This window comes from Salinisphaera dokdonensis CL-ES53, from assembly GCF_040361215.1.
Classification (GTDB): Bacteria; Pseudomonadota; Gammaproteobacteria; order Nevskiales; family Salinisphaeraceae; genus Salinisphaera; species Salinisphaera dokdonensis.
The window spans coordinates 348,292-405,675 of the sequence record NZ_APND01000002.1; the positions used below are offsets into that span (position 1 = coordinate 348,292).

General features: G+C 64.1%; 54 protein-coding genes (2 of these 54 cut by a window edge). 23 read left to right on the forward strand and 31 right to left on the reverse strand.

Going from position 1 to position 57,384, the window contains the following annotated elements; genetic code table 11:
* From SADO_RS07520 to SADO_RS07535, 4 genes are all read right to left on the reverse strand, one after another.
* A protein-coding gene (locus SADO_RS07520; RefSeq protein ID WP_353110562.1) for a pyruvate carboxylase crosses the window boundary here: on the reverse strand, positions 1-1,798 show its 5' portion. It extends 1,652 nt beyond the left edge of the window; the window shows 1,798 of its 3,450 coding nt (coding positions 1-1,798); the start codon lies at positions 1,796-1,798; its stop codon lies off the left edge, out of view.
* A gap of 138 nt (positions 1,799-1,936) precedes the next feature.
* On the reverse strand, positions 1,937-2,758 hold the full coding sequence (locus SADO_RS07525) for a ZIP family metal transporter (protein ID WP_353110563.1): 822 nt from the start codon (positions 2,756-2,758) through the stop codon (positions 1,937-1,939).
* Positions 2,759-2,761: 3 nt separating this feature from the next.
* The gene (locus tag SADO_RS07530; RefSeq protein ID WP_353110564.1) at positions 2,762-4,933 is read right to left on the reverse strand and encodes a TonB-dependent receptor; all 2,172 of its coding nucleotides are present in this window, start codon (positions 4,931-4,933) and stop codon (positions 2,762-2,764) included.
* 126 nt (positions 4,934-5,059) lie between these two features.
* Positions 5,060-5,233 carry a hypothetical protein gene (locus SADO_RS07535; RefSeq protein ID WP_434547889.1) on the reverse strand — a complete coding sequence of 58 codons (174 nt, stop codon included), beginning with the start codon at positions 5,231-5,233 and terminating at the stop codon, positions 5,060-5,062.
* A gap of 168 nt (positions 5,234-5,401) precedes the next feature.
* On the opposite strand from SADO_RS07535, the gene SADO_RS07540 reads away from it, so the two are divergent.
* From SADO_RS07540 to sat, 5 genes are all read left to right on the forward strand, one after another.
* The gene (locus SADO_RS07540; protein ID WP_353110565.1) at positions 5,402-5,656 is read left to right on the forward strand and encodes a Trm112 family protein; all 255 of its coding nucleotides are present in this window, start codon (positions 5,402-5,404) and stop codon (positions 5,654-5,656) included.
* Positions 5,653-6,528, forward strand: a complete 876-nt coding sequence (locus SADO_RS07545; RefSeq protein WP_353110566.1) for a 6-pyruvoyl trahydropterin synthase family protein — start codon at positions 5,653-5,655, stop codon at positions 6,526-6,528. Before SADO_RS07540 ends, SADO_RS07545 begins: the two co-directional genes overlap by 4 nt.
* Before the next feature lie 108 nt (positions 6,529-6,636).
* The gene (locus SADO_RS07550; RefSeq protein ID WP_353110968.1) at positions 6,637-7,983 is read left to right on the forward strand and encodes a dihydroorotase; all 1,347 of its coding nucleotides are present in this window, start codon (positions 6,637-6,639) and stop codon (positions 7,981-7,983) included.
* Between the two features lie 85 nt (positions 7,984-8,068).
* Positions 8,069-8,500 carry a ferric iron uptake transcriptional regulator gene (gene fur / locus SADO_RS07555; RefSeq protein ID WP_353110567.1) on the forward strand — a complete coding sequence of 144 codons (432 nt, stop codon included), beginning with the start codon at positions 8,069-8,071 and terminating at the stop codon, positions 8,498-8,500.
* A 190-nt stretch (positions 8,501-8,690) separates the two neighbouring features.
* Positions 8,691-9,875, forward strand: a complete 1,185-nt coding sequence (gene sat, locus SADO_RS07560) for a sulfate adenylyltransferase (protein WP_353110568.1) — start codon at positions 8,691-8,693, stop codon at positions 9,873-9,875.
* A 116-nt stretch (positions 9,876-9,991) separates the two neighbouring features.
* On the opposite strand, the gene SADO_RS07565 is transcribed toward sat, so the two are convergent.
* The 5 genes from SADO_RS07565 to gltX form a co-directional block, all read right to left on the reverse strand.
* On the reverse strand, positions 9,992-10,183 hold the full coding sequence (locus SADO_RS07565; RefSeq protein ID WP_353110569.1) for an acetyltransferase: 192 nt from the start codon (positions 10,181-10,183) through the stop codon (positions 9,992-9,994).
* Complete coding sequence (locus SADO_RS07570) at positions 10,180-10,533, reverse strand: DUF488 domain-containing protein (RefSeq protein WP_353110570.1); 354 nt, start codon at positions 10,531-10,533, stop codon at positions 10,180-10,182. The genes SADO_RS07565 and SADO_RS07570 overlap by 4 nt, the downstream gene beginning before the upstream one ends.
* A 66-nt stretch (positions 10,534-10,599) precedes the next feature.
* Positions 10,600-11,556 carry a cation diffusion facilitator family transporter gene (locus SADO_RS07575; protein WP_353110571.1) on the reverse strand — a complete coding sequence of 319 codons (957 nt, stop codon included), beginning with the start codon at positions 11,554-11,556 and terminating at the stop codon, positions 10,600-10,602.
* A 5-nt stretch (positions 11,557-11,561) separates the two neighbouring features.
* A complete protein-coding gene (locus tag SADO_RS07580) occupies positions 11,562-11,876 on the reverse strand; it encodes an ArsR/SmtB family transcription factor (protein ID WP_353110572.1) in 315 nt (104 codons plus the stop codon).
* A gap of 152 nt (positions 11,877-12,028) precedes the next feature.
* The gene (gene gltX, locus SADO_RS07585; protein ID WP_353110573.1) at positions 12,029-13,450 is read right to left on the reverse strand and encodes a glutamate--tRNA ligase; all 1,422 of its coding nucleotides are present in this window, start codon (positions 13,448-13,450) and stop codon (positions 12,029-12,031) included.
* 199 nt (positions 13,451-13,649) lie between these two features.
* On the opposite strand from gltX, the gene SADO_RS07590 reads away from it, so the two are divergent.
* Together SADO_RS07590 and SADO_RS07595 are read left to right on the forward strand one after the other, a co-directional pair.
* Positions 13,650-14,084: a MarR family winged helix-turn-helix transcriptional regulator gene (locus tag SADO_RS07590; RefSeq protein ID WP_353110574.1), complete on the forward strand. Its 435-nt coding sequence runs from the start codon at positions 13,650-13,652 to the stop codon at positions 14,082-14,084.
* 3 nt (positions 14,085-14,087) lie between these two features.
* Complete coding sequence (locus SADO_RS07595; protein WP_353110575.1) at positions 14,088-14,831, forward strand: siderophore-interacting protein; 744 nt, start codon at positions 14,088-14,090, stop codon at positions 14,829-14,831.
* On the opposite strand, the gene SADO_RS07600 is transcribed toward SADO_RS07595, so the two are convergent.
* Entirely contained in the window at positions 14,828-15,736 is a 909-nt protein-coding gene (locus SADO_RS07600) for a LysR family transcriptional regulator (RefSeq protein ID WP_353110576.1), read from the reverse strand. The genes SADO_RS07595 and SADO_RS07600 overlap by 4 nt on opposite strands.
* A 90-nt stretch (positions 15,737-15,826) precedes the next feature.
* Here SADO_RS07600 and SADO_RS07605 point away from each other — a divergent pair, with 90 nt between their 5' ends.
* Complete coding sequence (locus SADO_RS07605; RefSeq protein WP_353110577.1) at positions 15,827-16,576, forward strand: NAD(P)H-dependent oxidoreductase; 750 nt, start codon at positions 15,827-15,829, stop codon at positions 16,574-16,576.
* A gap of 97 nt (positions 16,577-16,673) precedes the next feature.
* On the opposite strand, the gene metE is transcribed toward SADO_RS07605, so the two are convergent.
* Positions 16,674-18,947 carry a 5-methyltetrahydropteroyltriglutamate--homocysteine S-methyltransferase gene (metE, locus tag SADO_RS07610; RefSeq protein WP_353110578.1) on the reverse strand — a complete coding sequence of 758 codons (2,274 nt, stop codon included), beginning with the start codon at positions 18,945-18,947 and terminating at the stop codon, positions 16,674-16,676.
* A 147-nt stretch (positions 18,948-19,094) separates the two neighbouring features.
* Here metE and SADO_RS07615 point away from each other — a divergent pair, with 147 nt between their 5' ends.
* Complete coding sequence (locus SADO_RS07615) at positions 19,095-20,021, forward strand: LysR family transcriptional regulator (RefSeq protein WP_353110579.1); 927 nt, start codon at positions 19,095-19,097, stop codon at positions 20,019-20,021.
* Positions 20,022-20,195: 174 nt separating this feature from the next.
* Here the strand turns inward: SADO_RS07615 and SADO_RS07620 are convergent, their stop codons facing one another.
* The 3 genes from SADO_RS07620 to yidD form a co-directional block, all read right to left on the reverse strand.
* Positions 20,196-20,456: a type B 50S ribosomal protein L31 gene (locus SADO_RS07620; RefSeq protein ID WP_353110580.1), complete on the reverse strand. Its 261-nt coding sequence runs from the start codon at positions 20,454-20,456 to the stop codon at positions 20,196-20,198.
* Between the two features lie 86 nt (positions 20,457-20,542).
* Positions 20,543-23,743 carry an isoleucine--tRNA ligase gene (ileS, locus tag SADO_RS07625; protein ID WP_353110581.1) on the reverse strand — a complete coding sequence of 1,067 codons (3,201 nt, stop codon included), beginning with the start codon at positions 23,741-23,743 and terminating at the stop codon, positions 20,543-20,545.
* A 104-nt stretch (positions 23,744-23,847) separates the two neighbouring features.
* The gene (gene yidD / locus SADO_RS07630; RefSeq protein ID WP_353110582.1) at positions 23,848-24,129 is read right to left on the reverse strand and encodes a membrane protein insertion efficiency factor YidD; all 282 of its coding nucleotides are present in this window, start codon (positions 24,127-24,129) and stop codon (positions 23,848-23,850) included.
* A gap of 970 nt (positions 24,130-25,099) precedes the next feature.
* On the opposite strand from yidD, the gene SADO_RS07635 reads away from it, so the two are divergent.
* Complete coding sequence (locus SADO_RS07635; protein ID WP_353110583.1) at positions 25,100-25,516, forward strand: SufE family protein; 417 nt, start codon at positions 25,100-25,102, stop codon at positions 25,514-25,516.
* A gap of 173 nt (positions 25,517-25,689) precedes the next feature.
* Complete coding sequence (locus SADO_RS07640) at positions 25,690-26,460, forward strand: SDR family NAD(P)-dependent oxidoreductase (RefSeq protein ID WP_353110584.1); 771 nt, start codon at positions 25,690-25,692, stop codon at positions 26,458-26,460.
* A gap of 61 nt (positions 26,461-26,521) precedes the next feature.
* Here the strand turns inward: SADO_RS07640 and SADO_RS07645 are convergent, their stop codons facing one another.
* From SADO_RS07645 to SADO_RS07660, 4 genes are all read right to left on the reverse strand, one after another.
* Positions 26,522-27,697 (reverse strand): alpha-hydroxy-acid oxidizing protein, encoded by a 1,176-nt coding sequence (locus SADO_RS07645; RefSeq protein ID WP_353110585.1) that lies wholly within the window; start codon positions 27,695-27,697, stop codon positions 26,522-26,524.
* Between the two features lie 125 nt (positions 27,698-27,822).
* On the reverse strand, positions 27,823-28,365 hold the full coding sequence (locus SADO_RS07650) for a ZapG family protein (RefSeq protein ID WP_353110586.1): 543 nt from the start codon (positions 28,363-28,365) through the stop codon (positions 27,823-27,825).
* Between the two features lie 198 nt (positions 28,366-28,563).
* Entirely contained in the window at positions 28,564-28,977 is a 414-nt protein-coding gene (locus SADO_RS07655; RefSeq protein WP_353110587.1) for a CoA-binding protein, read from the reverse strand.
* A 10-nt stretch (positions 28,978-28,987) separates the two neighbouring features.
* Complete coding sequence (locus tag SADO_RS07660; RefSeq protein ID WP_353110588.1) at positions 28,988-29,830, reverse strand: hypothetical protein; 843 nt, start codon at positions 29,828-29,830, stop codon at positions 28,988-28,990.
* Positions 29,831-29,883: 53 nt separating this feature from the next.
* On the opposite strand from SADO_RS07660, the gene SADO_RS07665 reads away from it, so the two are divergent.
* The gene (locus SADO_RS07665) at positions 29,884-30,387 is read left to right on the forward strand and encodes a hypothetical protein (protein ID WP_353110589.1); all 504 of its coding nucleotides are present in this window, start codon (positions 29,884-29,886) and stop codon (positions 30,385-30,387) included.
* A 42-nt stretch (positions 30,388-30,429) separates the two neighbouring features.
* On the opposite strand, the gene gpmA is transcribed toward SADO_RS07665, so the two are convergent.
* From gpmA to gorA, 4 genes are read right to left on the reverse strand one after another with little or no spacing between them, the layout of a single operon-like run.
* Entirely contained in the window at positions 30,430-31,179 is a 750-nt protein-coding gene (gene gpmA / locus SADO_RS07670; protein ID WP_353110590.1) for a 2,3-diphosphoglycerate-dependent phosphoglycerate mutase, read from the reverse strand.
* Positions 31,180-31,235: 56 nt separating this feature from the next.
* Positions 31,236-31,646, reverse strand: a complete 411-nt coding sequence (locus tag SADO_RS07675; RefSeq protein WP_434547896.1) for a 3D domain-containing protein — start codon at positions 31,644-31,646, stop codon at positions 31,236-31,238.
* A 47-nt stretch (positions 31,647-31,693) separates the two neighbouring features.
* Positions 31,694-32,536, reverse strand: coding sequence for an alpha/beta hydrolase (locus tag SADO_RS07680; protein WP_353110592.1), 843 nt, complete (start codon positions 32,534-32,536; stop codon positions 31,694-31,696).
* Positions 32,537-32,568: 32 nt separating this feature from the next.
* Positions 32,569-33,915, reverse strand: a complete 1,347-nt coding sequence (gene gorA, locus SADO_RS07685; protein WP_353110593.1) for a glutathione-disulfide reductase — start codon at positions 33,913-33,915, stop codon at positions 32,569-32,571.
* A 162-nt stretch (positions 33,916-34,077) separates the two neighbouring features.
* Between gorA and SADO_RS07690 the strand changes: the two genes are divergently transcribed.
* Complete coding sequence (locus SADO_RS07690; protein WP_353110594.1) at positions 34,078-36,150, forward strand: M3 family metallopeptidase; 2,073 nt, start codon at positions 34,078-34,080, stop codon at positions 36,148-36,150.
* A gap of 34 nt (positions 36,151-36,184) precedes the next feature.
* Here the strand turns inward: SADO_RS07690 and SADO_RS07695 are convergent, their stop codons facing one another.
* Positions 36,185-36,655: a DUF1499 domain-containing protein gene (locus SADO_RS07695; RefSeq protein WP_353110595.1), complete on the reverse strand. Its 471-nt coding sequence runs from the start codon at positions 36,653-36,655 to the stop codon at positions 36,185-36,187.
* Between the two features lie 90 nt (positions 36,656-36,745).
* Between SADO_RS07695 and xth the strand changes: the two genes are divergently transcribed.
* From xth to SADO_RS07710, 3 genes are all read left to right on the forward strand, one after another.
* Positions 36,746-37,519: an exodeoxyribonuclease III gene (gene xth, locus SADO_RS07700; RefSeq protein WP_353110596.1), complete on the forward strand. Its 774-nt coding sequence runs from the start codon at positions 36,746-36,748 to the stop codon at positions 37,517-37,519.
* Between the two features lie 111 nt (positions 37,520-37,630).
* Entirely contained in the window at positions 37,631-38,416 is a 786-nt protein-coding gene (locus tag SADO_RS07705; protein WP_353110597.1) for a PD-(D/E)XK nuclease family protein, read from the forward strand.
* A gap of 1 nt (position 38,417) precedes the next feature.
* On the forward strand, positions 38,418-39,026 hold the full coding sequence (locus SADO_RS07710) for a hypothetical protein (RefSeq protein WP_209062745.1): 609 nt from the start codon (positions 38,418-38,420) through the stop codon (positions 39,024-39,026).
* A gap of 95 nt (positions 39,027-39,121) precedes the next feature.
* Here SADO_RS07710 and SADO_RS07715 read toward each other — a convergent pair whose 3' ends face one another.
* From SADO_RS07715 to SADO_RS07725, 3 genes are all read right to left on the reverse strand, one after another.
* A complete protein-coding gene (locus SADO_RS07715) occupies positions 39,122-40,186 on the reverse strand; it encodes a hypothetical protein (RefSeq protein ID WP_353110598.1) in 1,065 nt (354 codons plus the stop codon).
* A 165-nt stretch (positions 40,187-40,351) separates the two neighbouring features.
* Positions 40,352-41,221: a bile acid:sodium symporter family protein gene (locus tag SADO_RS07720; RefSeq protein ID WP_353110599.1), complete on the reverse strand. Its 870-nt coding sequence runs from the start codon at positions 41,219-41,221 to the stop codon at positions 40,352-40,354.
* A 165-nt stretch (positions 41,222-41,386) separates the two neighbouring features.
* Entirely contained in the window at positions 41,387-42,337 is a 951-nt protein-coding gene (locus SADO_RS07725; RefSeq protein ID WP_353110600.1) for a Gfo/Idh/MocA family protein, read from the reverse strand.
* A 47-nt stretch (positions 42,338-42,384) separates the two neighbouring features.
* Between SADO_RS07725 and SADO_RS07730 the strand changes: the two genes are divergently transcribed.
* From SADO_RS07730 to SADO_RS07760, 7 genes are all read left to right on the forward strand, one after another.
* A complete protein-coding gene (locus SADO_RS07730) occupies positions 42,385-43,098 on the forward strand; it encodes a DUF411 domain-containing protein (protein WP_353110601.1) in 714 nt (237 codons plus the stop codon).
* Between the two features lie 628 nt (positions 43,099-43,726).
* The gene (locus SADO_RS07735) at positions 43,727-44,365 is read left to right on the forward strand and encodes a c-type cytochrome (RefSeq protein WP_353110602.1); all 639 of its coding nucleotides are present in this window, start codon (positions 43,727-43,729) and stop codon (positions 44,363-44,365) included.
* A gap of 50 nt (positions 44,366-44,415) precedes the next feature.
* Positions 44,416-46,413, forward strand: coding sequence for a copper resistance system multicopper oxidase (locus tag SADO_RS07740; protein ID WP_353110603.1), 1,998 nt, complete (start codon positions 44,416-44,418; stop codon positions 46,411-46,413).
* Positions 46,406-47,215 (forward strand): copper resistance protein B, encoded by an 810-nt coding sequence (locus tag SADO_RS07745; RefSeq protein ID WP_353110604.1) that lies wholly within the window; start codon positions 46,406-46,408, stop codon positions 47,213-47,215. The genes SADO_RS07740 and SADO_RS07745 overlap by 8 nt, the downstream gene beginning before the upstream one ends.
* A gap of 187 nt (positions 47,216-47,402) precedes the next feature.
* Positions 47,403-47,798, forward strand: a complete 396-nt coding sequence (locus SADO_RS07750; protein WP_353110605.1) for a MerR family transcriptional regulator — start codon at positions 47,403-47,405, stop codon at positions 47,796-47,798.
* Entirely contained in the window at positions 47,791-50,220 is a 2,430-nt protein-coding gene (locus SADO_RS07755; RefSeq protein ID WP_353110969.1) for a heavy metal translocating P-type ATPase, read from the forward strand. The genes SADO_RS07750 and SADO_RS07755 overlap by 8 nt, the downstream gene beginning before the upstream one ends.
* 184 nt (positions 50,221-50,404) lie before the next feature.
* The gene (locus SADO_RS07760) at positions 50,405-50,791 is read left to right on the forward strand and encodes a DUF2267 domain-containing protein (protein WP_353110606.1); all 387 of its coding nucleotides are present in this window, start codon (positions 50,405-50,407) and stop codon (positions 50,789-50,791) included.
* Between the two features lie 72 nt (positions 50,792-50,863).
* On the opposite strand, the gene SADO_RS07765 is transcribed toward SADO_RS07760, so the two are convergent.
* The 5 genes from SADO_RS07765 to SADO_RS07785 all read right to left on the reverse strand — a co-directional run.
* Positions 50,864-52,993 carry a site-2 protease family protein gene (locus SADO_RS07765; RefSeq protein ID WP_353110607.1) on the reverse strand — a complete coding sequence of 710 codons (2,130 nt, stop codon included), beginning with the start codon at positions 52,991-52,993 and terminating at the stop codon, positions 50,864-50,866.
* Positions 52,994-53,003: 10 nt separating this feature from the next.
* Positions 53,004-54,344 (reverse strand): efflux RND transporter periplasmic adaptor subunit, encoded by a 1,341-nt coding sequence (locus tag SADO_RS07770; protein ID WP_353110608.1) that lies wholly within the window; start codon positions 54,342-54,344, stop codon positions 53,004-53,006.
* 27 nt (positions 54,345-54,371) lie between these two features.
* On the reverse strand, positions 54,372-55,142 hold the full coding sequence (locus SADO_RS07775) for an efflux RND transporter periplasmic adaptor subunit (RefSeq protein ID WP_353110609.1): 771 nt from the start codon (positions 55,140-55,142) through the stop codon (positions 54,372-54,374).
* Between the two features lie 7 nt (positions 55,143-55,149).
* Positions 55,150-55,872 carry a SapC family protein gene (locus tag SADO_RS07780; protein ID WP_353110610.1) on the reverse strand — a complete coding sequence of 241 codons (723 nt, stop codon included), beginning with the start codon at positions 55,870-55,872 and terminating at the stop codon, positions 55,150-55,152.
* Between the two features lie 148 nt (positions 55,873-56,020).
* Positions 56,021-57,384, reverse strand: partial view of a TolC family protein gene (locus SADO_RS07785; protein ID WP_353110611.1) — the 3' portion only. The gene runs 448 nt beyond the window's last position; only the last 1,364 of its 1,812 coding nucleotides appear in the window; its start codon lies beyond the right edge, outside the window; it ends in the stop codon at positions 56,021-56,023.

The following is a 57,384-nucleotide window of genomic DNA, read 5'->3' on the forward strand; positions in this document are numbered from 1 at the left end:
GGCGCTCCCACGGGTCTTCCTTGAGAAAACGCAGGGCCACGTCGAAGGTCGCCCCGCCCCAGCATTCCAACGACAACAGGCCGGGCAACATGCGCGCGTAATACGGCGCGATGGCGGCGATGTCCTGCGTGCGCATGCGCGTGGCGAGCAGCGACTGGTGCGCATCGCGCATGGTGGTATCGGTAAGCAGCACGCGCTGCTGGTCGCGCATCCACTGGCCGAAGGCGGTCGGGCCGCGGTCGAGCAGTTCGTCGCGCAGGCCGCGCGGCGGGGCCGCTTGCAGATCGCAGGCCGGTAGCGGCGCCTCCGGGAAGACGATGCGGGGCACCGTGCGGCCTTCCATCTGCGGATGGCCGTTGACCGTCACGTCGCCGATGAAGCGCAGCAATCGCGTGGCGCGATCCTGGCGGGCCTTGAACTCGAACAGCTCGGGCGTGGTGTCGATGAAGCGGGTGGTGTATTCCGCCGCCTTGAAACTCGGATGGCCGATGACGTTTTCGAGGAACTGCAGGTTGGTCGACAGCCCGCGAATCCGAAATTCACGCAGCGCGCGGTCCATGCGCGAGATGGTGGCATCGACCGTACGCGCCCAGGTGGTCACCTTGACCAGCAGCGAGTCGTAATACGGCGTGATCACCGCGCCGGTATAGGCCGTGCCGCCGTCCAGGCGCACGCCGAAACCGGCCGAGCTGCGATAGGCGGTGAGTCGCCCGTGGTCGGGCGCGAAGCCGTTCTCCGGGTCCTCGGTGGTCACACGACACTGCAGCGCGTGGCCATCGATGGTGATCAGTTCCTGGGCCGGCAGCGCGTCGTCCTCGCCGATCGCCGCACCTTCGGCGATCCGGATCTGGGCGCGCACCACGTCCACGCCGGTGACTTCCTCGGTCACCGTATGCTCGACCTGGATACGCGGATTGACCTCGATGAAATAGAACTCGCCGCTATCCACATCGAGCAGGAATTCCACCGTGCCCGCACCGACATAGCCGAGGTGCGAACACAGGCGCATCGCCGAATCACACAGCCCTTTGCGGGTGGCGTCGTCCAAATACGGCGCTGGCGCGCGCTCGACCACTTTCTGGTTGCGCCGCTGTACGGAGCAATCGCGCTCGAACAGATGCACGACATTGCCGTGCGTATCGCCCAGGATCTGGACCTCCACATGGCGGGCACGCTCGACCAGTTTTTCCAGATAGACGTCGTCGTTGCCGAACGCCGAACCGGCCTCGCGCTTGGCGATATCGACCTCGTCGAGCAGCTTGTCGGGCGCTTCCACCCGGCGCATGCCGCGCCCGCCGCCACCCCAGCTGGCCTTGATCATGATCGGGTAGCCGAGCTTGTCGGCGATGGCGACGATCTCGTCGCGATCCTCCGGCAACACGCCGGAGGCGGGAATCACCGGCACCCCGGTGCGCTCCGCGGCCTCGCGCGCCGAGACCTTGTCGCCGAAGGCGTTGAGCACGTCGACCGGCGGGCCGATGAAGGCGATACCGGCCGCGTCGCAGGCCCTGGCGAATTCCGGGTTCTCGGACAGGAAGCCGTAACCGGGATGGATCGCGTCGGCGCCGCAGTCGCGGGCCACCTGGATGATGGCGTCGATATCCAGATAAGCCGCAATCGGCTGCTGGCCGCTGCCGACCAGATAGCTCTCGTCCGCCTTGAAGCGGTGCAGCGCGAAACGATCCTCGTGCGCGTAGATCGCGACGGTGCGAATGCCCATCTCGTTGGCAGTACGCATGACACGTATCGCAATCTCGCCGCGGTTGGCGACGAGCAGCTTACGGACCCGATTCGACATCGTTTTCTCCGGCACGCGACGCGGACGTCGCAGGTTTGCAGCGCCGCAGCCGCGACGCATGAACACGTCACCAGATTAAAGCATGCCCGGGCCGCGGCCGGCGCCGCGCGCGTCAGCGGCCGCTACGAACGATGCGGTTCAGCCAATCGCCAGACGCAACACCAGCATCAAACCCATACCAGTCAGCACCGGCAAGCCGATAGACGCGCTCGCGCGCGTCGTGTCATCGGCACCCGGGCCGTCGAGCGCCACGCATTCAAGGCCGACATGCAGAAAGATGCCGGTCGCCACGCCCTGGCAGGCGGCCGCGACCGAAATAGACGGCGGCAGCGCGCCGACCACGAGCGCTGTCGGTACCGCCGCGATGCCCACAATGCACGCCGGCCATGTCACGCCCGCCAGCGCATCTCCGCGCTCGCGCAGCCGACGGGCCACGGCATAACCGGCAGGCAACTTGTGGGCAACGATCGCCGTACCCAGCCACACCCCGAGATCGGGCAGGCGCGCATAGATGAGGCCGATCACCAGACCCACGCCTGCCGAATGCACGGTGAGCGCGAGCAGGCGCGATTCATGAAGCGCGCCGCGTGCATGGCGCGGCGCACGACAAGCGTGATGCAGCGCGAGACCGGCCCAAAGGCCGGCCGCCACGCCGACGCCGGCAATCGGCGCGTCGAGCGTCATGGCCTTGGGCAGCAGCAACACACAGGCCGCCGCGATCATCGCGCCGCCGGCGACGCCGTCCAGCGCCTGCCACAGCCAACCATCGCCGGCCGGGCGATAGCCGATCGCGGCACCGGCAAACATGGCGAAACCACCGGTCACCGCGATGAACACGACCTTGTCGTAACCGGCCATCGCGCCCGCGACCAGTGCCAACACGAAGGCTATCGCCACGCCGGTGGCGATAGCCCGATCCCGGTCCGGGCCGGGCACGGCGGAAACAGCAGCACGCGCCATGACCTAACCTCCGAACGGCACGCGCGCGGTCAGGCGCACGTCGCGACCGGGTGACAACGCATAGCCCTTGTAGGTGTCGAGAAAGCCGCGGTAGTCCTCGTCGAGCAGGTTGTTGATCGCCAGATCGAGATGCACGGTCTGGCCGGCGATACGCGGCGAGAACCCGGCACCTAGATCGACGAGGACATAATCATCGGTCGAGGCGCTGCCGAAGGGCGCATTATCGAACTGTTCGAACGGCTCACCGGGCGTGCCGTCTTTCGACGCGTAGTAGCGCAGCGTGACCGACCCCCGCGGGTCGCGCAGCCAGCCGTCGCTGGCCGGCGTGAATTCGGCGCCCAGACGGACGTTGTCCGCCGGCAGGAGCGGCAGATCGCTGCCGTTGTCGCGACGCTCGCCGTCGACGGTTTCGGCGGCAGCCGAGAGCATGAGCCAGTCGTTGACGTCCTTCTCGATCGACAGTTCGGCACCAACAAGCCGGGCGTCGGTCTGGTCGTTGGCAAATACCGGCAGACCGTTGACCGTAGCCCCGGTGTCGCGCAGGAAGATGTAGTTGTCGATCACGTTGCGATAGACCGTGGCCTTCGCCCGCATCGTCGGCGATGCCCAGCGCAGGGACAGATCCGTATTGAGCGAGGTTTCCTCCTCGAGATCGGGGTCGCCCTGCTGGAAGGCCGCGACGCCGCCGTGTACGCCGCTCGCGTACAGCTCGAACAGCGTCGGCGCCCGAAAGCCCCGGCCGACGTTCGCCGCCACCGACAGTCGCTCGGTGAGGCTGTAGATGCCGCCAAGCGAGCCGGTGACCACGTCGTAGGACTGCTTCCCGGCGTCGATCACGCTTTGTGACGGGTTAGCCGTCTTCGAGGCGTCGCCTTCGATCTCGTGATGGTCGTAGCGCAGCCCTGCCTGAAGCAGCAGATCGACGATGCCTTTCTCCTCGAAGGCGAACACGGCCATGTTGTCCACATCGCCGCCGGGCGAAAGCTGAGTGGTGCCGCGCGAGACCTGATCCTTGGTGGTGTATTCGACGCCCACCGTGCCGCCGTCGAGACCCAGTACCGGGCCGTGCTGGCCTTCCAGACGCGCGGTGTACTGGTCGAATTCGATATCGATAGCGTTGTCGAAACCCGCCACCCGCGGCGTGCCGGCCGCATTCGAGCGACGGCGGTTGTTCTGCCAGACGAGCTTCGGCTTCCAGGTGATGCCGCCGGCCTCTTTTTCCGCGGCGAGCTCGACCTGTTCATTGTCGATGAATTGGCCGACGCCTTCCTCGCCCGCCGCTGGCGGTAGATTGCCCGCCGGCGGCGGGAGCAGGAAGTTGTGTTCGTCGTTGAAGCGCGAGTAGCGCGCGGTCCATTCGCCGCCACCGTCGTCGCGATAGCCCAGTGCGAAATCGCCGTTGACCTGGTCGAAGTCGGTATTACCGAGCTTGCCGGTATAGGCCGGCGCATCCTGCAGTTCGGCGCTCGGTGCCGGCGGAAAATAAGTCGATTCATCGGGCGTTTCGATATCACCCGCGCTGCGGCGGATAATGCCAGCCGAATAGCCGAAGCGGCCGTCGCCACCACTGGCCTTGACGCCCGTATCCCACTGGTCGTTATTGGTGGAATAGCGGGTCAGCGTTTCGCCCTCGATGGGGTTGTCCCAGGCGATATCCTGCGGCAGCAGGTTGATCGCCCCGCCCAGCGCGCTGGAGCCGTAAAGCACGCTCGAGGCGCCGCGCACGACCTCGGCGCGGCCGAGCAGGAAGGTATCCGTCGTCGGCATGTGACGCACACCGTACTGCTGGTGATCCATGCCCACACCGTTGGACAGGATCTTGATGCGTTCGCCCGAGAGCCCGCGGATCACCGGCTTGCCGACGCTGTTGCCGGTGCCGATTGAATTCACCCCGGCCAGATCGTCGAGTGCTTCGCCGAGATTGGTCGCGCCTTTGGCTTCGATCGTGTCGGATTCGAGCACGTCGACATTGGCCGCCTGCGAAAACGGACTGCCCGGCAGCGGCACGCCAGTGACCGAAATCGGGCCGAGTGCCTGCTCGGTTTCCGTATTTGCAGCTGATAGATCGAGGGTTTCAACCTCGCCCGTGCCGGGCTGCGCCCAAGCGCTATGTAATAGCGTTGCATTAGCGAGCAGAACGCATGCGATCGCCTGCCCGCGTCTGATTCGCGTCATGATTTGTCTCCCTGGTAAAAGCGGAACCGCTCGGGCTCTCGATCAATATTGTTATATTATTACATATCAATCAAGATGCCTGCGACTTCCTCGCCTCCTCGACCGGAACGACGCCGGGCTATGCATTCAACCGCAGCCTGCAGTAGGCGCCGCGATAACGTCGTCCTCGGCGAACGACAACGGCGTGCCGCAGCCTTCGAAGATGCCGTAGTGGGTATCGAAATCGCCTACGAACTCGAAATGCCGCGCGAAGCAGCTGTCGACGAGCATTCGCCAGGTATTGCCGCAGACCGAAAACACGCGCGCCGCCTCGATAGGGTGATGGTTGTCGAGCCGGCAAGCATGCAGCGCATCGTCGGGCGTGCCTATCCCGGCTCGAGCACTCTCACCTTAACCCTGCTCTCAACCACCGGCAGCAGCACGCGCGAATGCTAGAATCCGGCTTTGAATCGCACCCGGATCGCGCTCGTGGACAAGAAACTGCTCGATATTCTCGTATGCCCGGTCTCCGGCGCCGCGGTGTCGCTGGCCGATGCCGAGACGCTGTCGCAGATGAACGCCCGTATCGACGCCGGTAACGCGCGGTATGTGGACGAAAGCAGCGTGACCGAGCCGCTGGACGCCGCACTGGTAACCGCCGATCGGGCGACGGCCTATCGCGTCGACGACGGCATTCCCGTAATGCTGCCCGAGCGCGGCATCGACCTGTCAGCCGGCGCGTGAACCCCGTCGCGGGCCAGACTGCCGGGCGCGACCGGCCGCTGGATCTGTTCGTCGAACAGCTCACGCATATCGATTGCGGTGTGTTGGATACCGAACTCGGCCTGATCGGCCGTACCTGGCTGGTCGATGTCGTACTCACGGGCCGACGCGATGAGCACGGCATGCTGTTCGACTTCGGCCCGGCCAAGCGCGAGATCAAGGCCGAGATCGATGCGCTGGTCGATCATCGCCTGCTGGTGCCTCTGAGGGCGCCGGGCCTTTCCCGCCACGGCGACAAACTGTCGCTGACGACCGCCGACGGCGCGCGTATCGATTACGAAGGCCCGGAGACGGCCATCGCCACGCTCGACGCCGAATGCGTCACGCCTGAACTGCTCGAGGACTGGCTCACGGAACATCTGCGCACCCTGCTGCCGACCAATATCGACGGCTTGCAACTGACCCTGTACGAAGAGTCGATCCCCGACGCGCACTACCACTACTGCCACGGTCTGCGCACGCACGATGGCAACTGCCAACGCATGGGCCACGGCCACCGCTGTCGTGTTGGCGTGGAAATCGATGATCAGGACCGCCCGGACATCGCGCGCGACTGGGCCGCACGCTGGCAAGGCATCTACATCGGCGAGCAGTCGGACCTGGCCACCACCGACGACGCCGGCCGGCATCATTTCGCCTATACCGCGCCCCAGGGCAATTTCGCGCTCGCGATCGATGCCGCGCGTTGCGTCGTGCTCGATGGCCCGCCGACAGTCGAGAATGTCGCTGACCATATCGCCGGCGAGCTCGCCCTCTCACATCCCGGCAAGCGGGTCGCCGTGCGCGCTTATGAAGGCGTCGGCAAGGGCGCGATAGCGCGGCGCGGCGACTAGCCACGCCCTGCCCCAACCGGCAGGTGTCGGGACAAACGACAGCGAGGTTGACGCGAACCGTCGGCCGACACGCTAGACTTGGTGGCCCAATCCGAACAGCGCCGCCGCATGACCGACTATCTCATCGCGAACGCCCGTATCGTCAACGAAGGCCAGCGCCGCGAGGCCGACGTGCTCATCCGCGAAGGCCGGATCGAGAAGATCGCCGCCGCAATCGACGCGCCTGGCGACGTCGAGGTGATCGACGCCCAGGGTCGATTCCTGCTGCCCGGCATGATCGACGATCAGGTCCATTTCCGTGAGCCGGGCCTGACCGCCAAGGCCGATCTCGCCAGCGAGTCGCGCGCCGCCGTGGCCGGCGGCATCACCAGCTTCATGGACATGCCCAACGTGAAGCCGCCGACCATCGACAACGACAGCCTCGCCGCCAAGCACGAACTCGCACGCGGGCGCTGCACGGCCAACTTCGGCTTCCACTTCGGCGCGACCAACGACAATATCGAGGACATCAAGCAGCTCGATACCCGTCTGGCCGCTGGCGTGAAGATCTTCATGGGTGCGTCCACCGGCAAGATGCTGGTCGACGACGACACCGCACTCGAGCAGATCTTCGAGCATTCGCCGCTGACCGTGCTCACGCACTGCGAAGACACACCGATGATCGAACGCAACGCCGCGCGGGCACGAGAGCTCTACGGCGACGACGTGCCCATGAGCGAGCACCCGGTCATCCGCTCGCGCGAAGCCTGCTATGCCTCGTCCTCCAAGGCGATGGACCTGGCGCGCCGCCACGGCACCCAGCTGCATATCCTGCATATCACCACCGCCGACGAGCTGGAACTGTTCGAGCGCGGTGCGATGGGCAACAAGCAGATCACCGCCGAAGCCTGTATCCATCATCTGTTCTTCGAGGACAGCGATTACGCCGCGCGCGGCACGCTGATCAAGTGCAACCCGGCGATCAAGACCCACGATGATCGCGATGCCCTATTGAAAGCGCTGGCCGAGGACCGCATCGACGTGTTGGCAACGGATCACGCGCCGCATCTGTTCGAGGAAAAGGACACCCCCTACTTCGACGCGCCCGCCGGGCTGCCGTTGGTTCAGCACGCAATGGTGTCGCTGCTGGATCACGTCAGCGCCGGGCACTTCAGCCTCGAACAACTTGTGACCAAAGCCGCGCACAATCCGGCCGACCGTTTCGGCGTCGCCGAGCGCGGTTATATCCGCGAAGGCTACTGGGCCGATCTGGTGCTGGTGGACATGGACGGCCAGACCGTGGTCGACAACGAGCCGGTGCTGGCCAAGTGTGGCTGGACGCCGTTCTCCGGCCATACCTTCCAAAGCCGCATCATGAGCACCTTCGTATCTGGCCAACTGGCCTATCATGAAGGTAAACTTAGCCAAGGCTGTATCGGTCAGGCGCTGACTTACAACCGCGACCGCAGGCGGTAGGTCCTGCGCCCGGCCGGGCTGAATCATTCAGCGCCCGGGCGGTCCAAACACACGGCCACCGCCTGATTTATTGAGGTGTCGACGCATGCAAACCAGCGATCTGCGCAAAGCCGGACTCAAGGCGACACTACCCCGCCTGAAGATACTGGAAGTGCTACAGAACAACCGCGAGGATCATCTCTCGGCGGAGGACGTCTATCGTCGGCTCATGGAGCACGACGAGGATATCGGCCTGGCGACGATCTACCGCGTGCTCTCGCAGTTCGAGGACGCGGGCCTGGTGATCCGACACCATTTCGAGGACGGGCACGCCCTGTTCGAACTCGAACAGGGCCCGCATGATCACCTGATCTGCGTGAAATGCGGCAAGATCGAGGAATTCTTCGATACCGAGATTCAGGAGCGCCAGCGCGACGTGGCCCAGAAGTCCGGCTTCGACCTGTCCAAGCACACCCTCGTGCTCTACGGCGAATGCCGCACGGACAACTGCGAAAACGACACCAAGAAGAACTCGTAAGCGCCCGCCCGAGAGATCGGGCGCGGCCCGCCCGCAAACCTGCCCGCGGCGCGCCCACGCCGCAATGCGTTAGAATCCGCAAAACTTTCGTGTAAGAAGCGCGGCGTGTCCGCGTTTTTTCATGCGTGTGGCCGCCTCCCGCGGCCGCGCGACGAGCTTTTCGCCATTCGACAACGCAAGGCGCGACGACATGATCAAACCGCACGGTTCCGATACGCTCAATCCGCTCTATGTGGCCGAAGAAGCGGCCCGCGAACAGCTGATGCAGGAAGCTCACGAGCTGCCTGCCATCACCGTGAGTTCTGCAGCCGCGGCCAACGCCGTCATGCTCGGCGCGGGCTACTTCAACCCGCTGACCGGCTTCATGAGCAAGGCCGACGCCCTGTCCGTGGGCGAGAACCTGCGCACCGCCGACGGCCTGTTCTGGCCGGTGCCGGTGGTCAACGTGGTCGACAACATTGAATCGATCAAGGGCGCGGCCCGTATCGCCCTGCGCGACCCGAACGTCGACGGCAATCCCGTCATCGCCGTCCAGGACGTCGAAGGTATCGACGAGTTCAGCGAGGACGAGCTGAACACGCTGGTCGAGCAGATCTTTGCCACCGGCGACGACGAGCATCCGGGCGTTGCCACGTTCAAGTCGCTCGGCCGCTACGTGGTGCACGGCCCGATCCAGGTGCTTAACTTCAGCTACTTCGAAGACGACTTCCCGGATACCTTCCGTACCGCGCAGTCGATCCGTGACGAGTTCGCCGAACGCGGCTGGGAAAAGGTCGTGGCCTTCCAGACCCGCAACCCCATGCATCGCGCCCACGAAGAACTGTGCAAGATGGCCATGGAGGCGACCGGCGCCGACGGCATCCTGGTTCACATGCTGCTCGGCAAGCTCAAGCCCGGCGATATTCCGGCCAATGTGCGCGATGCCGCCATCCGCAAGATGGTCGATGTCTACTTCCCGGAAAACTCGGTGATGATCACCGGCTACGGCTTCGACATGCTCTATGCCGGACCTAGAGAGGCCGTGCTGCACGCGGTTTTCCGCCAGAACGCCGGCTGCAGCTATCTCATCGTCGGTCGTGACCACGCCGGCGTGGGCGATTTCTACGGCCCCTTCGATGCGCAGACGATCTTCGAAGAGCGCGTGCCGGACGACGCGCTGGATATCGAGATCTTCGCCGCCGACCACACCGCATTCTCCAAGAAGCTCGGCAAGGTCGTGATGATGCGCGACGTGCCCGACCACACGAAGGACGACTTCGTGCTGCTGTCCGGCACCAAGGTGCGCGAAATGCTCGGCAACGGCATTGCACCGCCCGAGGAATTCTCGCGCCCGGAAGTCGCCGAGATCCTGATGGAGTACTACCAGAGCAAGTAATCCACAGGATTGCCGTTACGGCGTATACGGCCGGCGGGTCACGGGCAGTTCAGCCCGGTGGCCCGCCGGCTTTTTTATGCGTGCAGCGGACGGATGGGCGTCTTGGGCGAGCGGTTTCAGCCGTCAGTCGTACCGTCTGCGGCGATCTCGTCGAGATCGACCTGTCGCATGGCGCTGATCGCGACCTCCAAGGCCCCTTCGCCACAAAGGCCGGCAATCGCCGCGTTCTCGTAACCCTCCAGGGCGGCTTCGATACAGGCCTCGCGCACCTTCGCGGCCAGCGCAAGGCGCTCTTCGGGATTGTTCACGCGGTATCCTCCAGATAGCGCCTGAGCACGACGGCGTTGTTGTATTCGGTATCGCGGGCCGCGAACAGCAATGTCACGCCGGTATCGGCGGCGCGCGCCTTCAGTTCATCGATCGATTCGGCGTCTGCCTGGTCGAGTTCTGCACGATAGCGCGTGCAGAACGCGTCCCAGCGCGCCGGATCATGGCCGAACCAGCGGCGCAGTTCGGTGGAGGGCGCGAGCTGCTTGTACCAGGCGTCGAGCGCGGCGTCCTGTTTGGCTACGCCGCGCGGCCATATACGATCCACAAGCGCGCGATAGCCGTCGTCGTCTGCGGCCGGGTCGTAGATACGTTTGATCGCGATGCGCATGGCGCCATCCAGTCAGCAAAGGGCCGACTGGCAGGATAACGCGCCTTGCCGGCAAGCCGGCGTGGATCAGCTGGCGATGCCGCAATCCGCCTCGCAGAGGCAGTCCTGAGCCGTGGCGCGATCTTCGGGTTGCAGCGTCGTGTGCGTAATCGAAAACCGCTCGGCAAGCAGCTGCTGCAACTTGGGCAAAATGCGCTGCCAATCCGACAGGCGCGCAATCTCGACATGAGCGGCCAGCGCTCGCTGGCTGGAGGATAGACTCCAGATATGCAGGTCGTGGATCGCCTGCACGCCGTCCACCGCGGCCAGCGCCTGGCCCACATCGACGGCGTCCACACCGCGCGGCACGCCTTCCATGAGCACATGCACCACGTCGCGCAGCAGGCGCACCGCAGAGACGAGAATCAACGCGCTGACCAGCAGCGACAGCAGCGGGTCGATCGGCATCCAGCCGGTGAGGATGATCACCAGACCCGCGGCCAATGCGGCCACCGAGCCCAGCAGATCACCGATCACGTGGATCAGCGCGCCGCGTACGTTCATGGTCTGCTCGCCGCGCATGAGGATGGCGGCCACGACGATATTCATCACCAGACCGATGCCGGCAATGATCATCACCGGCGCGCCGGCGACCTCGCGCGGGTCGGAGAAGCGCTCGATAGCGGACACGGCGATCGCGACCACCACCACGATCATGAGCCCGGCATTGATCAGCGCGCCGAGTACTTCTGCACGCTGCAGGCCGAAGGAGTGCATCTCCGAGGCTGGCCGTTTGGCCATCCAGGCGGCGAGCGCGCCGATCGCCAGCGACGAGCTGTCGGTGAACATATGCCCGGCGTCGGACATCAGCGCCAGCGAGTCGGCCCACCAGCCGCCGATCCCCTCGACGAAAGCGAACGCCAACGTCAGGCACAGCGAAAACACCAGTACGCGCCCGCTGCCGCCGTGGTGGTGGTGTCCGCCCAGGCCGTGGTCGTGGCTATGGCCATGCCCGTCGTGTGCGTGATCGTGCGTGTGTCCCATGTCGGTTACGCCTCGTCGCCGTGCTCGGCCATGTCGCGCAGCACGCGCTGGACGTGCGCATCGGCTGCGACATAGAACACCTGCTTGCCGCGCCGTTCGGCGCGCAGCAGGCGCGCCGCGCGCAAAAGGCGCAGGTGGTGGCTCGCCAGCGACATCGAAATATCGATATCGGCCGCCAGCGTCTGCACGCTGCGCGGCTCTTCGAGGCAGGCATAGACCAGCGACAGACGATTGGGCTCGCCGAGCAGGCGAAACATCTCGGCCAGGCGCGAGGTCTGGCCGGTGCTCAACACCTGCAGTTCCAGATAGGTCGTGGTCATGCATACCTCTACATTTGAACAATCATTTTAACGATTGTTCGAGCGTTATGGTATTGCACGCGTGGAGCAGTGCTGCAGCCCGGACTGGCCAGGCGCGGCCGCAGCGCGAGTTCCATCCAGCTACGCCGAGGCGATTCGGCGACGCCGGCTGGCTATTCGCTGAAAGCAGCGACCGCGGCGTCCAGGCGCTTGAGCGTCTCGTCGCGACCGAGCAACAGCAAAGTCGCATCGATCGACGGCGACACGGCACTGCCGGTCACGGCGATACGGATCGGCTGGGCGACCTTGCCCATACCGACTTCGTTATCGGTCGCGGTCTGCTTCACCGCCGCGCCCAATACATCGCCTTCCCAGGCATCGAGCGCGGCCACGCGTTCACGCACGTCGGCCAGCAATGCCGGCGAACCGGCCTTCATATGCTTCTTGACCGCTTTCTCGTCGTATTCGCTTACCGACGAGAACAGGAACAGGCTCTGCTGCGCCATATCGAGCATGGTCTTGCAGCGGCCTTTCTGGATGCCGGCAATCTCGGCCAGACGCGCGTGGTCGACGTTGTCGACGCCCTGACGCGCGAGATGCCAGGCCAGTTCGTCGACCAGCGCTTCCGGCTCGGCCATCTTCAGGTGTTCCTGGTTCACCCACAGGAGCTTGTCCGGATCGAAGGTCGAGGCCCCGCCCTGCACGTTCTCGATATCGAAATGCGCGAGCATCTCGTCGCGGCTGAAGATTTCCTGGTCGCCATGCGCCCAGCCCAGACGCACCAGATAGTTGAGCAGCGCCGCGGGCAGATAGCCCTCTTCGCGGTAGCGCATCACGCCGACGGCACCGTGGCGCTTCGACAGACGCTTGCCGTCCGAGCCGAGAATCATCGGCACGTGGGCATAGACCGGCAGGGCGCCGTCGTCACCCACGAGCGCCTTGAGAATGTTGATCTGGCGCGGCGTGTTATTCACATGGTCGTCGCCACGGATGACGTGGGTGATGCCCATGTCCATGTCATCGACCACCACACAGAAGTTGTAGGTCGGCGTGCCGTCGCCGCGCGCGATGACGAGATCATCCAACTCGGTATTGCTGATGGTGATATCGCCTTTCACCAGATCGTTGATCACGGTATCGCCTTCCAGCGGCGTGGCGAAACGGATCACCGGATCGACCCCGGCCGGCGGCTCGGGCAGCGTCTTGCCCGGCATCGGCCGCCAGGTGCCGTCGTATTTCGGCTTCTCGCCTTTCGCGCGGGCTGCTTCGCGCATCGCCTCGACTTCTTCGGTGGTCGAATAGCAGCGATACGCCTTGCCTTCCGCGAGCAGCTGGTCGATGACTTGGGCGTAGCGATCAAAACGCTGGGTCTGGTATGTGATCTCGCCGTCGTGCTGGAGATTCAGCCAGGCCATGGCGTCGAGAATCGCCTGCACGGCTTCGTCGGTGGAGCGCTCGCGGTCGGTGTCTTCGATACGCAGAACGAACTTGCCGCCACTGGCCTTGGCATGTAGCCAGGAGTAGAGCGCCGTGCGGGCGCCACCAATATGCAGGTAACCGGTGGGCGACGGGGCGAAACGGGTGACAACGGACATGCGAACGTACCTGCTGGATTACGGCGGCGCGGCGCCTGCAAAAGGCCGCTAGTTTAACAACGCCGCGGCTGCGACCGGTGGTGCCGAGCATTCGTGGCCATGCATCGCTTTACCGGAATATAGACGACGCCACCCATGTAGTTGACATAGTCAACCGATAAGGCGCAGCATTAAGTTGACTTAATCAACCAATATGCTCATGACGAATCCGCCTGCTATCGGCGAATCGCTGCACCGCCTGCTCCATGCCTACCGGCGCGCCATGCGCGAAGGCCATGCCGCCGCCGGCATCGAACTGCCGGTCACGCATATCCGTGCGCTCAAGGGCGTTGCCCATTCCCGCAGCTGCTCGGCACAGACCATCGCCGGCGCCCTGCGGCTCGATAAAGGCCAGATCTCTCGACTGATCAAGGACCTGCGAACCGATGGCCTGATCGAGCAGCGCCCCGACCCGGACGACAGCCGCAGCCGCCGACTCTCGCTGACCGCGGAAGGCACGGCGATGGTCGAACGAATCACCGTGGTCGAAGCGAAGGCCGGCGAGCGTATGGCCGCCGGTCTGGATGACGCTCAGCTGCGCGACTTCGTCCGCCTCGCCGACGTCATGGCCGCCAACCTCGAAGACCAGGAATAGCTCATGCCCCGTACCCCGCCCCGCACCCTTATCGTACTCGCCAACCGGGCGCTGACGCCGCATATGCGCCGCGTCACGCTGGGTGGCGATGCCATGGCCGACTTCCCGGCCGACCAGGCCAGCGCCTACGTGAAGCTGATGCTGCCGCAGCCCGGCCTCGACAAGCCGGTGTTGCGCACCTACACCGTGCGCGAACAGCGCGCGGACGCCATCGATATCGATTTCGTCGTCCATGACCACGGCGGGCCGGCGTCGCGCTGGGCCGCGAGCGCCCGGGCCGGGGACACCATCGATGTCGGCGGCCCGGGCCCGACCAAACGCCTTGATTCGGGCGCGGACTGGTTTCTGCTCATCGGCGACATGACGGCGCTACCCGCGATCAGCGCCAACCTGGAAATCCTGCCGGCCAGCGCGGTCGGCCACGCGATCATCGAAGTGGTCGACCGTGACGATATCCAGTCACTGGTCGCGCCGGCCGGCATTCAGATCGACTGGCTGATCAACCCACGGCCGGGCGAAGACAGCGATGCGCTCGTGGACGCCGTGCACGCACTGCACTGGCGAGAAGGCCAACCATCGATCTGGATCGCCTGCGAGTTCTCGGCCATGCGGCGGCTGCGCGAGCACCTGAAAACAGAACGCGGCGTGGATCGCCGTGATCTTTATATCTCCAGCTACTGGAAACAGGGCAGCAACGAGGAAACCCACAAGCAGGAAAAACGTGCCGACGCGGATCAGGCCGCCTAGCCGCCCGTAGTTTTCTGACTCGGCTCACCGGCCAGGCATGTTTGGATCGACGCCTGGCCGAGCGCCGCGGTGACGACATCGCGCACCGCCCGCACCCGGGCAACACGCCGCAGGTCAGGATGCGTCAGCAGCCATAGATCGGTCGCGACGTCGTCGATCGGGGCCTGCAGGCGCACGAGCTGCGGGTCGGCGTCCGCCAGATAACAGGGCAGAACTGCGCGACCCGCGCCGCTACGCACGGCCGCACGCAGCCCGAGCAGGCTATCCATGCGATAGCGGAAAACCGACGCCCCTGATCGTTGCGCCATCCACGACTCGAGCGCCGGGAAGCTGACACTGTCGTCCAGTCCGAGCCAATCCAACTCGGACAGCGCGTCATCGTCTGTGCTGGCCGGGCCATAAACCGCCAGCGCGACTCGCCCCAGTCGGCGCGCGATCAGCGCCTCCGGCGGCTTGGCGATCGGGCGGATGGCCATATCCGCCTGCCGACGGGTGAGATTGAACGGCTCGTTGGAGATCGCGATTTCCAGCGCAATGTCCGGATAAGTGCTCCGGCATTCCGCCAGCACCGGCGCCAGCAGCCCTTCGAAGAGCGTATCCGTGGTCGTCAGTCGCACCGTGCCGGACGGCCGTTGATCGCGCCCGACCACGCGGCGCTGCACGCCGAAGACTTCCTGCTCGACGCGTGCCGCCGCTGCGGCCATATCGTCGCCGGCAACCGTAGGCGTGTAACCCGCTCGGTCGCGTTCGAACAGCGTCACCCCCAGGCGCGCCTCAAGCGCGTTCAGGCGCCGGAAGACGGTCGCGTGGCTGACCGACAGCGACCGCCCCGCCCCGGCCAGAGAGCCCGCTCTCGCGATGGCCAATGCCAGGCGCAGCTCATCCCAGCTGAAATCTTCTTGCATTGATGCAAACTCGATTATCTATTCTGGCTAATTCTATTTCATACCCGCAACGATCACGCTAAGTGGCTCACCCACACAACGCGTTTCGCCATGCATGCCCTGATCGTTCATTGCCACCCGGAACCACAGTCGTTCAACGCGGCGCTAACCCGCATCACGCGCGAAACGCTGAGCGCGGGCGGCGCGAGCGTGGTCATCTCCGACCTGTATGCCGAGGGATTTGACCCGTTTGAAGGCCCGAGCCACTACACGGCGCGCGCCGACGCCGATTATTTCTCCGCGCTGGCCGAACAACGCCATGCGGGCAACAACGACTCGCGCCCGGCCGATGTCAAACGCGAGATCGAGCGCCTGGAACGCGCCGACCTGGTGGTACTGCAATTCCCGCTCTGGTGGCATGCCCAGCCGGCCATGCTCAAGGGCTGGTTCGACCGGGTGTTCGTCTATGGCGGGCTTTACACCGGCCGGCGGCGCTACGACGAAGGCCATTTCCGCGGCAAGCGGGCAATGCTGTCCGTCACCACCGGCGGGCCGGCGCATACGTTCTCGCCCTATGGCCGTGGCGGCCCGATCGAACGCCTGCTGTGGCCGATTCACTACTCGCTGCACTACATGGGTTTCGACGTACTGCCACCGTTCGTTGCCCACGGCATCCAGGGTGGCGGCATCGCCTATCAGGACCGGGCCGCTTTCGATGCCCATCTGAACGACGCCAAGACCCGCTGGGCCGAGCGCCTGCGCCGGATCGACGACAGCGAGCGTATCCCCTTTACCGGCTGGCGAGACTGGGACGACGACGGCGTGCTCGCCTGCGAGCATCCGCAGCGCTGGCTAGGCTAGCGCCACCCATAAAAAAACCGCCCCGGCGGACCGGGGCGGTGACGCTACGATCGGACCAGGACCGCAGCGACGGGGACTGCCATTTTCAGGGTCAGGTTCAGGCGGCCTTGGCGCGCAGTTCGCGGGCCGCGTCGACCATGTGCTTGAGCGCGGGCTCGACCTCGGCCCAGCCGCGGGTCTTGAGGCCACAATCCGGGTTCACCCAGACCCGCTCCGCGGGCAGCACTTCGGTCGCCTTCTTGAGCAGTTCGATCATCTCCTGCTTGTCCGGCACCCGCGGGCTGTGGATGTCGTAGACGCCCGGGCCGATCTCGTTCGGATACTTGAACTGCACGAAGGCGTCCAGCAGCTCCATCTGCGAGCGCGACGTCTCGATGGAGATGCAGTCGGCATCCATGTCGGCGATCGCCTCGATGATGTCGTTGAACTCCGAATAGCACATATGGGTATGGATCTGGGTGTCGTCAGCGACGCCACAGGAGGCGAGCCGGAAGCATTCGACCGCCCATTCCAGATAGGCATCCCAATCGGCACGGCGTAGCGGCAGGCCTTCGCGAAAAGCGGCCTCGTCGATCTGGATGGCAGCCAGACCGGCGGCTTCCAGATCCACCACCTCGTCGCGAATGGCGAGCGCGACCTGCTTCACGGTCTCGGAACGCGGCTGGTCGTCGCGCACGAACGCCCACTGCACCATGGTGACCGGGCCGGTGAGCATGCCCTTCATCGGCTTGTCGGTTAGCGACTGGGCGTACTTCGACCATTTCACGGTCATGGCTTGCGGCCGCGAGACGTCGCCGAAGATGATCGGCGGCTTCACGTAGCGACTGCCGTAACTCTGCACCCAGCCGAACTTGGTGAAGGCATAGCCGGCGAGCTGTTCGCCGAAGTACTCGACCATATCGTTACGCTCGAATTCGCCGTGCACGAGCATGTCGAAGCCCATGTCTTCCTGCATCTTCACGGCTTCGGCGATCTTTTCTTCCAGGAACGCGTCGTACTCGGCGTCCGGCAGGCTGCCTTTCTTGTGGGCCGCGCGTGCCTTGCGCACTTCCTGGGTCTGCGGAAAAGAGCCGATCGTCGTTGTCGGATAGGCCGGCAGGTCCAGCTTGGCGTGCTGGCTAGCCGCGCGATCGGCATAAGGCGCGCCGCGCTGCATGTCCTTGTCGGCAGCGGCCTCGGCGCGACGCTTCACGGCGGCATCGTGGATACGAGCAGAATCCGCGCGATCGGCCATGGCCTGCTTGTTCGCCGCCAGCATGGTCTTGTCGATCTTGCTGTCGGCCGCGTTGGCGATGAACACGATCTCGTCGAGTTTTTCCTCCGCGAAAGCGAGCCAGTTCTTGAACTCGTCGTCAAGCTTGGTTTCGCTACGCAGCGTGACCGGCGAATGCAGCAGCGAACAGCTGGGGCCGACGATCAGACGCTCCGCGCCAATCTCGCCTTTGACGGTCTCGATCGTGGCGAGCGCGCGTTCCAGATCGGTCTTCCAGATATTGCGCCCATCGATGATGCCGACGGAGAGATATTTCTCGTCGTCCAACCGCGCAGCGACAACTTCGGCTTCCTTGAGACCGCGCACCGCGTCGATATGCAGTGCTGCGACCGGCAGCGACGTGAACAACTCCATGTTGTCGGCAAGCTGGCCGAAGTAGTTGGCGACCATGATCTTGATGCCGTCGACCTGGGCCAGCTTGGCATAGGCTTTTTCGATGACCGCGCGCTGGGTGTCGTCGAGATCGAGCGAGAAGATCGGCTCGTCGATCTGCAGCCATTCGGCGCCATCGGCCGCCAGCTTCTCGGCGATCTGCACGTAGACATCGATCAGCGAGTCGGCAAGATCGAACTTGTTCAGGCCCGAGCCGTCAGTGACCTTGCCCAGCGTGAGATAGGTGGCCGGGCCGACCATCACCGGCTTTGTGGTGATGCCCTGCGCTTTCGCCTCGGCGAATTCGTCGAAGATTTTGGAACCGACCAGGTTGAACGTCGTGTTCTGCGTGAACTCCGGGACGAGGTAGTGGTAGTTGGTATCGAACCACTTCGTCATCTCGCAGGCGATCGCGCCCTGAGTACCGCGCGCCATGTCGAAGGCGACGTCGATATTCATATTCGAGCCGTCCCAGCCGAAACGCTCGGGCACATTGCCGATGAGACAGGACAGCCCCAGCACCTGATCGTAGAAAGAGAAATCGTTGGACGGGATCAGATCGATACCGGCTGATTTCTGCTTGGCCCAGTTGCTACGGCGCAATTCCGCGCCCGTGGCCTCAAGGCCGGCACGGTCGAGATCGCCTTTCCAGTAGGCTTCGGTCGCTTTCTTGAGTTCGCGGCGTTCGCCGATGCGAGGGAATCCGAGATTCTGGGAAATTGTCATGGCCACTCCTGTCTTTGCCGGGCGAGACAGGCAGACAATGCTGCCCGTCGCGTCCGGCGTGATTCGATGGCCGAAACTCTATAGCGCTCGTTCAATGAATAAAATTGGTATATTTGCATCGATGCATGACCAATATTCATTGATCAAATGATCGAACGGATGCACCTGAGTATCCTGCGCGAGATCGAGCGCGAGGGCTCGCTGACCGCAGCAGCCAAGGCATTGCACCTGAGCCAGTCGGCCCTGAGTCATGCGATCCGCAAGCTGGAGACACGCTCCGGCACGGCGATCTGGGTCCGCGAGGGCCGGCGCGTACGGCTGACCACCGCCGGCGAGCATCTGCTCGCGGCAGCGAACCGGTTGCTGCCGCAGCTCGAGCGTGTCGACGCGGTGCTTGCCGAACACGCGACCGGCGAACGCGGCTCGCTGCGTATCGGCATGGAATGTCACCCCTGCTACCGGTGGCTGCTCAAGGTCGTCGAACCGTATCTGTGCGAATGGCCCGGCGTGGATATCGACGTGGTGCAGCAGTTCCAGTTCGGCGGCATGGCTGCCCTGTTCAATCACGAGATCGATATTCTCGTCACCCCCGACCCGCTACGGAAGAAGGGCGTGTACTTCGAGCCGGTCTTCGACTATGAACAAGTGCTGGCCGTATCAGCCGATCATCGCCTGGCCGGCGCCGCGCACGTGACGGCCGAGGATCTGACCGGCGAAACGCTACTGGCGTATCCCGTGGATACCGCGCGGCTGGATATCTACACCCAACTTTTGACGCCGGCCGGCTTCAGCCCACGTCGGCACAAGACGATCGAATCGACCGACATCATGCTGCAACTGGTCGCCGCCGGGCGCGGCGTGGCAGCGCTGCCGCGCTGGCTTGTCGCGGAATACGGCCAGCGGCAGGCGCTGGCTGCCGTCTCGCTCGGACCGCAGGGCATCCCCAAGCAGATTCATCTGGGCGTGCGCGAGCCGGATCGCGGGCTGCGGCATGTTGCGGGGTTTCTGGAACTGGCGGCGAGCCTGTCGCAGCAAGACGGGGACTCGGCGGCAACACCCGCGGACATCGCTTGAGACGCGGCCCATGAAACTCACACGCACACGAAACTGCGCGACCCGGTCGGATCGCGCAGTTCGTGACAAGCGTTGCAGAAGTCGCGCTCAGCCGTATCGAAACGTTCGAAGACTGAAACGCCGCACCGACACTGCGCGTCGGTGCGCCCGGCCTGGGCCGGGCAGAAGCAGTTCTTACTGCTTCTTGCCCTTCATCATGCCAAAGCGCCGATTGAAGCGCTCGACCTTGCCGGTCGTGTCCATGATGTTCTGCTTTCCGGTATAGAACGGGTGCGTGGCGCTGGTGACTTCCAGCTTCACGAGCGGATACTCGTTGCCGTCTTCCCACTCGATGGTCTCGTTGGACTCGATGGTCGAGCGCGTCAGAAACGCAAAGTCGCCGCCCATGTCCTTGAAAACAACGGGGCGATAGTTGGGATGAATGTCTTTCTGCATGGCCTGCTATCTCGACTGTCTGTCGTTCGTTGAAAACTGAAGCTGCTTGTCTCTACCGCGTTGCCTGCTGTCCCGTTATCCGGGCATCAGGACAGACGCGTCAGGGCCAGCGTGATGTTCGCGCCGTCGATCTCGAACGCCTGCTCGACGTCGCCCGTCGGTTCGGCGTCCGGCGCATAGGCTTCGGCGAGGGTCTCGCGTGCCATCATCGTCCCGTGGGCTTCGATGGCCTTCGCCAGATCGTTGTCGGCGCGATACTGCACCCGAATCCGATCGGCGACATGAAACTCTGCCTGCTTGCGCAGCCGCTGTACGCGGTTGATCACTTCGCGCGCCAGCCCGCGTTCGCGTAGTGAATCAGTCAGTGTACTATCAAGTGCCACCGTGACGCCATCCTCGCGTCCGACCAGCCAGCCCTCGACGCCCTCGGCGGAGACGAGCAGGTCGCCCTCGCCCAGTTCTATGGGCTCGCCGTCGGCGGTCACGGTGATCGCGTTGTCGCGCATGTAGGCCGCGATGTCGGCATCGCCCAACTGCGCGACGGCCGCCGCGACTGTCTTCATCTGCTTGCCCAGCCGCTTGCCCAGCGTCTTGAAGTTGGGCTTCGCACTGCGCTTGACCAGATCGCCCTCGCCGGCGACGAATTCGATGGCGTCGATGTTGACCTCGTCGCGCACGATCGCGGCGACCGCCTCGACATCGGCGCGCGCCACGCCCGGCTCCTCGACGACGAGAATACGACCGAGCGGCTGCCGGACGTTGATCGAAGCCTCGTTACGCAGCGCCAGCGTGTTGCCCACGATCGCCCGCGCCAGCGCCATGCGGCGCTCGAGATCGGCATCCACAAGCTCGGCATCGGCAGCCGGGAAATCGGCCAGATGTACCGAGGCCCGTACGCCGGTCTGCTCACTGACGTGGCTGTAGAGCCAGTCCGAGAAGAACGGCGCGATCGGCGCCATCATGGCGGCGACGTCGCGCAGGCAGGTGAGCGTGGTGTGATAGGCCGCGCGCTTGTCTGCGACGGCTTCATCACTGGCTTCGCCGCCGGCCTCAGCTGTCGAATCTGCTCGGGCCCCGGCCCAGAAACGGGCCCGGCTGCGGCGGATATACCAGTTCGACAACGCATCGATGAAGCGCTCGACCGCGCGCGCCGCACGGGTCGGATTGTATTCGTCCAGTGCCGCGGTCGCCTCGGCCGAGGTGGACTGCAGGCGCGACAGGATCCAGCGATCCAGTTCCGGGCGATCGGCCACGGCCGGCGCCGGCGTGTCGGCAGAAAAGCCGTCGATGTTGGCGTAGGTCGCGAAGAACGAATAGACGTTCTCAAGCGTGCCGAACACCTTGGTGCGCGTGTCACGCAGGCCACGCTCAGCGTACTTGGTGTTGTCCCAGGGCTGGGAGCTGGCGAGCATGTACCAGCGGATGACGTCCGCGCCGTGACTGTCCAGCGCCTCGAACGGATCGACCGTGTTGCCCTTGGACTTGGACATCTTCTCGCCGTTGGCATCCAGCAGGAGACCGTTGACGATGACGTTCTTGTAGGCCGGCGAGTCCTTGATGAGCGTGCCGATGGCATGCAGCGAGTAGAACCAGCCACGGGTCTGATCCACGCCTTCGCAGATGAAATCTGCCGGGAAGTTGGCCTCGAAGGCCTCCTTGTTTTCGAACGGATAGTGCCACTGGGCGAACGGCATGGCGCCCGAGTCAAACCACACGTCGATGATCTCGGGCACGCGGCGCATAGTGCCGCCGTCCTTGGCCGGCCAGGTGATCGCATCGACCTGCGGCTTGTGCAGGTCGAGCGTGTCGTCGGCGGCGACCTGATCGCCGGCGTACTCGCGCAGTTCGTCGATCGAGCCGATCACGACGATATCGTTCTCGTCGCGATCATTGACCCAGATCGGCAGCGGCGTACCCCAGTAGCGATGCCGGGACAGCGCCCAGTCCACGTTATTGGCCAGCCAGTCGCCGAAACGGCCGGTGCCGACATGCGGCGGATGCCAGTCGATCCGGTCGTTGTACTCGACCAGCTTGTCCTTGTGCTGTTGCGTGGCGACGAACCAGGACTCGACCGGGTAATTCATCAAAGGCGTGCCCTTGCGCCAGTCGTGCGGGTAGTTATGCACCGTCACCTGTTGCGAGAACAGCAAGCCGCGATCCTTGAGATCGCGCGCGATCGGCTTGTCGGCATCCTTGAACCACAGCCCGCCGACCAACGGGAAATCGGCACGAAAATGGCCGTTGCGCTCGACCGGATTGAAGACCGGCATGCCTTCGGCTGCGGTGACGGTGAAGTCGTCCGCGCCGAACGCCGGCGCTTCGTGGGCGATGCCCGTGCCGTCGTCGGTGGTGATGAAATCGGCCGCGATCACCCGCCAGGCGTTTTCGGCCTCGGGATCGTCGGCGAAACAGTCGTAAGGCGGCTTGTAGCGCTTGCCGATCAGCGCATCGGCACCGAAGGTCTCGAGGATTTCGGCGTCCTCGCCCAGCGTGGCGGTCACGCAGTCCTTGGCCACGATATAGACCGAGCCGTCCTCGGCGCGCGCCTTGGCGTATTCGATGTTCGGCCCGACGGCCACCGCCACGTTGGACGGCATGGTCCAGGGCGTGGTCGTCCAGGCCAGAATCGCAACATCGGGCTCGTCCTCGAGGAAGAACTTCACCGTGATCGACGGATCCTGAACTTCCTTGTAGCCGAGGCTGACCTCGTGCGAGGACAGCACCGTGCCCGAGCCCGGCGAATACCAGTGGATCTTGTGACCCTTGTAGAGCAGGCCCTGCTCGTGCAGCTGCTTGAGCAACCACCAGACCGATTCGATGTATTCGTTGGAAAACGTCACATACGGCGCATCGAGATCGACCCAGTAGCCGATCCGACGGGTGAGTTCGTCCCACTGATTCTTGTAGCGCAGCACCGATTCGCGGCAGGCCGCGTTGTATTCGGCGATGCCATAGTTTTCAATGTCCTCGCGCGACTGCAGACCGAGTTCCTTCTCGACCTCGATCTCGACCGGCAGCCCGTGGGTGTCCCAGCCGGCTTTGCGATCGACGCGATAGCCACGCATCGTCTTGTAGCGACAGAACGCGTCCTTGATGGTGCGCCCGAGCACATGATGAATGCCCGGCCGGCCGTTGGCCGTGGGCGGGCCTTCATAGAAGGTGAACACCGGCGCATCGGCGCGCGCCTCGGTGCTGGCCTCGAAGACGTTCGTCTGCTCCCACCACTCGCGGATTTCCGCATCGAGTGCAGGCAGATTCAGGGGCTTGTGTTCGGCAAAACCGGTCATGGCTGACACGTTGCTGTCGGGCGCGGGCCCATCAATCGAAGCGCGACATCATAAACCTTGCACGCCAAGGCTGCATCGCCTTCGCGGGCGGCTGACGCGACCTGTCAAGAGCGATCGCGACGCGGCGGCACGGGATCGAAGCCTCCTTCGCGCAGCGGATGGCATCGTGTGATGCGCCGGAACGCCAGCCAGCCACCGCGGATCGGTCCGTGTAGCTCCAATGCCTCCAGCGCGTAAGCCGAGCAGGTGGGCATATAGCGGCAGCGCGGGCCAATCATCGGCGAGATGCCGTAGCGATAGACGAGAATCGGCAGTTGTAGCGCGCGTACTGCTAGCCAGCGCAGGGCGTAGCGTAGTCGCGAAAGGATGCTCGTCGGCGCGTTCATTTCGTCAGTCTAACGTGGTGCTACGCGAATCCAGCTCGAATGTGACACCAGGCTACAGCCGCTTGCAGCTACCGTAGCCGAGCTAACCCCCACGGCTTATTCAAGAGTCGTTGCTTCTAGCCACTAGCTCTCCGGCACTCACGAGTTCGCCGAACCTGTTGTTTCGCACTGCTGTGCGACTCCCTTTCTTTTGCTTGTCCAAAAGAAAGTAAGCAAACAAAAAGACATCCGGGCACAGCGCCGGCTGCGCCGGTGCACTCCGACACGCAGCGGCGACGGGATGCGTACAGAACTCGGATCGCTTTGGCGGCCCTCAGACAGCTGGCCGCACCGGCGCAGTGCGCCGGACACCCTTCGCCACTGCGCGTCTCCGTCGCCGTAGGCGGTACGGCCAAACCTTGAGCCATAGCGAACGCCGAGCTGAAGTCGCGGCGAGCGCCCGGGTTCCTGCCGAATCAAGCCGTCAGCTGATTCGACCCGCGAAAGTTCGACCTTGAGCGAGCGGCAGCGAGCTTGGCTGTATTGGGGCCCCTTGGCGCAGCGCCGAGCAGTGGAGGCCGAAAGCGGATCAGACAGCCGGATGTTTGAGTCGCGCGTAGCGCGGCGAGTTTCCGGCTGGCCCGCTTTCGGCCGGAGCCGCGCAGGGCATCGATGCGTAGCATCGGCGCAAGACGGGGTGTCCTTTGTTTTGGTGCCTTTTATTTGGACAAGCAAATAAAAGACACTCGCGCAGCAGCGCGAAACCCCAAGTCGATTACGCCGAAATCGCAGATTCAAAACCCGGCAGACTCCAACCACGAATCGGCCACATCTCCCAAGCCAAGCAAAACAAGATCAGCCCCACGAACTCGCGGCACCCGATGAAGGCGATGGAAGCTCATTGTCCATGCGACATGAGCATGCACCGGCTTGACTGCAGCCACTCATGACCCAAGCTTGTAGACAGAATATTTCGTCACGCGCACGGGTCATGGATACACAGATCGAGCAACTCAAGACCACTTTCGAGATGCTGCCCGACTGGGAGGAGCGCTACCGCTTCATCATCGATCTCGGGCGCAAGCTCGAACCGCTCGAGGACGACGAGCGCAACGAAGCGACCCGCGTGCGCGGCTGCATGAGCCAGGTGTGGCTGGTCGCGGATAACGAAGACGACGACAAGCTGCATTTTCGCGGCGACTCAGACGCCCATATCGTGCGCGGGCTGATCGGCGTGCTGTTGATGATCTACTCGGACAAGACCCCGCAGGAGATCGCCGAGATCGATATCAACCAGATATTCATCGATCTCAATCTCGAACAGCACATCACCATGAACCGTCGAAACGGCCTCTACTCCATGGTGGAAACAATCCAGCGCACCGCCAACCGCCGGCTCGACGCCTAGGCCCGCGTCTGAACGCGGCGCTTTCGCGCCACGGCCACACGCCAGAACCTGCCGGCCCGCAGGATTCCGTTCGCCCGCGCAGGCGGGCGCCCATGATCAGCTATGCTCGACGATCAGCCGCTACGCCGATATCGCCGTAGCGATCGTCATTGCCCGATCAAGGAATCCTGCCCATGTCGAACGACCGCCCCGTCGCCCTGATCACCGGATCGTCCTCCGGAATCGGCGCGGCCAGCGCCCGCCTGCTGGCCAAACGCGGCTACAACGTCGTGATCAATTATTCGCGCAGCGCCGATGCCGCAGAGGCCGTGGCACGCGAGTGCGAGGCGCTGGGCGCCGCAACCATCGTGCAGCAGGCCAACGTCGCCGAAGACGCCGACTGCCGCGCGCTGGCCCAGGCCGCCGAAGACAAATGGGGGCGTATCGACGCGCTCGTCAACAATGCCGGCACCACGCGGTTCTGCGCCCACGAAAATCTGGAGGGGCTGAGCGCTCAGGATTTTCAGGAGCTCTATGCCGTGAACACCATCGGCGCCTATCAGATGGTGCGCGCGGTCGCGCCCGCCATGCAGGCCGCGGGCAAGGGCAGCGTGGTGAACGTGGCCTCGATCGCCGGCGTGATGGGCTTTGGCAGCTCGGTCGCCTATGCGGCGTCGAAGGGCGCGTTGATCACGATGACCAAGTCGCTGGCCCGCGCGCTCGGCCCGGCCATTCGTGTGAACGCGGTCTGCCCCGGTTTCGTGCGCGGCAGCTGGCTGGCTGAAGGGCTGGGCGAGAAGCGCTATAACGCCATGATCGAACGGTTGGAGGCGAACTCACCGCTGGCCAGCGTTTGCACGCCCGAGGATGTGGCTGAGTCGATCGCCTATTTCGCTGCCGGCGCAGGCGTGACGACCGGCGAGACCTTGCTGCTCGACAGCGGCACGCATCTGGGCCGCCTCTGAGCCCTGGTCCTCGTGTAGTGAGGGCCCGCGCCACCAACCACAGCGGCGCGGGCCTGCTCGCCTAGCGGGGCGCCGGCGCCAGCGACGCCCGGCTGAGCTTGTCGATACGACTCTGGCCGATGAGCGCCAGGCTGAGATCGATATCCGCCAGCAGGCGGCGCAGCACTTCCGCGACGCCCTCTTCGCCGGCACAGGCCAGCCCCCAGGCGAAAGGCCGCCCGACCAGCACCGCATCCGCGCCGAGCGCGATCGCCTTGAGCACGTCGGCGCCCCGACGGATGCCGCTGTCGAACAACACGTCCATATCCGCACCGACTGCATCGACGACACCGGCCAGCGCGTCGATCGCGGCCACGCTGCCGTCGACTTGACGCCCCCCGTGGTTGGATACGATCACGCCGTCCATGCCGGCAGCACGCGCAGCGAGCGCATCTTCCGGATGCAACACGCCCTTGAGGATCAGCGGCAGGTTGGTCGCCTCGCGCAGCTTGGCGAGATCCGGCCAGCTGCGTTCGGGCGAGGCATAGACCTGCGACCAGTGGCGCACGGTCGCCTGCACGTCGTCGGCCGGCGGTTTCTCGAGGCCGGCACAGAAGACCGGATCGCTGGTGTAATTGGCCAGGCCCTTGCCTTCCAGGAACGGCAGATAGGCGCCGTCGAGGTCGCGCTCACGCCAGGCGAGCATTTTGGTATCCAGCGTGATCACGATCGCTTCGTAGCCGGCCTTCTCGGCGCGCTGCACCAGGCTCGTCGCCAGCGCGTCGTCGTTCGGCCAGTAGAGCTGGTACCAGCCGGCGGTCTCGCCGAGTTCGCGCTTGACGTCTTCCATCGGGTTCGAGGACACGGTCGACAGAATCATCGGCACGTCGAGCTCGGCCGCTGCGCGCGCGGTCGCCAACTCTGCGTCGTCGTGCAGGATTTCCTGTACGCCCAACGGCGCCAGCATGATCGGCGTCTTGCGGCGTTTGCCGAGCACCGTGGTGCCCAGGTCGCGCTCGCTTACGTCGGTGAGCATGCGCGGCATGAGCGGGTAATGGTCGAAGCCGTTCCGGTTGGCAGCCATCGAGGCCTCGCCGGCGCCGCCGGCGACATACCAGTAGGCACCGGAATCGAGGACTTCACGCGCCCGCGCCTCGAGGTCTTCGTAGCGCAGCGGCAGAGTCGGCAGCTGCCCTTCCTGCCCGGCCATGTAGATGCCGAACTGGTGATTGCCGTAGTGATTCGTTGCTCGTGCCACCGTCGCTCTCCTCGTTATGCTGTCGTTATTGCCGTGCCCGAACTGAAACAGCCGGCACAGGGCCGGCTGGAATCAAAACAGCATTTCGAATCAGGCGCAACCGCGAGCGGCGCGCCTCGAACAGGTCATTCGAGGCCGTAGCGCTTGCCGCCCTTTTCCTTGCTTTCGTTGTTCCACGGGCGATCGTTCGAGGAGTCGCTGTTCATTACCGCGTCGCGATTCGGCGCGCTCGAATCGGCAGACGCATCCGTGGCCGGATCGGCCGTCTTGTCGGTGCTTTCTGCAGCCGCCGGCTCTTCGCTGGACTCGGAGCTGGGCTCGGATTCGGCTGGCGCACCGTCAACTGCGGTATCGCGCGTGATCGCTTCCGGTGCCGGCGGCGGCGTCACCAGCTTTTCGGGATGCATCTCGGCCAGCTTCTCGGCGCCGTCGGCCATGTGCTGATACATGTCGCGATAGTCGTCGACCATGCGCGACATGATCGCGGAGGTCTGCTCGAAGTGTTCGCGCACGTCATTCTTGTAGCTGTCGTGCTTCTCGCTGGCTTCCTTCATCGCCACGGATTTCTTGCCGCCGAAACGGCTACCGAGGAAATAACCGATCAGCAGCGCGACAGCCGCGCATGCGGCAACGATCAGAATCAGGGCTACGGGGCTCAGATTGGCCATGGATAAGGTTCTCCCTTGTAGTGCCGGGGTGGGATGACGTCACCATACTGTGTGGTCAGGTTGCGCACGGCAAGTTGTGGGCGTTAGACCTTAGCCCAGTAGGCGATACGCACACGGTACCCGGGCCGGCTACGCGCCGGGCCCGCGGTTTATCGAAGGCGAATGCGCCGGGCGACGCCTGGTCGCCCGGTGCGCAGACTAGCCAAGCAGGCGCCGATACTCCTTGAGCATGCAGCGGTCCATGACCACATCAATGCCGGCGTCGGCCGCTTTCTGCGCGGCTTCCTCATGCACGACGCCCTCCTGCAGCCACAACGTTCGCACGCCGCGACGGATACAGGCTTCCACGATCTCGGGCACATGCTCAGGACTGCGGAAGACGTCCACCACGTCGGCCAGACCGGTTACATGGGACAGATCGGGAAACGCGTTTTCGCCGAGCACCTTGTCTTCGTTCGGGTTGACCGGAACGATGCCGTAGCCTTCTTCCTTGAGCGCCTTGGCGACGCCGAAAGACGGGCGCGATTCGTTGGACGAAAGTCCGACCACCGCGACCCGACGGGTCTGGGCCAGGATTTCACGGATAGGCGTGTCTTCGGTAAGCATTGGCATGGCGATCAGCTCAGGATGCTTTCTGGAAGTTCTCGGCCACGCGCTCGCCCGCACTGGACAGCGCATCGATGATCGCCGTCTTTAGCGCCTGATTCGTCCACACGAGTTCGGGCCGATCCTGAAGCTGGACGTAGCTCTGCAGTTCGGCGTCCGACACGTCGCGATAAACATAAAGCAGCATCAGCGGCACGCGCTGTTCGAGCTTGCCCTCGATATTGTTACGGGTCTCGGAGACCATCTGATCGATACGCGGCTGGTCGACCTGATACTCGGGCGCGGAGGCGGCATTGCGGCCACGAATCATCGCTTCGAGCAGGGTTACGTTGAAACCGGTCTGCAGTTCGATGATCTGCATGTCCTGAGCCAACGCATCGATCTGGCGCAGCCGTTCCTTGCGGCGTGCGGTCGCCGGCTCGTTCACGAATGCCTTGAAGTCCTGCGCGAAATTCGCCTGCCCGGTGGTCGATTCGAGACCGATCATCTTGGTGGCGAGCGGCGTATCGAGCTGCTCGGCAGCGACGACCAGTGCCTGCTGGTTGCCGGTGCTGCTGGCCTGCTCGCGCAGGTTCTCGGCGACATCGGCCTGCAGCGTCTGCGGGTTATAGGCTTCGAAAACGACATCACGCAGACGCTGACGATCGGCATCGGCGACATCATCGGGCAGATTCTTGTCGAGCGACTGCGATACCGCCGGCGCGGCCTGGGCCAGCAGATCGGGGACTTCATAGGCCGCCAGCACGCGGTTCGACGCGCTCGTCTGGGCCTGCGTTCCAGCCGGTCCCGTGGCGCAACCGGCGAGCAGAAGCGCCCCCATGAATGCGGTGATCAGATACGATTTCGCTTGTGGTTTCACGTTTCACCTGTGCATTGAGCAATTCGCATACTGTACGCCAATCTCCCGACCCCATGCCTGACACGAATGGCGTGCTGACGATCGATGCCATGGGCGTCGAGCCCTTGCGCACGCTGTTCGCGCGCCTCGGCCTCACCTTGGTACGCACGCCTGCGGGCGAGTCGATTCCCGGCAGCTTCTGGGGCGACGAGGAAGCCGGGCTCATCGGCGACACGATCTATGTGCGCGGCGACACGCCGGTGCATTCTGCAATGCACGAGGCGGGGCACTATGTCTGCATGGACCAGACGCGGCGCAGCGGCCTGCATACCAATGCCGGCGGCACCTACGACGAGGAAAACGCGGTCTGCTACTGGCAGATCCTGGCCAGCGCGCATCTGGCCGGCATGGACCGCGAGCGCATGTGTGCCGACATGGACCGCTGGGGTTATACCTTTCGGCTCGGCAGCGCGGCCGCGTGGTTTGCCGAAGACGCCGAGGACGCCCACGCCTGGCTCGTCGCGGCCGGCCTGATCAATACCGACAGCAACGAACTGGTCATCGGCGTACGCCAATAACGATTTGACGTGGGTTATCGGCCGCTCGAGGCGGCCGTCGACCTACTTGGACTTGGCCTGATCCGCGACCGCCTTGGCGGCAGCCTCGGCGGCGTCGGCATCGCCGAGATAACGCGATTCGATCACGTTGAGCTGTTTGTCGAGCGTATAGAGCTGCGGGATACCGGTGGGGATGTTCACGCCGGTGATCACATCGTCGGCAATGCCTTCGAGATACTTCACCAGAGCGCGCAGGCTGTTGCCGTGAGCGGTGACAAGCACGGTCTCGCCAGCCTTCAGGCGCGGCGCGATCGCATCGTGCCAATAGGGCAGCACGCGATCGAGCGTCAGCGACAGCGACTCGGTACCCGGCAGAACGCGGGCGTCCAGATGCTGGTAACGGCTATCGAAACGCGGATGGCCCGGATCGTCCTGAGCCATTTCTGGCGGCGGAATGTCATAGCTGCGGCGCCATACGTGGACCTGGTCCTCGCCGTGCTTCGCGGCGGTCTCGGCCTTGTCCAGCCCCTGCAGACCGCCATAGTGGCGCTCGTTCAGGCGCCAGTGGCGCACTACGTCCACCCAAGGCTGCTCGAGTTCCTCGAGCGCCAGCCACATGGTCTTGATGGCACGCTGCAAAAGCGAAGTGAAAGCGACATCGAAGTGGATGCCCTCTTCGGCCAGCAACCGACCGGCAGCGCGCGCCTCGGCGCGGCCCTTGTCGGTGAGATCGACATCGACCCAGCCGGTGAAACGGTTTTCGAGGTTCCACTGGCTCTGGCCGTGGCGTAGCAGTACAAGCTGGCCGGGCATCTTCACTCCTTGGCTGTGTCTGGCCGGCAGAAGCTTCTACTCCAACCGGCAGGCGATCAGCTGTCCGGTTCGGCCCAGCTGATCCGAATATCGCGTTGTATGCCGAACTCACGAGCGGCATCGACATCCTTGCCCATATAGATGTCGATTTTCTTGCTCCAGCGCCGATTCATCTTGTCGCGCACGACATAGACGCCGGGCATGCCTTCGATCTTCACCCGCGCGCCGTGCGTGAGGCCCTGATCGATCAGGTCGCGGGATACCGCAATCGCGCGCATGCCGGGCTTGAGTTCGTCACCCCAGGCAGCGATGGACGGTTTCTTCGCCGTCGTCTGCCACGGCACGGAATTATACGCCGTCGCCGAGACGTTGAGTTCTTTCCACTCCACTGCGTCGGCGTTGGCCACGGAGACCGACGCACACAGCAGCGCGAGCGCGCTTATCGTTGTTGTGACAAAACGACGCATGAGATCGAGGCCGCTCAAATGAAGCGGGCGATCATACATGCCGAAGCTTAACGTGGGCTGTCTGAGACGACTTCTTTGACGAAAGCTTCAAAGGCGTCGAGCTGGCTGCCCGTCATGCGCAACGGCGCAGCAAGCGGTGCGATGAGCCCAATATGCCCGACTCCGGGATAGATTTCCAATTTCGCCAACCCGCCGGCCTCATTGATTTTATCGACCAGGTTTCGACTGTTTTTCGGATAGACGGTTTCGTCGGCATCGCCGTGCATGAGCAGCATCGGCGGCTCGTCGCCGTCGACGAACTCGATCGGCTGGGTGCGCGGCCAGGTTTCGCGCGGCGCGAAGATCGTCTTCAGCGCGGGATCCTTTATGGGAAGAAAATCATAAGGGCCCGCCATGCCAACGAAGCCGGACAGAGCGTCGATCGAGCTCCCGGCCGAGGCGAGATAGCGCCCATCGGTGGCCAGCATCGCGCCGATATGCGCCCCGGCCGAATGCCCGGAGACGAACAGATGCGAGGCATCGCCACCATAATCCGCGGCATGCGCCTGCGCCCAGGCCACCGCCTGCGCGCCGTCCTCGATGAAGCCGGGAAAAGTCGTTGGCGGATACAGCCGGTAATCCGGCAGCACGGCAATGAAGCCGCGCGACGCCAACGCCTGGCCGACAAAGCGATAGCCGCTCTTGTCGCCGCTCTGCCAGCTGCCGCCATAGAAGAACACGACCACCGGCGCGCCTGCGGCCTTGTCCTCGGGCACATAGACATCGAGCGCCTGGCGCGGGTCGTCGCCATAGGCGATATCCACATGGCGATCGTAGCCCCAGCGCGGCGTCAGCGCGTTGGCCCAGAACTGGCCCGAGCAGGCGGCCGTCATCAACGACAGCGCACCCATCAGTAGCGCGCCCGCGACCCTGTTGCCACGCCTCACGTCATGGTGACGAACTCTTCCGCACTGGTCGGATGAATCGCCACGGTGTTGTCGAAATCGGCCTTGGTGGCGCCCATCTTCACGGCCACACCGAAGCCCTGCAGCATCTCGTCGGCGCCGTCGCCGATCACATGCGCGCCCACGACCTTCTCGTCGTCGCCCACGCAGACCAGCTTCATATCGCTGGGCACCTTGTGTTCGAGCACGCCGTGATAGAGCGCGACGTAGTGGCTGGTGTAGATCTTCACCGCAGCGTCGCCGTACTCGGCGCGCGCATCCGCCTCGCTCAGGCCCACGCTGCCAATCGGCGGATGGGTGAACACCACGGTCGGGATGTTGTGATAATCCAGCCGCCGATCCGGCTGGCCGCCGAACAGACGGTCGGACAGCCGGCGGCCGGCCGCGATCGCCACCGGTGTGAGTTCGGCCTGGCCGGTCACGTCACCGAGCGCATGCACACCGTCGATGGCGGTGTCCTGCCATTCGTCGACCGGGATGGTGCCATTGGCGGCAGTCTCCAGTCCCAGGCTTTCGAGATCGAGATTATCGGTATTCGGCAGCCGACCGATCGCCCAGATCAGCTTGTCGACGGTGATCGAATCACCATCCTCGAAATCCACCTGCACCTGCTCACCGGCTTCGCTGAGCTCGGCGGTCTGGCGGTTCATCTGCACATCGATACCGGCCTCGCGCATGCGCTCGATCAGCGTATCGCCGAGCATGGCATCGAAATTCTTGAGCACGTGTTCCTTGCGCAGCAGCAGCTTCACGTCGGCGCCGAGGCCGTTGAGTACGCCGGCCAGTTCGCAGGCGATATAGCCACTGCCCACAATCGCCACGCTGTTCGGGCGTTCGCGCCACTGGAAGAAGCCGTCGGAGTCGGTGCCCAGCGCGGCGCCGGGCACATCGGGCCAATGCGGTTTGCCGCCGGTGGCGATCACGACATGGTCGGCCTCGAGCTCGCGCTCGCCGACTGCGATCCGGCGTTCGCCGGCGAAGCGGGCATCGCCAGCCACGAACTCGACCGCGTCCTTGTCGAGATTGCGCGCGTATATGCCATTGAGACGCTGGATATAGGTCTCGCGGTTATCGACGAGCTTGGTCCAGTCGTGCTCGGGCACGCCGGTGGCAAAGCCGTAGTCGGCCGCGTGGGCCGCATGGCTGGCGAACTCGGCCGCATGCCACATCACCTTCTTCGGCACGCAACCGATATTCACGCAGGTGCCGCCCAGCCGGCCGCGCTCGATCAGCGCGACTTTCTTGCCGTAGCTCGCCGCGCGGCGGGCCGTGGCCATGCCACCGCTGCCGCCGCCGATCACCACGAGATCGAAATGCTCACTCATAGGGAACCTCTGTTCCTTAGCTCACCCGCAATATGATGGCCTGCATTGTATGTCCGCGCCGACAGCCTGTCAGGCGCTCTTGATTGGCGGGCCCCGGCCCGCACATAGTCAGCAGAGCTGGCGCCCGGCGCCGCAACCACCGTTTTCGCGAGAACCCCGTCCATGACCGAAGCCCAGAACAACCCGCTCCTCACCATGCTCGAAGGCGGCCAGTTGCCCGACTTCTCGGCCATCGCACCGGAACATGCCGAACCGGCCGTCGAGCAGATGATCACTGACGCCCGGCGTGCGGTCGACCGCGCGATTGCCCAGAGCGTCGACCCCAGCTGGGAGAATCTGGTCGCCCCCCTCGATGCGGCCGAAGACCGTATCGAGCGCGCCTTCTCGCCGGTCTCGCATCTGCATGCGGTCATGGATGCGCCGGAATGGCGCGAGGCCTACCAGGCCTGCCTGCCGAAGCTCACCGCTTTCTCGTCCGAGATCGGTCAGAACACCGCGTTGTTCGAAGCCGTGCAGCGCCTGCGCGATGCCGACGTCTTCGACACGCTCGACGCCGCCCAGCAGCGCGTGGTCAACGACATGCTGCGCGATTTCCGGCTGTCCGGCGTGGCGCTGGACGACGAAGCCAAGGCACGCTTTGCCGAAATCGCCCAGCGCATGAGCGAACTGTCGACGAACTTTCAGCAGAACCTGCTGGACGCCACCCAGGCCTGGCGCAAGCACGTGACCGACGAAGCAGAACTCAGCGGCCTGCCGGATTCGGCCCGCGCCCTGCTCGCCCAGAACGCGGCGAACAAGGATCTCGACGGCTGGCTGGTCACGCTGGATGCGCCCAGCTTCATCGCCGTGATGACCCACGCGGACAACCGCGAGCTACGCGCCGAAATCTACGAAGCCTTCTCCAGCCGCGCCTCGGAAGTCGGCCCGCAGGGCGGCGAATACGACAACAGCGCGATCATGGACGAAATCCTGGCGCTGCGGCACGAAGCCGCCGGCCTGCTCGGCTTCGACAACTATGCCGAGAAGTCGCTGGCGACCAAGATGGCCGACAGCCCGAACCAGATCGAGGCCTTCCTGCTCGATCTTGCCGAGCGCAGCCGCGCGCCGGCCGAGGCCGAGCTGGCCGAACTCGAGGCGCTGGCCGCCGAAGACGGCATCAAGGACATGCAGGCCTGGGACGTCGGCTACTACGGCGAAAAGCTCAAGGAGCAGCGCTACAACTACTCCGCCGAGGATCTGCGCCCCTATTTCCAGGCGCCGCAGGTGATCGACGGGCTATTCAAGGTCGTCGAACGCCTTTACGACATCCGCATCACCGCGCTGGACGATGTCTCGACGTGGCATGAAGACGTCACCGTCTACGAGATCCGCGACGCCGAGAACACCCGCCGCGGCGTGTTCTATCTCGACCCCTATGCCCGTGAAGGCAAGCGCGGCGGCGCCTGGATGGACGGCTTCCAGACCCGGCGCGCCGGTGCCGACGGCATCCAGCTGCCGGTCGCCTTCCTGACCTGCAACTTCTCGCCGCCCATCGGCGACGAACCCGCGCTGCTGACCCACGACGAGGTCACCACGCTGTTCCACGAATTCGGCCACGGCCTCCATCACATGCTCACGCAGGTCGATTACGGCCCGATCTCCGGTATCTCCGGCGTCGAATGGGACGCGGTCGAGCTACCCAGCCAGTTCATGGAGAACTGGTGCTGGGAGCGCGAGTCGCTGGACCTGTTCGCCGCCCATTACCAGACCGGCGAACCGCTGCCGCAGGAGCTGTTCGACAAGCTCTATGCCTCGCGCAATCACATGGCCGGCTGGCAGATGCTGCGTCAGGTCGAAATCTCGCTGTTCGACCTGCGCCTGCATCGCGACTACGCCCCCCAGCAGGGCCAGAGCATTCTCGACACGCTCGCCGCGGTACGCGCCGAAGTCGCGGTCATGCAGCCGCCGTCGATCAACCGCTTCCCGCACAGCTTCATGCATATCTTCGCGGGCGGTTATGCGGCCGGCTACTACAGCTACAAATGGGCGGAAGTGCTCTCGGCGGATGCCTTCGCGGCGTTCGAGGAAAGCTCGCTATTCGACAAGGCCACCGGCCGGCGCTTCCTCGCCGAAGTGCTGGAACGCGGCGCGACCCGCGACGCGCTCGACAACTTCGTCGCCTTCCGTGGCCGCGAGCCGTCGATCGACGCGCTGTTGCGGCATAGCGGACTGGCCGAGGGCGAGCGCGCTGCCTGATACAGGCGCTACCGCCTCCGCATCCCGGGGGCGGCTAACTTGGCGTGTCGAGCAGCGCGTTAAAACGCGCCCGCAGATGCTCGACACGTTTTCGGTTGACGTTGAAGTCGTAGTAGCCAATCCGCGATGACGACTTCACGTCGATGATCTGCGCCTCGGGCTGAATCAGAAACGCCACATCGTCGACAAACCCGGTCGTCGTGCGGAAGGTCACATGAACGAATCGCTCCTCGGTGCGTTCCACCCGCGCGTTGTCGGCCTCGTATAGCGCTTTCAGCAAAGCCTGGCGGGCAGCGGCCACTGTCGCGCCGGCAAAACGCAGCGGCTCGACATACTTCGAACTGTCTCGCGGCGCCTGCGACGACACGCAATGCGGCGCGCTCGAGCAGGGCGTGAATTCGTCCGCCGAGCGGGTGAACTGCTTGGGCGGCGAACTCGCACAGCCGACCAGCCCGGTGGCCATTACAATGGCGGTCGCAACAGGCTTGAACAGAACTCGAAACATCGCATGACACGCTGAAGGCTAACTACGGGCCCGCACTGTACACCGCCGCCCGCAGCACTCATGTGTTGTCGCCCCCTAAGGAACCACTCGATGCATATCGCTACCTGGAACGTCAATTCGCTCAACGTGCGCCTGGACCATGTCCTCGCCTGGCTGGAGAAGAATCCGGTCGACGCGCTCGCGCTGCAGGAAACCAAGCTCACCGACGCCAAGTTCCCGGTCGAAGCCATCCGCGAAGCCGGCTACGAAACCGTGTTTACCGGCCAGAAGACCTACAACGGCGTCGCGCTGCTCACGAAAACGCCCGCGGAGGACGTGGTCTATGCCCTGCCCGGCTTCGAGGATGAGCACAAACGCGTGATCGCGGCGACCGTGGACGGCGTTCGCGTGATCGGCGTGTACTGCCCCAACGGCCAAGACCTGGATTCACCCAAGTACGAATACAAGCTCGCCTGGTTCGACGCGCTCGCCGGTTGGCTCACCGACGAGTTGAAGACCCACGACAAGCTCGTGCTCACCGGCGACTTCAATATCGCACCGCGCGACGAAGACACCTACGACCCCGAGAAATGGCAGGGCCGCATCCTCTGCTCGCCGCCCGAGCGCGCCGCTTTGCAGAAGCTTCTGGATGCCGGCCTCACCGACTGCTGGCGCCTGTTCGACGAGCCCGAAGGCCGCCACCGCTTCACCTGGTGGGATTACCGCAACGGCGGCTGGGCCCGCAACGCTGGCCTGCGTATCGACCACGTGCTCGCCACCGGCGCGCTCGCCGATAACTGCCGCGAGTGCAAGGCCCATGTCGGCGAACGCGGCCGCAAGCGGCCGTCAGACCATGTTCCTGTGGCTGCTGACTTCGTTATTTAAGAGGGCCACCTGCGATCGAATTCCAATAGACAGCTCCCCTTCCATTTAGCAGACCCCCGAGTTAGGGTCGATTTACTCGAAACTATAACTACAACTCGGGGAAAACTGAGTATGCAGAATGGGTTAAATTCGACTTACAAATCCGTTGCAGCGGAGGCGGATCTGTGGTCGAGAAACCCGGTTCTCGATAGCCAAGTCGTCGATTTCGTTCGGAATCGCTTCGGAACTATTCTCACAAATAGCGAGCGAGTAACAGAGTCGAGCCGATCAATCAGCTCGTTTCAGGCTAGCTCGATAACGGACTACTTTCCCGGCTTGCGGGAGCGCCACGCTCTCAATCTGGCAGAACCATTCGGTTTCAGGCTCCATGAGCCTCAGGCATCCAGTGGAATCGCCCATTTTTCCCATGCCGGGGATATGCCGGAGCTGAAAGCAAATCGTTGTAAGTCGCTCATTCGAGCGCTGATCCCGAACGAACCCTTCTCAAGTAATTTTCTCCACTCATTAAAATCAGCGACGGGCTTTTATGTTGCTGCTGAAGACCGTATCGATAACTCATCTATGCGGATCGACTTATTGATTAGCTGGCGCGATGAAAATTGCCGAAGATATCGTCAAATCGTCGAGATGAAGTTCGATCACAAGCTGACGAAAGGTCAGCTGGAGAAATACGGCCGCGACGCGCTGCAGAATGTCGACGATCCGGAGCATCTGCGGCTCGTATTACTCACACTGGATGGGGCTTTCTCACGAGCAGACAGGCGCTCGCTTAAGGAAATCTGGCATCCGCTCTCATGGCTGAATTTTCTTCGTCATTGGGAAGCGGAATTAGTGTCCGATCACGACAATACCTTTATCGCATTCCGACGCCAACTCTGGGCGCGGATCGGAGCCTGACATGTCAAAAATCGATATTCCCGAATCGTTGCAGTTCTACTACGAATCCCCAGGTAACGCACAAGCGATTGAGACGCTCGTAGAAAAGATTCACGGGCGCAATGACGGCGTCACGGAAGATATGAGCTGGGATGATCTCGCCACTTATCACCGCGCGCTACTGGCTGGTTATCAGACCCAAGTCGACCTATGGCTATTTTACAAAGCGCTATGGGAAGAAGTTTGGGCGCCGGCGACGAGCCTATTGATCGAAGCTGGCGCTACCGATTGCAAAGCACACGAATACGAGGGAGAGCTCTCGCTTTCAACCACTTGGGATGAGTGCATGTATCGCATGCACAATATCGAAAACGGCCGATTTATCTCTTCCGTGTGGAGCGACCAGAAGGCTATAAAAATTGGCTTTCACTTTGAAGAGAAAGGCGGCGGCTACGGATTCTCAAACAGTCTGACTCTCGATGCGGCCGCTTGGGAACATGATGGCAATGAAGATGAGTGGACTACAAAGCCGGTGGACTTGCCGGTTCGAGGCTTAGATCACATCGATGTAACGCCGCTGCAGAAAGCCGCTCTTGCAGCAGTACGTGCATTTACACAGGCGCTTATCTAGTCATAAGCCTTGTCCCGACCGCGAACTGTGAGCGATAGGCTTTTATCTCACGGTACCGCCGAATAACTTCCGCGCGAATCTAAAAAATTCAAAAGCTAGAACAATAAATTGCCAGGCCGACGCTGGACGGTCCTCCCAAGTCGGCTATCTATCACTTCTTGAGTAGCGACCGCGCTTACGCCATTCGCCGGCAATCGACCTTTTGTCTGATCGTATTCGCGATGGATTTTGTCAAGTTGTAGCCAGCCCTCTTCGGTAAGCAGCGCAGTCACTACACCATAGTGAAACAGTTCGTTGCGGACGGCCCAATCTTCATAGCCAAGTCGCCTGAACTCATCTGAAACTTCCAGCAAGCAGTCCAAAAAGTCCACGCCGCGATGTCGAACCACGTGCGCCGCGGCTCGACGCTGAAGCCATAGTCCGAGCGTCGAAAAACCTGGGAGGTGCATCGGCTGGGCAGCGACTATGGATCGAATCACCGGCGCGTCCGGTTCGAAGCGGCGCACGATGGCCAGCGCGGCGATATCGCCGATGAAACGTGCATGCAGACTGCTCGTATTTGCCGCCGTCTCCTCGCGGGCGGGCGGCTGAACCTTGGGCATCGCTTGGACTTCATGCTGGTCGGCTGGCCAGAGCAATGCGACGCACCATAAGTCCAAGTATTCATAGAGACGGGCTTTTGCGTGCCCGACTAGCGCGGTGCGCTGCGCCATCAACCGGGACCAGGCCTTGCGATGCTGGTAGATCGTGACGTCGGTGAGCTCGGAGCCCAGCGAGTCCGGCTGCGCCTCTCGACTTGTCTCAAAAAACGCAGAGATAGCGGCGTGGCCATAGGTGTTCTGCACCGCTTCGAAGACCGAAGCGTCGAATCCGCGCAGCACGTAATGCTCGACAACACGCGCTATGACGACTTCGAGCGCGTGCTTCTCCGGATTCAAGTCGATTAGGGCGGCAGGCAGGTCATCAATCTCCTCGAGCGCATCGATTGGCGGATCAAACGCGTCCAGCAACTCTTGGTCATTGAGTTCGTCAAGATGGCCGACAAGAGCCGATTCCAAGCAAAAGCGACACATCCGCAAGGCCTCCGAAAACGCGAGCTGCTGCTGCGGCGATAATGCCGCGCCTTCCTGTAACCGAGTGTGCGATGCATGGTGGGTCACTGAACGACCCGGCCACCGTAAGTCGCGCACTCAGACGTCGCAAACGCGAGGGCCGCTACGACTGACGCCGGTTGATGGGAGCGCACGCGATCCGGCCGCCGGGAAGGGGCGGCCTTACGCCGCCGAGCGCGCCCTGTTCTGGTGCGGCCTAATCGTGCGCCCGGCCTAGTCGGGCGCGCGCTGGGTCTTGCGCCCGAAGAGGATAAGCCCGATGCCGAAGACGAACATGAGCACGCCGTAGACCGCGGACGGCACCGACATCTCGCTGGAGTCCAGCAGCGTGAGCGTCACGAGCAGGCCGAGCGTTGCGTTCTTGATGCCCAGTTCGATAGCGACCGTCAGCGCGTCTCGCGCCGGCAGTCCTGTCACCCGGCCGCCGAGAAAGCCCAGTGCGATGCCGGCCACGTTGAGCGCGGCCGCGGCCAGGCCCGCGGTTTGTAGCAACGTCCAGAACTGATCGCGTACCTGTAGCACGATCGCCACGATCAACGCGGTGAGCACGAGCATGCCGAACAGGCTGACAAAGCTCTCGGAGCGCTTCGCAAAAGCAGGCGCGATTCGGCGCAGCCCCATGCCGAGCGAGACCGGGATCAGGATGATGACCACGAGCGTGGCAATGGTCCGCAGTACCGGCAGCGAGATCTGCTCGCTGGTGTCCATATAGAGGCGCATCGCCAGGTTGGTGAACAGCGGCAGCGTGAGGATCGTGACCAGGCTCGCCAACACGGTGAGCACGATCGACAGCGCGACATTGCCGCGGGCGAGAAAGGTGAACAGATTGGAGGTCGTGCCGCCCGGGCAGGCCGCGATGATGACCAGCCCCACGGCGATCGGCCCCGGCAGACCGAGCAGTGCCACGATTGCGAACGCGATCACCGGCAGCAGCAGGATCTGGGCGATGGCGCCCATGATCGTGGCGCGCGGATAGATCACCACGTTGCGGAAATCACGCGGCGCGAGCGTCAGGCCCATGCCGAGCATGATGATGAACAACGAGACCGGCAGCCCGATCTGAATCAGTGGCCCTTGTTCCACTTAACGCTCCCCTTCTTCTTGTGTCTTGTTATTGCTTGTTGTTTTTCTCGATATCGGTGTGTCCGATACCGCTGCCTGCAATATGCGGCGCTCGCGTAAATCGAGCAAGCAAAAAACGGCGCCTCTAGGGCGCCGTGATACGGACTGCCAGGGCGCGCGGCCTGGCTAGTAGCGGCTCGACTCCTCGACCGCGGTATTGATTCGCTCCAGCGTCTCGACCACTGCCAGCGCGCTTTCGCCGTCGGAACGCGCCGGCTGGCGATCGGCCACCCGATCGACGAAATGCTGCAGTTCCAGCTTGAGCGGCTGGCCGTCACCACGATGCACGACCTCGCTGCCCTCGTCGTGATTCTGCAGGTCGTCGTCGATCCACTTGCGATGATGGGTGACCGTCTGGCCGACCTCGTCATAGACGAGCATGCCGCGCGAACCGCGCAGGATGGTGCGCCGGTTGGTTTCCGGCCACAGCCAGGAGGTATGGATATTGCCGCGTACGCCGTTCTCGAACTCGAGATGCACATGCACCTCGTCCTCGACGCCGAGGCCGAGCATGCGATGACCCGTGCCGCGTACCCGGTCGGGCGCCATGCCGACCAGATAGAGCATGATCGCCATGTCGTGCACGCCGATATCCCAGATCACGTTCTCGGCGCTGCGCGCACGGCCGAGATTGAGCCGCTCGTGGCGGATCGAGAACAGCTCGCCGATCTCGCCGGCGGCGACATAGTCGCGGATCCAGGCAATCGCCGGCTGGTAGATCAGCAGATGGCCGACCATGAGGATCGCGTTCTTGTGGCGCGCCGCGTCGACCAGCTGGCGCGCTTCCGCCGAGCTGTGGGTGAGCGGCTTTTCGACGAATACGTCCTTGCCTGCCTCGAGCGCGGCCATGGCGATCTCGAAATGCGACGGCGTCGGCGTGGCAATGGCCACGGCCTCACAGTCCGATTCGAGTGCGGCGCGATAATCGGCGAACAGCGCGGCCTGCGGATATTGCTCGCCAAACTCGTTGAGACGATCCGCGTTGCCGTCGACGATACCGCCCAGCGCGCCGATCTCGTCGAGATTGCGGATGATGTTCTTGCCCCAGGCGCCGGCGCCAATCGCCACTACTCGCATACGTCTCGTTCCTGTCACCGGTTCGTAACGCGCCGTAGTGTACGCGCTTGCCGGGCTTCAAGCCCCCCAAAGCGGGGTGCCCGACGGTCGGCGCCCGCCATGCAATTGCGCAGAATGGCGTCCAGCTACAGTGCCGTCCCGCCTTTTCGCCATCCGTGCCGGACCGGCACCAGGCCTTTGCCGGCCAGCGTTTGTGCCGTTTCGCCACCGGCAAGCCCGTACCGTGGTTCATGTTGTCGACGCCTGCGACGTATGCCTATATTCGAGCGCAAAAGAGACGAGCGCGCACATCGCGCGCCGAAATCGCCCGGAGAGCGACCATGATCTATCCGCGTTATCGCGCCCTTCCTCGATTCGCCGTCGCCCTCCTGTTCTGGGCACTGGCCAGTTCTGCAGTCGCCGCGCCGGTCGCGGCTTCGCTGTATCGGGACCCGAACTGCGGCTGCTGTCACAAGTACGTCGAGCATCTGCGCGCGGCCGGATTCGATGTGGATGTGCAGCCGATGGGCGATCGCGTCGCTCGATTTCGCGACGCCGGCGTGGCGCCGCAGTTGAGCTCGTGTCACATGATGCGCATCAGTGACTATCTGGTGGTCGGCCACGTGCCGCTTGCGGTGATTGCAAAACTGCTGGACGAACGCCCCTTGATTCGCGGCATTTCCCTGCCCGGCATGCCGATCGGCACACCCGGGATGCCCGGGCCGAAGACCGAGCCCTTTGTAGTACGCACGCTCGATGGCGACGTCTATGCGCGCCTCTAGCCTGAAGCGACAAACCATCAAGGTGCGCACGCACAGCATGACTTCGTGCTGGCCGGCGCGACAGGCGCCCTAGGTCTTGCCAGATGCGCGTCGCGCTGATCGTCTTCCTGCTGCTTCAGATACTCGTTGCCCAGGCCGGCGGGATGGGCATCGGTGAAAGCCATGGGCATGAGCATGCCCACGGCGCCTCGGGCAACGAGGCGAACACCGCCCATTCGCATGCCGCAAACGGCTCACACGCGACTGCGAATGCGCCTGGCGAGCACGACGAAACCGATGCGTCCCACACCCATGAGCGTTGCTGCTGCGCGTTCACGGGGCATTGTTCGTCGAGCGCGGTCGCAACCCAGGCGCCACATGGCACGCCGTCCTCTCCCGCGGTCCATGGCGCAGCCCCTGTGACAGCCGGCTTGACAAGCGGCTTCGACAGTCCGCCTTACCGCCCACCCTCTTTCCCGTAACGCGACCCGCGCGGCGCTCCGGCGCCGCATTTCAGTCGCAACGGCGTTGTGCACACCGCACCGGTGTTCGCTCAGGCCTGTTTCCGTACGCCCGACATCGGCTGTTACGGGCCGCAACAGGCCAGCTCGGGTGACCCGACGCATCGCCGTTCCAGGGAAAGAACATCATGCGAATCTGGAAAACAGTCACGGCCACCGTGGCCGTCAGCCTTGTCGTGGTCGGCGTCACCGCAGCCGGCGTCATCTATTCCGGCGCCTACAACGTCGCCGCCACGAGCGAGCACTGGCCGATCACGCGCTGGGCATTGCAGACAACGGTTCATCGATCGGTTGCACGCCAGGCCGCGGACATCGATGCCCCGCAACTGGGCTCCGAGGCACAGCTGCTGGCGGGTGCGACCAACTTCGACACCATGTGCAGTGGCTGCCATGCCCCGCCCGGGGGCCGGCAATCAGTCGCGGCGCGCAGCATGTATCCGAGACCACCCGAGCTCACCCACGCTGCCGAAGAGAAAAGCGCGAGCGAAATCTTCTGGGTGATCAAGCACGGCATCAAGGCATCGGGGATGCCCGCCTGGGGCGCGTCGCATGGCGACGAGGACCTGTGGGCGATGACCGCGTTTGTCGAGCAGTTGCCGGACATGTCCGCCGCCGATTACCGGCAGATGCTGCAGACGGCCAAGGTGCGCGGCATCGGCCACGGAACGCGCGAACATCACGACGAATCCGGCGCCAGCCATGGCGGCAAGCACTCCGCCGGCGAGGCCGACGCGCATCAGGGCGAGGACGCCCATACCCATGGCTGAGCCTCGCGTTCCCGCCCCTCATCAGATCTCGAATTCAGGAGTACATCCCGATGGATAATCGAACACACGACAGCGACCGACGTCGCCTGTTGCGCGCCATGGGCGCGACCGGCCTGCTGGCCGGCTTCAATGCGTTGCTACCAGCCTATGCCCGGAACAACATGGCCGAAGGCGCGGCAAGGCATCTCGACACCGCCGCCGCTCAGGTCCCGGGCGGCGCCGCACGCGATGTGGTGATGGACGTTCATGTCCGCCGCGAGACGATCGATATCGCCGGCGGCCGGGCATCCGCTATCACGCTCAATCACACCACGCCCGGCCCGATCGTCGAACTCTGGGAAGGACAGAACGCCCACCTGCGGGTACATAACCATCTCGACGAGTCGACCTCGATCCACTGGCACGGAATTTTGCTGCCGTTCCAGATGGACGGCGTGCCCGGCGTGGTCTTCCCCGGCATCGACCCCGGCGCGACGTTCGAAGTAGATTTCCCGGTCCGTCAGGCCGGCACCTACTGGTACCACAGCCATTCCGGGCTGCAGGAGCAGATTGGCCAGACCGGGCCGATCGTGATTCATTCGCAAGGCGACGACGGCATCAATGCCGACCGCGAGTACGTCATCGTACTCAACGACTGGACGTTCGAGGATCCGCATCGTCTGGTGGCCAAGCTCAAGGCCGTCAGCGACTACTACAACTTCAGCGAGCGCACGCTCGGCGATCTGGCCGAGGATTTTCGCCAATCCGGCGTCGCCACCACGCTGAAGGATCGCCTGGCCTGGGGCGACATGCGCATGAGCCCGCGCGATATCGCCGACGTCACCGGCCATACCTACAGCTACCTGATGAACGGCGTGCATCCCGACGCCAACTGGACCGGCCTGTTCACGCCCGGCGAGCGTATCCGTCTGCGCGTGATCAACGCCTCCGCGATGACCTATTTCAACGTCCGCGTGCCAGGCCTGCCGATGACAGTCGTCGCGGCCGACGGCAAGGAAGTGCAGCCGGTCGAGACCGACGAGTTCCAGATCGGCGTGGCCGAGACCTTTGATGTGGTCGTACAGCCGAAGGCCGATCGGGCCTACACGATCATGGCCGAGACCATGGCTCGCAGCGGTTATGCCCGCGGCACGCTCGCGCCGCGGGCGGGCATGGTCGCGCCCGTGCCGGCACTGCGCGAACAGCCGCAGCGCACGATGATGGATATGGGCATGGACATGAGCCAGATGGACATGGGCGGCATGCACATGTCGCACGGCGAGCGCACGAAACAGATGGGCCACGGCCAGATGGCGATGGATCACGGCTCGATGCAAAAGATGGACAGATCCGAAAAGAGTTCCGGCATGGCCGGCATGCACCATCAAGGCCATGACATGGGCGCCGCAAAGAAGGGGCACAAGATGTCCGGCATGGGCCATGACATGAAAAAGATGGCCCATGGCACAGGCCCGAATGCCGGCACCATGGGCACCGGCGCGATGATGGAACAAACCGGCCCGGTGATCGCCAAGCACGGTCCCGACATGCACGGCGCGGGCAATATCAATGTCGCCAACGTACAGCGCGATCGCCTGGCCGAACCGGGCACCGGGCTGGAGGACGTCAACCATCGCGTGCTCACCTACAGCCAGCTGCGCAACGTGGTGCCGATGCAGGACCGGCGCGAACCGTCGAAGACCATCGAGGTCCACCTGACCGGCAATATGGACCGCTATATGTGGTCCTTCGACGGCGTGAAGTACTCCCAGTCCACGCCGATCGAGTTCCCCTACGGCGAACGCATCCGGCTGGTGCTCGTCAACGACACGATGATGGAGCACCCGATCCATCTACACGGCATGTTCATGGAGCTCGAGAACGGCCAGGGCGACCACCTGCCGTTCAAGCACACCCTGAGTGTGCTGCCGGGTTCGCGCGCCTCGCTGCTGATCACCGCGGACGAGCCGGGCCGCTGGGCCTTCCACTGCCATCTGCTCTATCACATGGAAATGGGCATGTTCCGCGTCGTGCGGGTAAGCGATCGGTCGGGAGACGACAATGCCTAGACACGCGATCATCACGACCGCCGGGACTCTCGTGCTCTGTCTGGGTATCCCGCTTGCGGCCCACGCCGCAGCCGACGGCAAGGCGGATCTCGATTCGGTGATATCCGCAGGGCCTGTCGATCCGAACAGCGGCGCACCGATGGCCTGGGACAAGGCGATCCACGACGAGCAGATCCACAGGTTCCTGCTGATCGATCGGCTCGAGTACGGCGATGTCGACGGCGCCAACAACTATCTCTGGGATGCCCAGGGCTGGATCGGCGGCGACTACCATAAGCTATGGCTCAAGACCGAGGGCGAAGGCCCGCTCAGCGGTGGGTCGCCCGAGGACACCGAGTTCCAGGCGCTCTATAACCGCACGATCGCGCCGTTCTGGAGTGCCCAGGTCGGCATTCGCTACGACGTCAACCCGAACCCGGACCGTGGCTTTGCCGTGCTCGGCCTGCAGGGCCTGGCCCCGTACTGGTTCGAGTCGGATACCGCGCTGTTCATCAGCGAAGACGGCGATGTGAGCTTTCGCGGCGAATTCGAATACGAGCTGCTGCTCACCCAGCGCCTGATCCTGCAGCCTCGCGCCGAGATCAACGCCTCGGCGCAGGACGTGCCGAAATACGGGCTGGCCAGCGGGCTCAACAGCACCGAGATGGGGATGCGGTTGCGGTACGAAATCAAGCGCGAATTTGCCCCCTACGTCGGGGTGCGCTGGGAACAGACCTACGGCGAAACCCGGGACATCGCACGGGCCGACGGCGAAGAAACGTCGTCGACCGCCTTTGTTGTCGGTATTCGCGCCTGGTACTGACGCGCGACTACTCGCCGGGTGGCGTTCCTGCACCGTCGGCCCGCCACCCGGTCATGACCCTCTGTCGGTATCGCACGAACGGGCCGCGAATCGGCATTGATCGCTGCCATGAGGCAATCGTGCCCACTCGCTTGACCCTGTACCTGCATACGGACTTAATCTCTCCCTATCAAACCGGATGACAGACATGGCCTATTCAATCGGACAACTTGCCCGCGTCGGCGATACCGGCGTCGAAACCATCCGCTACTACGAACGGCGGGGTTTGATGCCCGAGCCGCCACGAGCGGCCAGCGGCTACCGGCGCTATCCGGAAGATGCCGCGCGGCGGCTGCGGTTCATTCGTCGCGCCAAGCGGCTGGGATTCACGCTGGAAGAAATCCGGTCGCTGCTGCAATTGCAGGCCGGCGGCCAGACGGCACAGATCAAAAGTGTCGCCGAATCCAAGCTCGCCGAAATCGAAACCCGGCTGGACGACCTGCAAAGAATGCGCACTGCCCTGCGCGACATGACCCGACGCTGCTCGGGCACAGGTCCGGTGGAGGGCTGCCCGATAATCGAAACGCTGAATGACGATGACTGAACACAACTGCCACACCCCCGGCGATGCCGAACAGGCGACGAAAGACCCGGTCTGCGGGATGTCCGTGACGTCGGCCGAGGCGCCGCGCCATGAACACGACGGCCAGACCTGGTACTTCTGCTGCGCGCGCTGTCGCGACCGTTTCGCCGCCGATCCCGAATCGTTCCTGAACCCGAGCGAATCGGACGACGCGCCGGCGCCGCCCGGCACGCAATATATCTGCCCGATGTGCCCTGGCGTCGAGAGCGACAAGCCGGACGACTGCCCGAAATGCGGCATGGCGCTCGAGCCGGCGAAACCGCCGAAACGCCAGACCCAGTACACCTGCCCCATGCATCCGGAAATCGTCGAGGACGAACCCGGCGATTGCCCGAAATGCGGCATGGCGCTGGAGCCGACCACGGTCAGCGCGGATACGGACGACCCTGAACTCAAGGCCATGTTGCGGCGCTTCTGGGTCAGCCTGCCGTTGTCGGCCGCGATCTTCGCGCTGGCGATGGGCGAGATGGTGCCGGGCCTCGATCTGCGCGGCTTCTTCGGCGCGAGTTTCGGCTGGATTCAGCTGGCACTGGCCACCCCGGTGGTGTTCTGGTGTGGCGGCTTTGCCTTCAAACGCGCCTGGCAGTCGGTGGTCAACGCCAGCCCGAACATGTGGACGCTGATCGCGCTGGGGGTGGGCGCAGCCTACGGCTTCTCCATCGTGGCGCTGCTGTTGCCGGGTGTCCTGCCCGAATCCTTCATGTCCGGCGCCGGGCACGCGCCGCTGTATTTCGAAGCTGCCGCGGTGATCATCACCCTGATCTTGCTCGGCCAGGTCATGGAAGCGCGCGCCCGCGGCCAGACGTCGCGCGCGCTGGCGTCGCTGCTGGATCTCGCGCCGCCGAGCGCGCGCCGCCTCGACGACGACGGCAACGAAACCGATGTCGCGCTCGACTCGCTGGCTGCCGGCGATCGCCTGCGCGTGCGTCCGGGCGAAAAGGTGCCGGTCGACGGCACGCTCGTCGAGGGTCGCTCAACGCTGGACGAATCGATGATCACCGGCGAACCCGTCCCGCAGGAAAAACAGACCGGCGACAGCGTCACCGGCGGTACGGTCAACCAGACCGGCAGCTTTGTGATGCAGGCCGATTCGGTGGGCGACGACACGGTGCTGTCGCGCATCGTCGACATGGTCGCCGCCGCGCAGCGTTCGCGCGCGCCGATCCAGGGCCTGGCGGACAAGGTCGCCAGCGTGTTCGTGCCGGCCGTGGTGCTGTCGGCGATCACGGCATTCGTGGTCTGGGCGCTGGTTGGACCCGAGCCGGCGTTGTCGTATGCGCTGGTCGCTGCAATCTCGGTACTCATCATCGCCTGTCCCTGTGCGCTGGGGTTGGCCACGCCAATGTCGGTAATGGTCGGCATTGGCCGCGGCGCGCGTGAAGGCGTGCTCATCCGCGATGCGGAAGCGCTCGAGCACATGGAAAACGTCGACGTGCTGCTCATGGACAAGACCGGCACCCTCACCGAAGGCCGCCCGAGGCTGGTGGGCGTCGAACCCAGCGGCGATCTCGCCGAAGACGAGCTGCTCGCACTGGTCGCCTCGCTGGAGAACGCCAGCGAACATCCGCTGGCGCGTTCGATCGTCGACGGCGCGACCGAGCGTGAGATCCACATGCGCGACGTCGAAGACTTCGAGTCGCTGACCGGACGCGGCGTGCGCGGACGTGTGGACGGCCACGACGTGTTCATCGGCAATGCGGCGCTGATGCAGGACTACGGCATCGACGCCGAGCCACTGCGCGAGCCGGCCGACAAACGCCGCGAGGCCGGCGAGACGGTCATGCTCGTGGCCGTGGACGGCGCGCTCGCCGGGCTGGTCGCGGTCGCCGACCCGGTGAAGTCCAGCACCCGCGAGGCCGTGGAGATCCTGCATGCAGCCGGCCTGCGGCTGGTCATGCTCACCGGCGACAGCGAAACCACGGCGCGCGCTGTGGCCCGGGACCTGGGTATCGACGAAGTCCATGCCGGAGCTCTGCCCGAAGACAAGCACGCACTGGTCGAGCGATTCCAACGCGACGGCCTCACGGTCGCGATGGCCGGCGACGGCGTCAACGACGCGCCCGCGCTGGCCAAGGCGGATGTCGGCATCGCCATGGGCACCGGCACGGACGTGGCGATGGAGAGCGCGCGCATCACACTGGTGAAAGGCGATCTGCGCGGCATTGCCAAGGCGGTGCGCCTGTCGAAACAGAGCATGCGCAATATCCGTCAGAACCTGTTCTTCGCCTTCGTCTACAACGGCGCCGGCGTGCCGATTGCGGCGGGCGTGTTGTACCCCCTGTTCGGCGCCATGCTGTCGCCGATGCTGGCCGCCGCCGCGATGAGCCTGTCGTCGGTGTCGGTGATCAGCAACGCATTGCGGCTGCGGCGCGTCTCGCTATGAGTGGGCGCGATCGGACCTGAAACCAAGGTTTTGGGCCCGATCGCCCAGTGATCGGCGCTCGAAGGTCGAGATTACGGGTTTGTCCTGATAGCCGGGCGTATCTGCGGTCGGCACAGTCTGCGACACGCCGACACGCGCTCTGCGTGTCGCACCGAATCAGACAGGACGAACAAGGATCGAAAGTATGCAGACCGAAGAATTCATCAATCGCGTCGAGCAGGCCGGGATCAACGACCGCACCGTGGCCACCAACGTGAGCTTTGCCACCATCGAAGCGCTGTGCCTGCACCTGCCGCAGGAAGAGATTCGGCAGATGACTTCGCAGCTGCCGAGCGAGCTCTCGCAGGCGGCCCTCAAGGGTGGCCAGCAGCAGTCGGGCGACGCACAGGGCACGGTCGAACTCGACCAGTTCTACAGCGAAGTCGCCACCCGCTCGAACATGGACGCCGCCGACGTGCGTGAACCCGTGCGCGTGGTGATCAACACCTTCAAGAAGGCTGTGACCACCGGCGAGTTCGTGGATGTGACCTTCGAACTGCCGGATGATATCAACACGCTGCTCGCAAGCTAAAACGCTACGGGTAGGCGTCTCCGGCGCCACTAGTTGAAGGCCCGCGCGGTTCGCCGTGCGGGCCTTTTTCGTTCAGAAGCCGCTTTCGCGGATCAGCACGCTGGCCGCATGGCGGGCAAAGCGCCCGGCGATGCTTTCGGCCGGGCCTTCCACACTCGCGTGGCCGACCAGCTGCCACTCCGGCGCGCGTGCCGGGTCGGCCGGCTCGAGCACGACACGATAGACGCCTTCGTCGAGACGCAGGCCGCGATCGTCACGCGCTTCGGTGACCGGCAACGGCCCGCCATAGGTGCTGGCCAACACTGGATAAGGCAGCCGCTCCGTGCCCACGTCCTCGATGCTGACCACGCGCAGGTCGACGCTGGCATGCGAACCGTCGTCCGGGATGAAGCGCGCGGTCGCGCCTTTTTCGATCCGGGCCAGGTTCTGTTCGCGCACATAGGCATACACACGCGCACCGTCCTGCGACACGACATCCGCGAGTTTTTCTTCCTTGGCGACCCATTGGCCCGCCCGCAGATCGGCGCGCTGCACGACCGTGCCGTCGATCGGGCTGACGATCTGCAGCGCCTGGCGCCGTTCACCCAGCCCGGCGAGACGGGTACGCGACTCGGCCAGCTGGGTACGCAATACGCCTTCCGAGGCGAGATCCTCGGCGGAGCCGGCACGACGAGCGAGCCGCGCGCGAACGACATCAATACGGCCTTCGGCCTTGCGGGCCTCGAGCTCCAGTTCCGGCTGTTCCAGCGTGAACAGCGTAGCGCCCTGTCGCACGCTGTCGCCCTCGACAACCTCTACGCTCATGATGCGCGCGGCCTCGGGCGGGTGAATCGAGACATGCTCGACCGCTTCCAGGACGGCGGGCAGGCCGACCGTGCCCCGCCAGGGCACGAACAGCGCCACCAGCAACACGATGGTGAGCAACAGGGTGCGCAGCACCTTGCGATTGAAATGCCATTCATGGCCCAGCATGGCAGCGATCTCCTGGGTGATCGGTCGAACGATGAACCAGCCGATCTCGACCGCGAAAAGGAATATGCCCAGCGCCTTGAACGCGAAGTGGTAGACCAGCAGCGCGATACCCAGAAACAGGAAGAACCGGTAGATCCAGGTACTCACCGCATAGATCACCAACAGGCGACGACGGCGCGGGGCGAACGACTCGGGCGGCGGCTCGCCGAAGCCGAACAGCGCCTCGCGCATGCGCCAGCGCGCCAGCGCGAAGGCCCGCGGCTGCAGATTGCGGATGCCCCAGAAATCGCTGAGCGCATGGTAGCCATCGAAGCGCATGAACGGGCTGAGATTGACCAGCAGCGAGGTCACCCAACTGGTGGTGGCGAGGAAGAAAGCCGCCTGGCGAACCGGACCGTCAGGTAGTAATCCCCAGATACAGGTGGCGATCAGCGCGACGGCCAGCTCGGTCATCACGCCGGCCATCGACACGCGCAGCCGGTGTCGATCATTGGACAGCCGCCAGGTGTCAGTGGCATCCGTATAGAGCATCGGAAACAGCACCAGGAACGCGACGCCCATCGAGGGCACGCGACAGCCGTAATGCTTGGCCACATACGCATGGCCGAGCTCGTGCGCTGCCTTGACCGTGATCAGCGCCAGCGCATACCAGAACGCACCTTCCCAACTGAGGAATTGCAGGAAGGTCCCGGCAAAATGCTCCCACTGGCGAAGAGCCAGCCAGAAGCCGGCCAGCCCGATAATCAGCAACAGCAGCCGCGTGAACCGCCCCACCAACGGGCGTACCCACGGCAGCGTGCGCACCAGAAAGTCGTCCGGGTGCACGAGCGGTATGCGAAAGAACAGATAGCGGTGCAGCAGCCACTGCCACCAGCGTGTCTTGGAGCGCTCGTACTGGGACTGCAAGCGCTCGGTGTCTGCCGGGCCACGAGCCATCGTCAGGTGATTGGCGAGCATGAAACGGGCCATGCCGATCACTTCCTCGGCATCAACCTCCACGCCCTTGCGGCTGACCTCTTCGGCCATGGTTTCGGCCGACACACCGGCGCGCCACTGGCGGATCAGGCGCAACCCCTGAAGGTGCAGATGGAAATACTGGTGCCGCAGCGGATCGAACAGCGTCCACATGGGGCTGCCGTCCTCGTCCGGCGCACCGCGGCTCAGGCGCAGGTCGGCCCGCAGCGGCGGCAACAGAAATGCCTCGGTCTCGGCTTCGCCGATCGACAGCATGCGCGTTCCCTCAGATGCCGAGCGTCTGGCGCAGGGCCGTGATCGGACGCCGGAAGATGTAGTAACCCAGCGGCACCTTGGACCCCGAGACCTTGGCCGTACCCCGCAGACCGATCCGCAGGTAATCGCGTTCCTCGTCGAGGCGGGCGATCACGCGATAGACCATCTGGTCGCGCGGTGTCACCTCGGGCTTGTAGGACACGCGCCGCACCTTGCCGTCGATCGGCTGCAGCGGCCGCGAGTCGAGGAACAGCTTCATCGGCGCGCCGGCCTCAAGCACGATCGCGTCGTCCACCGGCAATTGCACCCGAACCTCCTGCGAAGCCGGATCGGCCAGCTCCATGATGCGTTCGCCGGTACGCACCGGTCGTCCGGACCAGTCGTTGGGGTCGTTGAAGATCACCAGGCCATCGTGCTCGGCGCGCAGCACGATCTTGTCGAGCTTCTGTTTGGCAAAGGCCCGCTCGACTTCACGCAGCTGAGCCTCGGCCTTGAGCGTGGCCAGTTCGGCGCGACTCTTCGGGTCGTCGAAGGACTCCTGCAAGGCCTTGCTGTAGCGCGCGTTCGCCACCTTGAGCGCTTCGTTGGCGACATCGAAACGGTTGCGCGCCTCCAGGTCCTGCAGTCGCACCAGCGGTTGGCCCTTCTCGACCCGCGCGTTCGGCTCCACCAGCACCTTCTCGACCACCCCTTCCATGGGCGCGGCGACGATCGTCGGATCACGTGCCACGATCTCGGCCGGCGCAAGCGCCGACAGCCGTACAGGGATCGCCAGCGCGGCGATCACGAGCACCAGCAACAGCAACCCCACGGAACTGCGCTTGAGACGACCGAAAAGCGAACCGCGCCGCCGCCTTGGCGATAGCGCAACGAAGGCATGGCCGAACACCTCGGCCACATGCTCGGCGAGAAAGCGATCGGCATCGCTCCAGGCTTGCTCGCGGGCGATCCACAACCAAGCCGAAGGCGTCTGCCCCGGGGCCGCAACCGGCACGAGCATCGCCCGCGCGGGGCAGACTTCGGACCAGACACCGCGCTCCCAGTCCGGCAGGTTGTCGATCGACACTTCCCGGGTGCTGGCCTCGCTCAGATCTTGCAGGCCCACCACACGCTCGACCCATTGCGCGTACAGGCTGTTGCGGTCCACGGCCGGCACGTCGGAAATGGCGGTGACTCGCCAACCCCGGATACCGGACTCGAGCAGCGCCGCCTGGCGATAGTCAACCACGCCACGCGACTCGTTGACGCTGATGAAGCGCAGCGTGGTGGGCGAATCGGCCCCGCGCGCGCGGTGCTCGACTTCGAACAGCGCAGAAAGGCGCGCGGTGTCCAGTCCGCCCTCAGCAGCCATGTCGATCCATCCGCATGCGCGGCTGCCTCATTCGGTGGATGTGCTGTCCGGGCGATCCGGGAAACGGGCCACGCCGCTCATACCCGGACGCAGCGAGCTCGATTCCTTCAGCGACGCCCATACCGGGATGGTATGGCTGACCGGGTCCACGGCGGCGCCAATGCGGGTCACCTTGCCGGACACCGTTTCACCGGTTTCCTCCACTGCAAGCTCGACGCCCTGATCCTTTTCGATCCAGGACAGCCAGCGCGCGGGCACGATCACGCGCGCCTCGAGATCGCTACCCACGATCTCCATGAGCTTTTCCTGAGCCTTCACGCTCTGTCCCTGGCGCGAATGCAGCTTTACGACGCGTCCCGAGAACGGTGCATTGATGGAACAGCGTTTGACGTTGATGGAGGCAATACGCTGCTCCGCGCTCGATTCGCGGACCGCGAGTTCGGCCAGGTCGACCTCGAGCTTGCCGATCGAACGTAGCTCGGCCAAGCGCCGACGATTCTCCAGCGTTTTCCGCGCGCTCTGCAGTTGCGCGCTCACGCGGTCGCGCTCGGCGTGATAGAGGGTGCAGTCGAGCTCGGCGAGTTCGGCACCTTTCTTGAACGAATCGCCGGGCCGAAACGGCAGCTTGGCGATACGCCCGCTGAGTTCCGTGGAAATGACCGTGCCCTCGATGGCCTCGATCTTCGCTCGCTGATCGGCCTGCGCGCCGCTCGTGATCACCAACGCGGCGCAGCCCACTACCCATGCCATGCGGCGAAGACCTAACGCGCGCCGGCAATGCTCGTACAGATGTGTCATCAGCGGATCATCCCGTGAGCTGTCTGAAATTGGTCAACGACTGCCAGTGGGCGTGCACGGCTTCAAGCAGCCCGCTGCGCGCCCAGCGACCGAGTGTCGCATCATCGAGCGCGGCGACGCGCTCTCTATCTACTACGCGAATACCGGTGATTCGGTTGGTGCGACGCGTGCCGACGTACATCTCGAGGTTTCGGTCGACGAACACGTCGGCCTCGATGAGCGGTGCCATGCGGTCGGTAACCTGGTCGGCCGCTTCCTGATAACGCGATAGAAACGCTACCGCATCCTGCACCGTCTGGCTCATCGCCGTGGGCGCGCCCGACGCGGTCGTACTGCCGGCCGGCCTGTCGAACAACGGCTGGCCCTCGCTCCTGTCCAGATGCGGCGCCTTGCGGTCGAGCATGACCGTCAGGTGCCGTGCACCGGCGTTGCCATGACGTCCGAAAACAAACGGATAGCGACGCAGGAACGCAGGTACGTAACCGGCCTGCCAGCGGCCGTCCTCTGCGACGAAGTGATTGCGCGCGCGGCGCAGGCCCAGCAACGCAACCGGCTTGGTCTTGGCACGGCTGGCCGGGAACACGATCGGAAAATGCTTGGCCGCCTCGACGATCTCGTCAAAAACGAGCGGCACCTGACTCCTCAGGGCTGCGAACCGGTAGTCCTCTATCGATCGCAGACGCAGATCCCCGTGCGCCTGCGCGCTGAGTATCTCCAGCTGTCTAAACACCGTCTGTTGCTCCCGGCGCGGTCGCGCCCTCGCTCGCGCGGCATCCACGCCGCGCGAGCGCACTGTACTGCGGAACAGGCGCCGCGCCGGGGCACGACATCAGGCCATGATGCCGGCGCTGCAGCTGTTCTGAACGGCAATCGATAAATCAGCCCTGGTTCGGTCGAAGCACGAAGCGATCAAGCGCATAGATGCCTTGGTCGTTCTCGGCCTTGACCATCACCGTGACCGGCTGAGCCGGCGCACCGGGGCCGGCCGTGAACGTGCGGGTCGCGGGGTCGAACTGCAGCCAGGCCGGCAGCGCACTGCTTTGTGCCGACATCACTTGATAATCGACATTGCCAGCCAACGCGAAGGTATCTTCCGAGAATTGGAAGCTCGGCTGCGCGCCCGGCGAATCCGCCCGAAGCACAGGCTCCTGCTCGGCAATGGGCCGAACCACGACGGCGATCTGGCCTTCTTCCCAGGCGGCACGCCGATTGGCCAGTCCCAATGCCAGCTCCTCTGGCGTATCACCCGCCGCCATCGGATAGGGATCCAGACCGATGCTGCTGAAGATACGGGCAAAGGCGTTCTGAATCTGGGCATAAGCCAAGTCGCGGCGCAGTTCCGCGACCAGCGCATTCAACCGTTCCTTGATCGCCTGCAGTTCACCAACGCTGCCAGAGGACGCTTGACGCGTGACCAGATCGGAAATACCGCGGGACACGTCGAGATAGTTCTTCGCGGTTTCCAGCTTGCTTTCCGAGGCCTTGAACTCGAGTGCGGCCAGATGCACTTGCGTCAGCACGGCAAGCGATGCGGCAAGACGCTGCTCCTGGGCGATCTCGACCGAGGTTTTCGCCGCATCACGGTTGGCGCCGACCTGAAAGATGTTGAGCAGGTCATAGCTGATCGACGCACCCGCGCTGGCCCAGTCGTTGAAACGAAGGAACTCGTTGTCGTCGTACTGATAGCTGGCGCTGAAGCTCAGATCCGGAAACATCTGCAGCAGTGCAGCACGCACATCGTTGCGCGAGATGCGCTCGCGATAATGCGAGGTCAGAATCTCGGGCCGAAGCAGCAGCGCGGTGCGCTCCATGGTCGCCAGATCGAGCTTGAGCTGTGGCTCGTCGAGCTCGTCGTTCTCATAGCTGGGCAACTCGATACGGGTCGCGGGTGGCAGACCCATGAGGCTGGCCAGCCGTTCCTTCGCGCCCACGAGTTCGGCACGCAGGCTGCTCAGGCTGCGCTTCACGTCGAGCAGGCTGCGCTGGTACGAATAGCTGTTGAGCGGGTCAGACAGGCGTTCGCGGCCAATCTGGCGGCTGCGCTCCAGGGCGTCGTCCACTTCCGTCATCAACGGACCGACCTTCTCGAGCAGCCGATCCGCGGAGACCGATTTCCAGTAGGCACCACGCACTTCCTGTGCGAGGTTCTGGACCGCCTTGCGCTCTTCCTCCTTCGCGATCAGATAGGCATCGGCCTTCTGCTTGGCGCGCACATAGGACAGGCCGAAATCGAGCACGCTCC

Excerpts from the sequence above, each read along its gene's own strand:
- SADO_RS07525 (WP_353110563.1), bottom strand. The coding sequence starts at position 2,758 with ATGGCGCGTGCTGCTGTTTCCGCCGTGCCCGGCCCGGACCGGGATCGG.
- SADO_RS07530 (WP_353110564.1), bottom strand. The coding sequence starts at position 4,933 with ATGACGCGAATCAGACGCGGGCAGGCGATCGCATGCGTTCTGCTCGCT.
- SADO_RS07550 (WP_353110968.1), top strand. The coding sequence starts at position 6,637 with ATGACCGACTATCTCATCGCGAACGCCCGTATCGTCAACGAAGGCCAG.
- fur (WP_353110567.1), top strand. The coding sequence starts at position 8,069 with ATGCAAACCAGCGATCTGCGCAAAGCCGGACTCAAGGCGACACTACCC.
- sat (WP_353110568.1), top strand. The coding sequence starts at position 8,691 with ATGATCAAACCGCACGGTTCCGATACGCTCAATCCGCTCTATGTGGCC.
- SADO_RS07570 (WP_353110570.1), bottom strand. The coding sequence starts at position 10,533 with ATGCGCATCGCGATCAAACGTATCTACGACCCGGCCGCAGACGACGAC.
- SADO_RS07575 (WP_353110571.1), bottom strand. The coding sequence starts at position 11,556 with ATGGGACACACGCACGATCACGCACACGACGGGCATGGCCATAGCCAC.
- SADO_RS07580 (WP_353110572.1), bottom strand. The coding sequence starts at position 11,876 with ATGACCACGACCTATCTGGAACTGCAGGTGTTGAGCACCGGCCAGACC.
- gltX (WP_353110573.1), bottom strand. The coding sequence starts at position 13,450 with ATGTCCGTTGTCACCCGTTTCGCCCCGTCGCCCACCGGTTACCTGCAT.
- SADO_RS07590 (WP_353110574.1), top strand. The coding sequence starts at position 13,650 with ATGACGAATCCGCCTGCTATCGGCGAATCGCTGCACCGCCTGCTCCAT.
- SADO_RS07595 (WP_353110575.1), top strand. The coding sequence starts at position 14,088 with ATGCCCCGTACCCCGCCCCGCACCCTTATCGTACTCGCCAACCGGGCG.
- SADO_RS07600 (WP_353110576.1), bottom strand. The coding sequence starts at position 15,736 with ATGCAAGAAGATTTCAGCTGGGATGAGCTGCGCCTGGCATTGGCCATC.
- SADO_RS07605 (WP_353110577.1), top strand. The coding sequence starts at position 15,827 with ATGCATGCCCTGATCGTTCATTGCCACCCGGAACCACAGTCGTTCAAC.
- metE (WP_353110578.1), bottom strand. The coding sequence starts at position 18,947 with ATGACAATTTCCCAGAATCTCGGATTCCCTCGCATCGGCGAACGCCGC.
- SADO_RS07615 (WP_353110579.1), top strand. The coding sequence starts at position 19,095 with ATGATCGAACGGATGCACCTGAGTATCCTGCGCGAGATCGAGCGCGAG.
- SADO_RS07620 (WP_353110580.1), bottom strand. The coding sequence starts at position 20,456 with ATGCAGAAAGACATTCATCCCAACTATCGCCCCGTTGTTTTCAAGGAC.
- ileS (WP_353110581.1), bottom strand. The coding sequence starts at position 23,743 with ATGACCGGTTTTGCCGAACACAAGCCCCTGAATCTGCCTGCACTCGAT.
- yidD (WP_353110582.1), bottom strand. The coding sequence starts at position 24,129 with ATGAACGCGCCGACGAGCATCCTTTCGCGACTACGCTACGCCCTGCGC.
- SADO_RS07635 (WP_353110583.1), top strand. The coding sequence starts at position 25,100 with ATGGATACACAGATCGAGCAACTCAAGACCACTTTCGAGATGCTGCCC.
- SADO_RS07640 (WP_353110584.1), top strand. The coding sequence starts at position 25,690 with ATGTCGAACGACCGCCCCGTCGCCCTGATCACCGGATCGTCCTCCGGA.
- SADO_RS07650 (WP_353110586.1), bottom strand. The coding sequence starts at position 28,365 with ATGGCCAATCTGAGCCCCGTAGCCCTGATTCTGATCGTTGCCGCATGC.
- SADO_RS07655 (WP_353110587.1), bottom strand. The coding sequence starts at position 28,977 with ATGCCAATGCTTACCGAAGACACGCCTATCCGTGAAATCCTGGCCCAG.
- SADO_RS07665 (WP_353110589.1), top strand. The coding sequence starts at position 29,884 with ATGCCTGACACGAATGGCGTGCTGACGATCGATGCCATGGGCGTCGAG.
- gpmA (WP_353110590.1), bottom strand. The coding sequence starts at position 31,179 with ATGCCCGGCCAGCTTGTACTGCTACGCCACGGCCAGAGCCAGTGGAAC.
- SADO_RS07675 (WP_434547896.1), bottom strand. The coding sequence starts at position 31,646 with ATGCGTCGTTTTGTCACAACAACGATAAGCGCGCTCGCGCTGCTGTGT.
- SADO_RS07680 (WP_353110592.1), bottom strand. The coding sequence starts at position 32,536 with ATGGGTGCGCTGTCGTTGATGACGGCCGCCTGCTCGGGCCAGTTCTGG.
- gorA (WP_353110593.1), bottom strand. The coding sequence starts at position 33,915 with ATGAGTGAGCATTTCGATCTCGTGGTGATCGGCGGCGGCAGCGGTGGC.
- SADO_RS07690 (WP_353110594.1), top strand. The coding sequence starts at position 34,078 with ATGACCGAAGCCCAGAACAACCCGCTCCTCACCATGCTCGAAGGCGGC.
- SADO_RS07695 (WP_353110595.1), bottom strand. The coding sequence starts at position 36,655 with ATGTTTCGAGTTCTGTTCAAGCCTGTTGCGACCGCCATTGTAATGGCC.
- xth (WP_353110596.1), top strand. The coding sequence starts at position 36,746 with ATGCATATCGCTACCTGGAACGTCAATTCGCTCAACGTGCGCCTGGAC.
- SADO_RS07705 (WP_353110597.1), top strand. The coding sequence starts at position 37,631 with ATGCAGAATGGGTTAAATTCGACTTACAAATCCGTTGCAGCGGAGGCG.
- SADO_RS07710 (WP_209062745.1), top strand. The coding sequence starts at position 38,418 with ATGTCAAAAATCGATATTCCCGAATCGTTGCAGTTCTACTACGAATCC.
- SADO_RS07725 (WP_353110600.1), bottom strand. The coding sequence starts at position 42,337 with ATGCGAGTAGTGGCGATTGGCGCCGGCGCCTGGGGCAAGAACATCATC.
- SADO_RS07735 (WP_353110602.1), top strand. The coding sequence starts at position 43,727 with ATGCGAATCTGGAAAACAGTCACGGCCACCGTGGCCGTCAGCCTTGTC.
- SADO_RS07740 (WP_353110603.1), top strand. The coding sequence starts at position 44,416 with ATGGATAATCGAACACACGACAGCGACCGACGTCGCCTGTTGCGCGCC.
- SADO_RS07745 (WP_353110604.1), top strand. The coding sequence starts at position 46,406 with ATGCCTAGACACGCGATCATCACGACCGCCGGGACTCTCGTGCTCTGT.
- SADO_RS07750 (WP_353110605.1), top strand. The coding sequence starts at position 47,403 with ATGGCCTATTCAATCGGACAACTTGCCCGCGTCGGCGATACCGGCGTC.
- SADO_RS07755 (WP_353110969.1), top strand. The coding sequence starts at position 47,791 with ATGACTGAACACAACTGCCACACCCCCGGCGATGCCGAACAGGCGACG.
- SADO_RS07760 (WP_353110606.1), top strand. The coding sequence starts at position 50,405 with ATGCAGACCGAAGAATTCATCAATCGCGTCGAGCAGGCCGGGATCAAC.
- SADO_RS07765 (WP_353110607.1), bottom strand. The coding sequence starts at position 52,993 with ATGCTGTCGATCGGCGAAGCCGAGACCGAGGCATTTCTGTTGCCGCCG.
- SADO_RS07770 (WP_353110608.1), bottom strand. The coding sequence starts at position 54,344 with ATGGCTGCTGAGGGCGGACTGGACACCGCGCGCCTTTCTGCGCTGTTC.
- SADO_RS07775 (WP_353110609.1), bottom strand. The coding sequence starts at position 55,142 with ATGACACATCTGTACGAGCATTGCCGGCGCGCGTTAGGTCTTCGCCGC.